The organism is Burkholderia sp. Bp8991 (assembly GCF_003853795.1).
Lineage (GTDB): Bacteria > Pseudomonadota > Gammaproteobacteria > Burkholderiales > Burkholderiaceae > Burkholderia.
Genome location: NZ_QTQJ01000013.1, coordinates 114,736 through 172,406, shown reverse-complemented (window position 1 = coordinate 172,406; position 57,671 = coordinate 114,736). Strand labels below are relative to the sequence as shown.

At 67.8% G+C, this 57,671-nt stretch carries 50 protein-coding genes (2 of these 50 only partly in view); 26 read left to right on the top strand and 24 right to left on the bottom strand.

All coding sequences use genetic code 11. The features are described from left to right. The 8 genes from DIE02_RS17295 to DIE02_RS17260 all read right to left on the bottom strand — a co-directional run. On the bottom strand, nt 1-482 hold the 5' portion of the coding sequence (locus tag DIE02_RS17295; protein ID WP_124487362.1) for a cytochrome c oxidase subunit 3. 133 nt of this gene lie to the left of the window's left edge; the window shows 482 of its 615 coding nt (coding positions 1-482); its start codon is at nt 480-482; its stop codon lies off the left edge, out of view. Then, complete coding sequence (gene ctaD / locus DIE02_RS17290) at nt 479-2,239, bottom strand: cytochrome c oxidase subunit I (RefSeq protein ID WP_124487361.1); 1,761 nt, start codon at nt 2,237-2,239, stop codon at nt 479-481. The genes DIE02_RS17295 and ctaD overlap by 4 nt, the downstream gene beginning before the upstream one ends. 13 nt (nt 2,240-2,252) lie before the next feature. Next, nucleotides 2,253-3,407 carry a c-type cytochrome gene (locus DIE02_RS17285; protein ID WP_124487360.1) on the bottom strand — a complete coding sequence of 385 codons (1,155 nt, stop codon included), beginning with the start codon at nt 3,405-3,407 and terminating at the stop codon, nt 2,253-2,255. A gap of 316 nt (nt 3,408-3,723) precedes the next feature. Next, the gene (locus DIE02_RS17280) at nt 3,724-4,236 is read right to left on the bottom strand and encodes a hypothetical protein (protein WP_044846926.1); all 513 of its coding nucleotides are present in this window, start codon (nt 4,234-4,236) and stop codon (nt 3,724-3,726) included. A gap of 383 nt (nt 4,237-4,619) precedes the next feature. After that, nucleotides 4,620-5,129 (bottom strand): hypothetical protein, encoded by a 510-nt coding sequence (locus DIE02_RS17275; RefSeq protein WP_044846925.1) that lies wholly within the window; start codon nt 5,127-5,129, stop codon nt 4,620-4,622. A gap of 361 nt (nt 5,130-5,490) precedes the next feature. Beyond that, nucleotides 5,491-5,943 (bottom strand): GtrA family protein, encoded by a 453-nt coding sequence (locus DIE02_RS17270; protein WP_124529579.1) that lies wholly within the window; start codon nt 5,941-5,943, stop codon nt 5,491-5,493. Next, nucleotides 5,940-7,448, bottom strand: a complete 1,509-nt coding sequence (locus tag DIE02_RS17265; RefSeq protein ID WP_124529577.1) for an NAD(P)/FAD-dependent oxidoreductase — start codon at nt 7,446-7,448, stop codon at nt 5,940-5,942. The genes DIE02_RS17270 and DIE02_RS17265 overlap by 4 nt, the downstream gene beginning before the upstream one ends. Nucleotides 7,449-7,550: 102 nt before the next feature. Continuing rightward, a complete protein-coding gene (locus DIE02_RS17260; RefSeq protein ID WP_124529575.1) occupies nt 7,551-9,575 on the bottom strand; it encodes a hypothetical protein in 2,025 nt (674 codons plus the stop codon). Nucleotides 9,576-9,581: 6 nt separating this feature from the next. On the opposite strand from DIE02_RS17260, the gene DIE02_RS17255 reads away from it, so the two are divergent. After that, nucleotides 9,582-9,788, top strand: a complete 207-nt coding sequence (locus DIE02_RS17255; protein WP_124529573.1) for a hypothetical protein — start codon at nt 9,582-9,584, stop codon at nt 9,786-9,788. A 729-nt stretch (nt 9,789-10,517) separates the two neighbouring features. On the opposite strand, the gene DIE02_RS17250 is transcribed toward DIE02_RS17255, so the two are convergent. The 4 genes from DIE02_RS17250 to DIE02_RS17235 all read right to left on the bottom strand — a co-directional run bounded on the left by DIE02_RS17250 (nt 10,518) and on the right by DIE02_RS17235 (nt 15,247). Continuing rightward, on the bottom strand, nt 10,518-11,906 hold the full coding sequence (locus tag DIE02_RS17250; protein ID WP_124529590.1) for an MFS transporter: 1,389 nt from the start codon (nt 11,904-11,906) through the stop codon (nt 10,518-10,520). A 101-nt stretch (nt 11,907-12,007) separates the two neighbouring features. After that, nucleotides 12,008-13,186, bottom strand: coding sequence for a CaiB/BaiF CoA-transferase family protein (locus tag DIE02_RS17245; protein WP_124487354.1), 1,179 nt, complete (start codon nt 13,184-13,186; stop codon nt 12,008-12,010). A gap of 14 nt (nt 13,187-13,200) precedes the next feature. Then, on the bottom strand, nt 13,201-14,358 hold the full coding sequence (locus tag DIE02_RS17240; protein ID WP_124529571.1) for an acyl-CoA dehydrogenase family protein: 1,158 nt from the start codon (nt 14,356-14,358) through the stop codon (nt 13,201-13,203). A gap of 31 nt (nt 14,359-14,389) precedes the next feature. Then, nucleotides 14,390-15,247, bottom strand: a complete 858-nt coding sequence (locus DIE02_RS17235) for a MaoC family dehydratase N-terminal domain-containing protein (RefSeq protein WP_185702638.1) — start codon at nt 15,245-15,247, stop codon at nt 14,390-14,392. Between the two features lie 128 nt (nt 15,248-15,375). Between DIE02_RS17235 and DIE02_RS17230 the strand changes: the two genes are divergently transcribed. The 15 genes from DIE02_RS17230 to DIE02_RS17160 all read left to right on the top strand — a co-directional run bounded on the left by DIE02_RS17230 (nt 15,376) and on the right by DIE02_RS17160 (nt 34,630). Further along, entirely contained in the window at nt 15,376-16,326 is a 951-nt protein-coding gene (locus tag DIE02_RS17230) for a LysR substrate-binding domain-containing protein (protein ID WP_124529569.1), read from the top strand. After that, complete coding sequence (locus DIE02_RS35550) at nt 16,323-16,679, top strand: hypothetical protein (protein ID WP_185702637.1); 357 nt, start codon at nt 16,323-16,325, stop codon at nt 16,677-16,679. Before DIE02_RS17230 ends, DIE02_RS35550 begins: the two co-directional genes overlap by 4 nt. 396 nt (nt 16,680-17,075) lie before the next feature. Continuing rightward, entirely contained in the window at nt 17,076-18,038 is a 963-nt protein-coding gene (locus tag DIE02_RS36340) for a sigma-54-dependent Fis family transcriptional regulator (protein ID WP_124529567.1), read from the top strand. A 161-nt stretch (nt 18,039-18,199) separates the two neighbouring features. Beyond that, the gene (locus DIE02_RS17215) at nt 18,200-18,598 is read left to right on the top strand and encodes a DUF3467 domain-containing protein (protein ID WP_124529565.1); all 399 of its coding nucleotides are present in this window, start codon (nt 18,200-18,202) and stop codon (nt 18,596-18,598) included. A gap of 9 nt (nt 18,599-18,607) precedes the next feature. Further along, entirely contained in the window at nt 18,608-22,474 is a 3,867-nt protein-coding gene (locus DIE02_RS17210) for an N-acetylmuramoyl-L-alanine amidase (protein ID WP_260441510.1), read from the top strand. A gap of 69 nt (nt 22,475-22,543) precedes the next feature. After that, a complete protein-coding gene (locus DIE02_RS17205) occupies nt 22,544-23,647 on the top strand; it encodes a hypothetical protein (protein ID WP_124529563.1) in 1,104 nt (367 codons plus the stop codon). Further along, on the top strand, nt 23,644-23,907 hold the full coding sequence (locus tag DIE02_RS17200) for a hypothetical protein (RefSeq protein WP_124487347.1): 264 nt from the start codon (nt 23,644-23,646) through the stop codon (nt 23,905-23,907). Before DIE02_RS17205 ends, DIE02_RS17200 begins: the two co-directional genes overlap by 4 nt. After that, on the top strand, nt 23,904-24,725 hold the full coding sequence (locus DIE02_RS17195) for a hypothetical protein (RefSeq protein ID WP_044844334.1): 822 nt from the start codon (nt 23,904-23,906) through the stop codon (nt 24,723-24,725). Before DIE02_RS17200 ends, DIE02_RS17195 begins: the two co-directional genes overlap by 4 nt. Next, nucleotides 24,722-26,194: a S8 family serine peptidase gene (locus tag DIE02_RS17190; protein ID WP_124487346.1), complete on the top strand. Its 1,473-nt coding sequence runs from the start codon at nt 24,722-24,724 to the stop codon at nt 26,192-26,194. Before DIE02_RS17195 ends, DIE02_RS17190 begins: the two co-directional genes overlap by 4 nt. Before the next feature lie 58 nt (nt 26,195-26,252). Then, nucleotides 26,253-28,064: a hypothetical protein gene (locus DIE02_RS17185; RefSeq protein WP_124487345.1), complete on the top strand. Its 1,812-nt coding sequence runs from the start codon at nt 26,253-26,255 to the stop codon at nt 28,062-28,064. Between the two features lie 50 nt (nt 28,065-28,114). Then, nucleotides 28,115-29,167, top strand: coding sequence for a hypothetical protein (locus tag DIE02_RS17180; protein ID WP_124487344.1), 1,053 nt, complete (start codon nt 28,115-28,117; stop codon nt 29,165-29,167). 39 nt (nt 29,168-29,206) lie between these two features. Beyond that, on the top strand, nt 29,207-30,598 hold the full coding sequence (locus tag DIE02_RS17175) for a hypothetical protein (protein WP_124487343.1): 1,392 nt from the start codon (nt 29,207-29,209) through the stop codon (nt 30,596-30,598). Between the two features lie 3 nt (nt 30,599-30,601). Further along, the gene (locus tag DIE02_RS17170; protein WP_124487342.1) at nt 30,602-31,903 is read left to right on the top strand and encodes a hypothetical protein; all 1,302 of its coding nucleotides are present in this window, start codon (nt 30,602-30,604) and stop codon (nt 31,901-31,903) included. A gap of 3 nt (nt 31,904-31,906) precedes the next feature. Then, on the top strand, nt 31,907-32,902 hold the full coding sequence (locus DIE02_RS17165; protein ID WP_124522756.1) for a hypothetical protein: 996 nt from the start codon (nt 31,907-31,909) through the stop codon (nt 32,900-32,902). A 141-nt stretch (nt 32,903-33,043) separates the two neighbouring features. Then, entirely contained in the window at nt 33,044-34,630 is a 1,587-nt protein-coding gene (locus DIE02_RS17160; RefSeq protein WP_124522754.1) for a hypothetical protein, read from the top strand. 169 nt (nt 34,631-34,799) lie between these two features. On the opposite strand, the gene DIE02_RS17155 is transcribed toward DIE02_RS17160, so the two are convergent. The 3 genes from DIE02_RS17155 to DIE02_RS17145 form a co-directional block, all read right to left on the bottom strand. Further along, nucleotides 34,800-35,534, bottom strand: coding sequence for an ABC transporter substrate-binding protein (locus DIE02_RS17155; protein WP_124522752.1), 735 nt, complete (start codon nt 35,532-35,534; stop codon nt 34,800-34,802). A gap of 112 nt (nt 35,535-35,646) precedes the next feature. Continuing rightward, complete coding sequence (locus tag DIE02_RS17150) at nt 35,647-35,940, bottom strand: antibiotic biosynthesis monooxygenase (RefSeq protein ID WP_044844322.1); 294 nt, start codon at nt 35,938-35,940, stop codon at nt 35,647-35,649. Continuing rightward, nucleotides 35,937-36,182: a hypothetical protein gene (locus tag DIE02_RS17145; protein ID WP_124487338.1), complete on the bottom strand. Its 246-nt coding sequence runs from the start codon at nt 36,180-36,182 to the stop codon at nt 35,937-35,939. The genes DIE02_RS17150 and DIE02_RS17145 overlap by 4 nt, the downstream gene beginning before the upstream one ends. Between DIE02_RS17145 and DIE02_RS17140 the strand changes: the two genes are divergently transcribed. Further along, nucleotides 36,181-37,587, top strand: a complete 1,407-nt coding sequence (locus DIE02_RS17140; protein ID WP_124522750.1) for an HD domain-containing phosphohydrolase — start codon at nt 36,181-36,183, stop codon at nt 37,585-37,587. The two genes, DIE02_RS17145 and DIE02_RS17140, sit on opposite strands and share 2 nt — an antisense overlap. A gap of 57 nt (nt 37,588-37,644) precedes the next feature. Further along, a complete protein-coding gene (locus DIE02_RS17135; RefSeq protein ID WP_124522748.1) occupies nt 37,645-39,417 on the top strand; it encodes a histidine kinase in 1,773 nt (590 codons plus the stop codon). A 108-nt stretch (nt 39,418-39,525) separates the two neighbouring features. Here DIE02_RS17135 and DIE02_RS17130 read toward each other — a convergent pair whose 3' ends face one another. The 3 genes from DIE02_RS17130 to DIE02_RS17120 form a co-directional block, all read right to left on the bottom strand. After that, nucleotides 39,526-40,974, bottom strand: coding sequence for an aldehyde dehydrogenase family protein (locus DIE02_RS17130; protein ID WP_124522746.1), 1,449 nt, complete (start codon nt 40,972-40,974; stop codon nt 39,526-39,528). A gap of 3 nt (nt 40,975-40,977) precedes the next feature. After that, complete coding sequence (locus DIE02_RS17125) at nt 40,978-42,081, bottom strand: tartrate dehydrogenase (RefSeq protein WP_044844318.1); 1,104 nt, start codon at nt 42,079-42,081, stop codon at nt 40,978-40,980. 329 nt (nt 42,082-42,410) lie between these two features. Beyond that, complete coding sequence (locus DIE02_RS17120) at nt 42,411-43,331, bottom strand: LysR family transcriptional regulator (protein WP_124522744.1); 921 nt, start codon at nt 43,329-43,331, stop codon at nt 42,411-42,413. A gap of 395 nt (nt 43,332-43,726) precedes the next feature. Between DIE02_RS17120 and DIE02_RS17110 the strand changes: the two genes are divergently transcribed. Continuing rightward, the gene (locus tag DIE02_RS17110; RefSeq protein WP_124522742.1) at nt 43,727-45,055 is read left to right on the top strand and encodes an MFS transporter; all 1,329 of its coding nucleotides are present in this window, start codon (nt 43,727-43,729) and stop codon (nt 45,053-45,055) included. Nucleotides 45,056-45,116: 61 nt separating this feature from the next. Beyond that, entirely contained in the window at nt 45,117-46,019 is a 903-nt protein-coding gene (locus tag DIE02_RS17105; protein WP_124522740.1) for an NAD(P)-dependent oxidoreductase, read from the top strand. A gap of 7 nt (nt 46,020-46,026) precedes the next feature. Here DIE02_RS17105 and DIE02_RS35545 read toward each other — a convergent pair whose 3' ends face one another. The 6 genes from DIE02_RS35545 to DIE02_RS17075 form a co-directional block, all read right to left on the bottom strand. Next, the gene (locus tag DIE02_RS35545; RefSeq protein ID WP_185702636.1) at nt 46,027-46,203 is read right to left on the bottom strand and encodes a hypothetical protein; all 177 of its coding nucleotides are present in this window, start codon (nt 46,201-46,203) and stop codon (nt 46,027-46,029) included. Nucleotides 46,204-46,254: 51 nt separating this feature from the next. Further along, complete coding sequence (locus DIE02_RS17095) at nt 46,255-47,331, bottom strand: alpha/beta fold hydrolase (protein ID WP_124522769.1); 1,077 nt, start codon at nt 47,329-47,331, stop codon at nt 46,255-46,257. A 512-nt stretch (nt 47,332-47,843) separates the two neighbouring features. Further along, the gene (locus tag DIE02_RS17090; protein WP_124487335.1) at nt 47,844-48,227 is read right to left on the bottom strand and encodes a GtrA family protein; all 384 of its coding nucleotides are present in this window, start codon (nt 48,225-48,227) and stop codon (nt 47,844-47,846) included. Between the two features lie 16 nt (nt 48,228-48,243). Next, nucleotides 48,244-49,287 (bottom strand): glycosyltransferase family 2 protein, encoded by a 1,044-nt coding sequence (locus DIE02_RS17085; RefSeq protein WP_124487334.1) that lies wholly within the window; start codon nt 49,285-49,287, stop codon nt 48,244-48,246. Nucleotides 49,288-49,310: 23 nt separating this feature from the next. Further along, entirely contained in the window at nt 49,311-50,690 is a 1,380-nt protein-coding gene (locus DIE02_RS17080) for a glycosyltransferase family 87 protein (RefSeq protein WP_124522737.1), read from the bottom strand. Next, complete coding sequence (locus DIE02_RS17075) at nt 50,690-51,925, bottom strand: glycosyltransferase family 87 protein (protein WP_124522767.1); 1,236 nt, start codon at nt 51,923-51,925, stop codon at nt 50,690-50,692. The genes DIE02_RS17080 and DIE02_RS17075 overlap by 1 nt, the downstream gene beginning before the upstream one ends. A gap of 1,050 nt (nt 51,926-52,975) precedes the next feature. On the opposite strand from DIE02_RS17075, the gene DIE02_RS17070 reads away from it, so the two are divergent. The 6 genes from DIE02_RS17070 to DIE02_RS17045 form a co-directional block, all read left to right on the top strand. Then, nucleotides 52,976-53,158 carry a Flp family type IVb pilin gene (locus tag DIE02_RS17070; protein ID WP_011880534.1) on the top strand — a complete coding sequence of 61 codons (183 nt, stop codon included), beginning with the start codon at nt 52,976-52,978 and terminating at the stop codon, nt 53,156-53,158. 168 nt (nt 53,159-53,326) lie between these two features. After that, nucleotides 53,327-53,533 carry a Flp family type IVb pilin gene (locus tag DIE02_RS17065; RefSeq protein ID WP_044844309.1) on the top strand — a complete coding sequence of 69 codons (207 nt, stop codon included), beginning with the start codon at nt 53,327-53,329 and terminating at the stop codon, nt 53,531-53,533. A gap of 31 nt (nt 53,534-53,564) precedes the next feature. Further along, nucleotides 53,565-54,104, top strand: coding sequence for a prepilin peptidase (locus DIE02_RS17060; RefSeq protein WP_044844308.1), 540 nt, complete (start codon nt 53,565-53,567; stop codon nt 54,102-54,104). Between the two features lie 32 nt (nt 54,105-54,136). Continuing rightward, nucleotides 54,137-55,537, top strand: coding sequence for an ATP-binding protein (locus tag DIE02_RS17055; protein ID WP_124487331.1), 1,401 nt, complete (start codon nt 54,137-54,139; stop codon nt 55,535-55,537). A gap of 35 nt (nt 55,538-55,572) precedes the next feature. Continuing rightward, nucleotides 55,573-56,409 carry a Flp pilus assembly protein CpaB gene (cpaB, locus tag DIE02_RS17050; protein ID WP_044844306.1) on the top strand — a complete coding sequence of 279 codons (837 nt, stop codon included), beginning with the start codon at nt 55,573-55,575 and terminating at the stop codon, nt 56,407-56,409. Nucleotides 56,410-56,522: 113 nt separating this feature from the next. After that, nucleotides 56,523-57,671, top strand: the 5' portion of a protein-coding gene (locus DIE02_RS17045; protein WP_124487330.1) for a type II and III secretion system protein family protein. Its footprint extends 846 nt past the window's final position; 1,149 of the gene's 1,995 nt are visible here — the first part of the coding sequence; it begins with the start codon at nt 56,523-56,525; the stop codon falls past the right edge of the window.

The following is a 57,671-nucleotide window of genomic DNA, read 5'->3' as shown; positions in this document are numbered from 1 at the left end:
CGCTGGGCGCGGAACGGATCCGCACGCCGGCGCTGCGCGATCGTCACGGCCCAGGCCGCCAGCCCGCCCAGCACGTGCAGTCCGTGCAGGCCGGTGAGCAGGTAGAGGAAGCTGTTGGAAGGATTGGCGACGACGGTTTGCCCGGCCGCCGACAGCATGCGCCAGGCGATCAGTTGCCCGATCACGAACACGGCGGCCAGCAGGCCGCCGCCCACCAGCCACGCCACGCGATGCCCGGTCAGCTGCCGGGCACGCTGCATGGCGACGCTGGCCAGCGCGAGCGCGCCGGTGTTCCACCACAGCAGCGCCGGATGCGGGATCGGCTGCCAGTCGGGCTCGCGCATGCGCATGCCGTAGGCGAGCAGCAGCAATGAAAACAAGGCCGTCGCCACGGCCATGAACACGATCAGGCCGACGCGGCTCGCATTCGGCAAGACGGGCGGCGGCGTATCGGGAACGAAGGGGCGCGGCAGCGTGGTCATTTGCGTGCCTCGCCGGGTTGAACCGTCGGGCGGGCCGGTTCCGGCTCCGGCGCTGTTGCAGGCGGCTGGTTTTGCGGGACGAAGTCTTCCGCTTGTCCTGGCGGGCTGTATTCGTACGCCCAACGGTAGACGACCGGCAGCGCGGCGCCCCAGTTGCCGTGCACCGGCGGCGTTTGCGGCGTCTGCCATTCCAGCGTGGTGGCCCGCCACGGATTGCCGTCGGCACGCTTGCCGCGTACGAGGCTCCACGCCAGGTTGTACAGGAACAGCAACTGTCCGACCCCCACGATCAGCGCGGCGACGGTGATGAACGTGTTGAGCGTCTGCGCCGAATGCGGAATGAAGCTGTAGCCCTCGTACGCGTAATACCGCCGCGGCATGCCGAGGATGCCGAGATAGTGCATCGGGAAGTAGATCGCGTACGTGCCGAGGAAGGTGATCCAGAAGTGCGCGCGCCCGAGCCTGTCGTCGAGCATGCGGCCCGTCACCTTCGGATACCAGTGGTAGAGGCCGCCGAACACCACCAGGATCGGCGACACGGCCATCACCATATGGAAGTGCGCGACCACGAAGTACGTGTTCGACAGCGGAATGTCCACGCTCACGTTGCCGAGGTAGAGCCCGGTCAGCCCGCCCAGCACGAAGGTGCTGATGAAGCCGATGGCAAACAGCATCGGCACGGTCAGGTGGATATCGCCGCGCCACAGCGTCAGCACCCAGTTGTAGACCTTGAGGGCGGTCGGGATGGCGATGATGAGCGTGGTGGTGGCAAAGAAGAAACCGAAGTACGGATCCATGCCGGCGACGAACATGTGGTGCGCCCAGACCACGAAGCTCAGTGCGCCGATGACGACGATGGCCCACACCATCATCCGGTAGCCGAAGATGCTCTTGCGCGCGTGGGTGCTGATGAGGTCCGACGCGATGCCGAAGGCCGGCAGTGCGACGATGTAGACCTCCGGATGCCCGAAGAACCAGAACAGGTGCTGGAACAGCAGCGGGCTGCCGCCGGCATGCTTGAGCGACTGCCCCATCGACACCACGGCCGGTATGAAGAAACTGGTGCCGAGCGTCCGGTCGAGCAGCATCATCACGGCCGACACGAACAGCGCCGGAAACGCCAGCAGCGCCATGATGGTCGCGATGAAGATGCCCCACACCGTGAGCGGCATGCGCATCAGCGTCATGCCGCGCGTGCGCGCCTGCAGCGTGGTGGTGACGTAGTTCAGGCCGCCCATGGTTGCCGCGACGATGAAGATCGCCAGCGACACGAGCATCAGCACGATGCCCCATTCGACGCCCGGCGTGCCGGGCAGGATGGCCTGGGGCGGATACAGCGTCCAGCCCGCGCCGGTCGGCCCGCCCGGCACGAAGAAGCTCGCCACCAGCACCAGCACGGCCAGCAGGTAGACCCAGTAGCTCAGCATGTTGAGAAACGGGAACACCATGTCGCGCGCGCCCACCATCAGCGGGATCAGGTAGTTGCCGAAGCCGCCGAGGAACAGCGCGGTCAGCAGGTAGATCACCATGATCATCCCGTGCATGGTGACGAACTGGTAGTAGTGGTTGGCGTCGATGAAGCTGAACTTGCCGGGAAAGCCGAGCTGCAACCGCATCAGGTCCGACAGGACGAGGCCGACCAGGCCGATGGCGATGGCCGTCAGCGCATACTGCACGGCGATGACCTTGTGGTCCTGGCTCCAGACGTAGCGCGTCCAGAAGCTTTTCGGGGCGTGGTCGAGGTGCGCGTAGGGCATTGCGTCTGCTCCGCTAGGGCTGGCGGTTGGCCGTGCTGCCGGCAGCCGGGCCGCCTTGCGATTCGATGTAGGTCACCAGCGCGGTCAGCTCCTGATCGCTCAGGTCGAAATGCGGCATGATGGGCGAATAGCCCTTCACGACGCGGGCCGCCGGATCGCGGATGAAGGCGCGCAGATAGGCGTCGTCAACTTTCGCGGTGCTGCCGTCGGCCATCGTTTCGGTCTTGCCGTACAGGCCCTTCCAGGTCGGACCCACGCGCGGGCTGCCGTCCACGGTATGGCAGGCGAAACAGCCCTTGGCCGCGGCGAGCGCCTTGCCCTGGTCGGCAAGCGCCTGCGCGCTGCCGCCTGGCGTTGCCGCCGCGGCCTGAACCTTGGCCTGCTGCCGCTGCGCGAAGGTGGTCTGCTGCGCGAGCCAGCGCGAGAACGCTGCATCGTCTTCCACCACCACCACGCCGCGCATGCCCGCGTGCCCGACACCGCAAAGCTGCGCGCACAGGATGTCGTAACGGCCTGCCTTGGTCGGCGTGAACCAGAAGGTCGTCACCATGCCGGGCACCATGTTCATGCGCGCACGAAACGGCGGGACATAGAAGTCGTGCAGCACGTCGAGCGACCGTGTCAGGACCTGGATCGGCCGGTTCAGCGGCAGATGGACCTCGGGCGTCTCGATCAGGTAGTTGTCGCGGCCGTTGGGGTCGGCGGGGTTCAGGCCGAAGGGATTGTCGCTGCCGATATAGCGCACGTCCGTCGTGCCCAGCTTGCCGCCGGGGCCGGCGAAGCGGAAGCGCCATTGCCATTGGCGGCCGAGCACCTCCATCTGCAGCACGTTGCGCGGCGGCCGGATGTAGTCCGCATAGACGAACAGACCGGGGGCCAGCAACGCCGCGACACCGACGGCGGTCAGGCCGATCAGCCACCATTCCAGCCGCCTGTTGTGCGGCTCGTAGGCCGCGCGATGCCCGCCGCGGTGGCGGTAGCGCATCAGCGCGATCGCGATGAACAGGTTGATGGCGATGAAGAACGCGCCGGTGATGACGAGCGTGATCGTCAGCATGTCGTCCATGCGCACCCAGTTCGACGCGATCGGCGTGATCCACCAGGGACTGGCAAAGTGAAACCCCACCGCCAACGCGATGATCACGATCAGGGCAATCGCAAGCACCATGGGCCGCCTCGCCGCGCGTCACTCGCCGGAGCCGCCAACCGGCGCTCCGGGCATCGTCGTGCCGCCTTGCCGAATTTCGTACGATTGTTTGCCGGCAATCCACCAGGACCGATTCGCCAGGCGGCGTCGGCGGCTCTAAAGAAAAAGGTAGTCTGCTGCCTTGCATCGCGCAAGGCAGCGCAAGAGGAAGGAGGGAAGCACCCCATACCCGCGTCGCACCACGGACGGCGTCACCTGCCGCGACAACATGCAAAACGGCCGCCTCCGGCGTGAGTTGTCGAGGCAGCCGTCCCGCGCGGCGCGAAGCAACGGCATGTCAGTGCATCGCATTCTGCTTGCGCCGTTCGAGCATGCCGTAGACGACGGCGGTGACCACGCCGAACAGCAGGTTGGCCAGCAACGGTCCGGATCCCCGCTCCGAGATGAACCACGGGAACACGGCGGTCATCACGTAGAAGTTCCATACGTACGCGACGATCCCGAAAGCCAGCCCGATGACGGCTTCCATGCCGACGCTCGAATCGAAGCGGAACGGCGCCATGATCGCGGCGAGGATCATCCCCATGATGGCGCCGAGCACGTAGTGCAACAGCAGTGCCATTCCCACGATGCTGAAGCTGAACACCGACATCTGTTCGAGCGCGCCACGGCCCATCACCATCGCCGCGATCTTGTGGGTCGGCTGCCACGGACTTTCATCGAGCACCATGGTCGACCAGAAGAATTCGAGCACGATCACCAGGGCGCCCCCGGCAAGCCCGGCCACGGCCGCGGCGAGCCAGTCCGGCATGCGCCGTTGCCAATGGTGCGATTGAATGTGCAGTTCCATACGACCTCCTTGCTGACGGTTCGCGCGTCGAAAATACGTCGGCTATTCGATTCAGAATGGCAGATATGGGGGGCAACGCAAGGTGCAAAAACCCTGCGCGTCGCATGGCAGTACGGTGTTCCGTTCAGGATCGGCTTGCGGCGGGCGTCGGCGGCGCGACACGGGAGCGGAGTCCGTGACGTTGCGCGGTCACGCGCATCTCACCGGATGCAACGCCAAAAGGGCAGCGGGCCGTCACGGAATCGTCCTCGTGCCGGCGTGCCGGGGTAAATTAAGTACTCCGACAAATCGTCTGTGTGGACGGATGCCGGTTTCACCCTTGCCTGCTGCCGACCCGCCGATGCGGGGCGGCCCCAGGCGCCGTGCATGCCGGGTTCCGCGTGTCAGGGAAAAACCGGTGACGTAGGCTCGCCGCCCTCCAGATCCGCCTTCGGAAAATGCTGGGCGATCATCTGCTCGATTTCCTGCTCTCGCAATGCCGGCACGTCGGCCATGATCAGAATCTGGCCTTCCTTGATCGCCTCCCGAAATCGCTCGAGTCGCGCGTTCGGTTCGGCGATGCCGATCATCCCGGCCGTCCACGCCCCGAAGCCCGCACCCGCCACCGTCAATGCGACGACGGCGCCGCCCGCGATCACGAGCTCGGCAGGCGGGTAGACGAGCGCGACGAGGCCGATGAGCGCGCCCGTTGCGCCGCCGAGCGCGACGCCGCGCTCGAGCGCGTGCACGACATCGCTGCTTTGCAGCAAGGACGCTTCGGGTAACTCTTCGAGCGTGACGCTGTGATCCGCGAGGACATGGATATGGCGCCAGATGATGCGAGCGCGCAGCAAGTCATCCACGATCGCCTTCGCCATCTGCGTGTCGGGTACGAGGAAATAGAGGCGCCTCATGTCGGCCCCCTTTTTTGCTGACGAGAGTCCTTTTATTTTATGTCAGCATCGGCGACGCGCTACGTGCATGCGTAGGTGCTTTCCTGAACCCATGTCGCCCCATGTGCAGAGCAGGCGTCACGAGCAGCGTCGAGCTTGCCTCTTACTGCCGGACGGCGGACGCTGCAATGGATCAAGCCGGCCAGAATTTACAGTGGCAATCCCCAGTGTAATGACCTTTTGAAGTGCTTCTTCAGGTTTGTTCGTCACGTCTTTTCTTTCGAAAGGCCGACGTGGCGGCGGAACCTGTCGGCCCCGTTCGGCCCATGAATCCAGATAACCACTCCGTACCGGATCCGGCTTCAGCCGCTTCTGCTCGCCCTCAATGAACCGTCGCCTCGGCACACGTGTCCTCGCGAGCCTCCCGGCGTTCGGTCGTCAGATCAGCAGCCGGCACAGCTGCTCGAGGCGCCCGAAATACCGCGACCCTGCGAATCAGATACAGCGTGATGAAGCTGACCATCACCGCGACCCCTTTCGCGGCAACATTGCCGAGTGGCGCTGCGGCCAGATGCACGATGCCTCCGGTCAGCAGCGAGCCGAATCCGCAGCTCGCCGCGAACATCAGCGCTTCGCCGATCTGACGACGGCCGATCGTGACCGAGCGGAACACGAAGCGGCGCGAAAGTACGTAATTCACGACGCCTCCGATGAGGTAGGCCACCCACGCCGATATCCCGGCATCGATCTGCATGGCCGAGGTCAGGGCGAGGAAGAGCGACCAGTCGACGACGAGCGACAGGGCGCTCACGATCAGATAGCCGGCAAACATCATGTCCGCCCCCACTGAACAGTGCGGGTCGGAACCGCGCGCAACCCCGATGCGCCGGCTTGCGGTTCGCTGCCACTTTCGTGATATTCCGCGTCCTCGTTGACGGCCCAGACGTCGCGAAGCGTGTGCCCGACGATGATGTTCTCGACGGTCAACATTGCAGTCATCATCGCGTGATCCTGATTGTTGTACTTGTGCATCCCGTTACGACCGACGAGATGCAGGTTCGGATAGTGCTCGGCCAGATCCGCGCGGACTTCATCGACGATGTCGCGATAATCGTCGTCGTACACGGGATACGCTTTCGGCTGGCGAACGACGCGTGATCCGCGAACCTGGTCGTGCGTCGCAAGACCGATTTTCTCGAGTTCGCTGATCGCGAGTTCGGTGAGGTCGGCATCGCTGCTTTCCCACATCGAATCGCCGTCGAAACAAAAGTATTCGAGTCCGAGACAGCCGCCCGTCGCCGCGTCGGGCACCATCTCGGGCGACCACGAGGCGAAATTCTGGATGCGCCCGACCTTGACGGACGGGTCATGGATGTAGATCCAGTTGTCCGTGAATGTGGCGGGCCGATCCAGTATCAGCGCGACCGTGATGAAGTCTCGATACTGAAGCCTCGACGCGGCAGCCGCAGATGACGGACGGGGCGAAATCGCGTTGAGCGTTTCGCGCAGCGGCGCGGTACACACCACGTCACGCGCGCTGATGCGATGTGTCTGTCCGTCGCGGCCGACGGTTTCGACGAGCCAGCGCTGTGCGCGGCTGTCGTATTGCATTGCGCTGGCCGCTTGCCCCATCGTCAGCCGTCCGCCCTGAGCCTGGAATTTTCGGGCGGCGGCTTCCCACAACATGCCGGGGCCGCGGCGAGGGTAATGGAACGATTCGATCAGGGTCTTGACGTCGGTCTTGCGCGAGCGGATGCCGAGCGAGCGCTTCACTGCGCTGACGATGGCGGTAGACAGGCTCAGGCCCTTGATGCGCTGCGCGGCCCAGTCGGCCGAAATCTCATCGCAGGACATGCCCCAGACCTTTTCGGTGTAAGTCTTGAAGAAGATCGAGAAAAGTCGTTCTCCGAATTGATTGGCGACCCACTGATGAAAGGACTTCGGATTCGGGCAAGGCTTGACGCGGGCTGCGAGGTACGAGAGCACGCAACGACTACTTTCCACGATGCCGAGATTCAGCAACGCCTCGATTCCGTCGAGCGGATAGCGGTAGAACTTGTTCCGGTAGAAGATGCGCGAGCTGCGCGGCCGCTCGATGAAGTCGTCCGGGAGCAGTTCGTGCCACAGCGCGACAACGTCCGCGGACTTGGAGAAGAAGCGATGTCCGCCGATGTCGAAGCAATGGCCGTCGAACCGTTCGGTGCGACTGATGCCGCCGACGTAGTGAGGGTCTTTCTCGACGAGCGCGACCGACAAATCGGTCTGCTTGGTCAGCAGATAGGCGGCGGTAAGCCCACCCGGCCCCGCGCCGATGATGAGTACGTCAACGGATTGGTCCATGTTGTCACCCCGAGTCTCAAGTCGCTGGTCATTGCTGTCGTATCGGCCGCTCCAGCCAGACGGCAAACCGCCATGTCGAATCGATGATTGGTGTTTCCCCGTTCAAACGTCGTGCGCCTGCGCGTAGCGAGGCGGGAAGGCATCGCCCTGGGCGGCAGCCGGCCGTCGTGCGGGCACCGCTTTCGTGTTGTCGGCTTGCTGCGTGTGCCCGGGTGACGTGCGCTGAACTGCGGCAGTCGCCCTGATGCTGCGACAGTCGTACAGCCAGACCGTGCTTTGGGGGTCGGGCGACCATGCATGGAGGGTCGCCAACTCCGGGTAGTGGCGATGCGATACGATGAAATCCAGAACCGGGTCTGCGCAGATTTGCCGGATGCCTGTTCGGGTCAGCGGAACGTATTCCTGCTGGGACGTGAGTGTGGTCGACCTTGTGTCCGGAGCGTTGTCGCCGCGCGGCCGTGCGGCATGCGGGTCTTGCTTGATCAGTTCGACCCGCCGTACCGCCTCGAAGGTAGTCTGGCGGTGGAAGATCAGTCCCGCAGCCTGCATCGGCGAGTAATAGCTCGACGTCCTCATCATCAGCCACGGATAAACGAGTTCGTCCGCCGGCCCGTCCCAATAGACGATGTCGCCGCGCGCGACTGTACCTTCGAATGGCACACGGTCCGCGCGGTCGGCACCGGCTTCCATGATCCTGGCGGGTTTCGAGCGCTGGTCGATATTGACGAGTCCGTATGCGGTGAATGCCGCCAATATCACTGGCAGGCCGACGACCGCGATGCGTTTGCGCGAGAGATTGAGCGTGACGAGTAGCGCGACCAGGGCGACGGCCAGGCGCGTGTGAATCAGTGCTTCCAGCCAGGGGATGTCGAACGTCAGGCTGCCGATCGGATACGCGACGCGACCGACATGATATGCGCACTGGAAGATGATCCAGACTATCGCGGCAACCAGCGTCGTCCCGATCAACGTATAGCGAAGCGGTGGGGCGAGGTCGCGAAGCAGTACCGTCGGAGCGGCGGTCGACGGCCGACGGGCTGCCACGTGCAGCGCCGCAGAAGCTGTCAGTGCGATGATCCCGCCGCCGACGTCGAGCAGCAGCCAGCAGATCGCGAGCAGCCAGATCAGCGTCGGCCGCGCGTGGTGTTCGCGTCGCACGAGCAAAATGGCCGCAGGCCATTGCATCAGCGTCGGCAGCCACAGCGCGCGCCAAGGCTGCAGCTGTATCCAGAACGCGTCCTGTCCCGTCGAGTCCGCGATCATGGTCACTGCGACGCCGGCAACACCGATCAGCGTCAGATTCGACCACAGAGTACGGTGATCCTGCGCTTGCGGCACACACAGCGTCGCAGGAAGCGCGATAGCCCAGCACGCCTTGCTCCATGCGGTGAGCGACCACAAGGTCGGAAACAGGAATGGCTGGTTGTATCGCGCGATTGACCGCCATTCCGGATCGAACGGAGACAGGTGCAGTGCCTTGAACGGTGGCATCTGGACGACGGCGAAAGTCATCAGCGCGAGCGGCAATAGCCACCACCACTTCATGCGTGGTATCAGGCCGAGCATGACGAAGACGAACGAAGCGCCGCCGATCAGCGGGTGAACGGCGGTTGCGGCGATCGTCAGCGCGATGGCAACGCGATACCGGTGTTCGAGCATCGATGCAATCGCCCACAGGCCGAGTGCTTCGGCGGGAAGCCGGGCGGTGAGAAGGCCTTCGTCGTAGGAGAAGGCCAGACCGGCGCCGTACTCGGACGGCATACAGGCGATGAAGAGCAACGCGAGCCAGTGCCACGGTTCGGGCAGCAGCTTCTTCGTCAGGCGCCACATGCCGCTCCACCAGAGCGCCTGAGTTGCGATCAGGCAGACGAGATTGCTCGTGCGGAGTCCGAACGCGGAGATAAGCGTTGCGAAGATCCGGCCGTAAATCGTCCAGTGATCCTGGGAGCCATATTCGAAGAACAGATCGTGCGAAAAATTCTCGGGATGTGCGTTGTACAGCGCTTGCGCGGTGTATAGCAGCGCGTCGTGTCGAATGCCCGTGTACGGATGCGTCAGCAAGAGCAGAACGGCCAGCGAAAGCGCAAGCGCGATGACCGAACGAGGGCATTTCTCAGTCCGATTCATGATTGAATGGAAGCCTTTTATCGACGGTATTTCGTGAGCCCGCAATCCCTGTCCGGCGCAACGGACCGCGGGTTTCCGGTTTCGCTGACGGCGGCGCGCTGCACCCTGACGGCCCGAGCGCCTTTGGATGACGTGCCGGATGACGCTCAGAGCGTGCGTTTCGGCTTGCAGTCCGGAGTCAGCGGTACGCAGACGCTCATGCCGATCAAGTGACCGGTGGCATGGATGGGACCTGCGTGCGCAGGTGTGGCCACCGTTTTTGAGGCGCGCGGGTCCTTGCTGGAATGTCCGGCATCCACCCGGGACTGTTTCCGGTGCGATCGTTGCTGTGCCGCTGCTCATCCGACGACACCGCGATCGAGATCGAGATCGAGATATTGGTTTTCATTGTGTCCCCCGATGCGTCCCGCACCCAAAAGTGCCTTTACCGGTGCGTCGGACGCGGACTTTATCGAAATATTTTGATGAGCGCCGGGACGGCTGATCCAGCGCCTTCGGCGTGAACGCATGGAGCGTGCCACGCCCGTCCGGAACCCGCGTCCATCGCGGCGTTGCCGAGCGTCGGCCGCCGGCACTTACCGATCGGTTTCAATTCTGAATCAGTCGCACGCGAGAGCGAGGGGGGAGACCGTCCGGTACGAGGGATGCACCGGTATCGGGGCAGGCCACCAGCCGGTGCCAGTGGCCCATGTGGCGAGAATCAGCGGTCGGGGCGTAGAGCGTGCGTAGGGGGTGCGACCGGGCAACGGGAAGGCGCATTAGGTTGCAGATCTGAAACATGGCGGCAGGACGACCGGCACCGTGTTTCCAGTATCGAAGACCACGAGCGGCCTTTCGAAGCGCGTCCACCGAAGAACCCGCTTGGCAGCACGTTGTGGCCAGGGCCGGTGATCGTCGAGCGACCGAGCGCTCGCCGCGGCCGGAATTCCGTCACGCCGCCGTTCATGCTCGAGATACCCCCGGACTAGCCTCCGCTCCATCCGCGTCCTGCGTCCCCGGCGCGACTTCCTCCAGCGCCTGCCGCCCCGTTTCGACGCGCAGCAGCCCGATCGCGACACACAGCACGCCGAGCGTCGCGCTGACCATCGCGATCACGCCCGATACGCCGAACGCCTGGTAAAGCGCGAGCGCCAGCGCAGGCGTGCCGATCGACGACATCCGTCCGCACATTCCCGCGACACCGGTGCCGCGCAGCCGCACTTCGGTCGGGAACAGTTCGGGAATGTAGCCGAACAGCCCGAGCGTCGTGATCGTGTAGATCGCGCTGACGAGACAGAAGCCGACCACGATGATCGCGGTGGTATCGCGTAGCGACACATACAGCCAGCCGAGCGCGATGCTGAGAATCGACGCGATCACGATGCCCTTGGCCCGCCCGATCCGATCCGCGATCAGATAGCCGATCAACCCGCCGACCGGCGAGCCGATCGACATCAGGAACACGAACCCGAGCGACTTGACGACGGACAACCCTTCCGTGACGAAGAACGTTGGCAGCCACGCAATGAAGCCGTAGAGCCCGACGTTCACACCGATCGCGGTCAACGCCGCGACGATCGTCCGGCCACGCATCCCCTTCGAAAACAGCACGCCGAGCGGCACCTTGCCGACATGCAGGTCGACGGTGCGTCGCACGGGCGGCAGCGTGCCGACCTGCCGGCCGACCTCCTGCTCGATCGCGGCAAGCGTCGCCTCGGCCTCGTCGAGCCGCCCGACCGATTCGAGCCAGCGCGGCGACTCCGGCATCCGTTTGCGCATGAACCAGACGACCAGCGCGCCGGCGCCCGCCAGCGCGAACATGTACCGCCAGCCGAGATAAGGAATGATCCAGTACCCCGCGGCGAGCGCCGCGAAGAGCCCGCTGTTGGTGATGATCGCGAGCAGCGACACCCACTTGCCGCGCGTCTCGGGCGGCACGAACTCGGCGAGCGTCCCGGCCGCGACGACCAGTTCGGCGCCCAGCCCGATCCCCATGATGAAACGCAACACGATCAGCCACGCGATATCGGGCGCGAAACACGCGGCGATCGAAGCCAGCCCGAACACGGCCAGATTGAGCTGATACGAATAGCGCCGCCCGAGCCGATCGCCGACGTAACCCGCGACGAACGCCCCGATCATCATCCCGACGAACGTCGACGACACGAACATCGCGCCATGCCGCAGGTCGGTGAATCCCTCCTTGACCATCGCCGCGACCGAGCCGTTGGCGAGATAGATATCGAACGCGTCGAGGAACGCGCCGCCGGCGATCAGGCCGAGTATCTTCCAGTGAAACCTTGAAATCGGCAGCCGGTCGAGCCGGCCGGCGGCATTGACGGTGTTCGCCATGATGTCTCCAGTCATGTGGCGCTCTCGCGTCCGTGACCGGACGCGGAGACGCTTCGAAACATGGGTGAGGGGCGCGCTTCGATCAGCGCGGCAAGGCCCGGTCAGACGGCACCGGATGCGTGCAACGTGTGAATCTGTTCGTCGGCATAGCCGAGCTCGCGCAGCACGGCATCGGTATGCTGGCCGAGCGCCGGCACCGGGTCCATGCGCGGATCGTCGCCCGGCGCGACGCCGGGCGGCAGCAGGGCAGGAATCTCGCCGGCGGGCGTGTCGACCCGCGTCCAGCGATGCCGCGCGGCGAGTTGCGCATGCGTCCAGACGCCGTGCATGTCGTTCATCCGCGCGTTCGCGATGCCGGCCTGCTCGAGCCGGTCGATCACGTCGGCGGACGTCAGCGTCGAGAACGCATCGACGATGATGGCCGCGAGTGCGTCGCGATTCGCGACGCGGCGGCTGTTCGACCCGAAGCGCTCGTCGGCCGCCAGCTCGGGCATGCCGATCACGGTCTCGCAAAAGCGCTTCCATTCGCGCTCATTCTGCAGGCCCAGCATCACGGTGTTGCCGTCGCCGGCCCTGAACGGGCCGTACGGAAAGATCGTCGCGTGCGACGCGCCGGCCTGCCGCGGCGGCGACTGGCCGTCGATCGCGTAGTAGAGCGGATAGCTCATCCACTCGACCATGCTTTCGAGCATCGACACGTCGATGTGCCGGCCGCGCCCGGTGCGCCCGCGCTCGATCAGCGCGGCGAGGATGTTCGTATACGCATACATGCCGGCGGCGATATCGGCGATCGAGCAGCCGGCCTTGGCCGGCTCGCCGTTCGATCCGGTAATGCTCAGGAATCCGGATTCACTTTGAATCAACAGGTCGTACGCCTTCTTGTCGCGGAACGGACCGTCGAGCCCGTAGCCGGAAATGTCGCAGACGATCAGCCGCGGATAGCGCTCGCGCAGCGCATCGTAATCGAGCCCCAGGCGCTGGGTCGCGCCGGGTGCGAGGTTCTGCACGAACACGTCGGCATCCGCGAGCAGCTTGTGCACGACGTCGAGCGCCGCGGGCTGCTTGACGTCGAGCGTGAGGCTTTCCTTCGAGCGGTTGGTCCACACGAAGTGCGACGCGAGCCCCGACACGCGTTCGTCGTAGCCGCGCGCGAAATCGCCGACGCCCGGCCGTTCGACCTTGATCACGCGCGCGCCGAGATCGGCGAGCTGGCGCGTGCAGAACGGCGCGGCGATCGCATGCTCGAACGTGACGACCTTGATGCCTTCCAGTGGGCGCATGCTCGTCACTCCCGTCAGAACGAACGCGGCAGGCCGAGGATGTGCTCGGCGACGTACGACAGGATCAGGTTCGTCGAGATCGGCGCGACCTGGTACAGGCGCGTTTCACGGAACTTGCGTTCGACGTCGTATTCGCATGCGAAGCCGAAGCCGCCGTGGAACTGCAGGCACGCGTTCGCGGCTTCCCACGACGCATCGGCCGCGAGCAGCTTCGCCATGTTCGCCTGCGCGCCGCACGGCTCGTGCGCGTCGAACCGGCGCGCGGCCTCGAAGCGCATCAGGCTCGCGGCCTCGACGTTGACGAACGAGCGGGCGATCGGAAACTGCACGCCCTGGTTCTGGCCGATCGGCCGGCCGAACACGACACGATCCTTCACGTACTGCGACACCTTGTCGACGAACCAGTAGCCGTCGCCGATGCATTCGGCCGCGATCAGCGTGCGCTCGGCGTTCAGCCCGTCGAGGATGTACTTGAAGCCGCGACCTTCCTCGCCGATCAGGTTCTCGGCGGGAATCTCGAGGTTGTCGAAGAACAGCTCGTTGGTCTCGTGGTTCACCATGTTCGGGATCGGGCGCACCGTCATCCCGTTGCCGATCGCGTGATGCAGGTCGACGATGAAGATCGACATCCCTTCGGACTTCTTCTGTACGTCCGACAGCGGCGTGGTGCGCGCGAGCAGGATCATCAGGTCGGAGTGCTGCACGCGCGAGATCCACACCTTCTGGCCGTTGATCACGTAGCGATCGCCCTTGCGTACCGCCGTCGTCTTGATTTTGGTCGTGTCGGTGCCGGTGGTCGGTTCGGTCACGCCCATCGACTGCAGGCGCAACTCGCCGCTCGCGATCTTCGGCAGATAGCGCTGCTTCTGCTCGGCCGAGCCGTGGCGCAGCAGCGTGCCCATGTTGTACATCTGGCCGTGACACGCGCCGGAGTTGCCGCCCGCGCGATTGATTTCCTCCATGATCACCGATGCCTCGGTCAGGCCGAGGCCCGAGCCGCCGTATTCCTGCGGAATCAGCGCGGCGAGCCAGCCGGCTTTCGTCAGCGCGTCGACGAACGCTTCGGGATAGCCGCGTTCCTCGTCGATCTTGCGGAAATACTCGGCGGAAAATTCGCCGCACAGGTCGCGAACGGCTTCGCGAATGTCTTGGTACGCGTCGGTCGGATTCATGTTTCGTATCGGGGAATGCTTGGAATGGGCCCTATGCGAGGGTCGCGGTTGCGGACATGGTCAGCCAGCCGTCGTGATCTTTTGCCCAGAGCTCGATGGTCTTGCCGTCGTCGGCGAGGCGGCCGCACACGCTGAAGGTGTTGCCGAGGAAGGTCGGCCGTACCGCGCGATACGCGTATTCGACGATCGTCGCGCCGGGCAGCGAGCGCGTCACGAGGTCGAGCAGCAGCGTCGAGATCAGCGGGCCGTGCACGACGAGGTCCGGATAGCCTTCGACGTCGCGCACGTAGGTGCGGTCGTAGTGAATGCGATGGCCGTTGAAGGTCAGCGCGGAATAGCGGAACAGCATGACTTCGTCCGGCGTGATGTCGCGCTGCCATTGCGCGGCGTCGGGCGCGGCCTTCGGCGGGGGCGTGGCGGCGCCGGGCGCGGCCGCGCCGCGATAGACGATGTCGTGTTCCTCGCGGATCGCGACTTCACCCGCGGATTCGATCACGTGCTCGACGGTCACGAAGCCGAGCGTGCCGGTGCGGCCTTCCTTGCGTTCGACGGACAGGATGCGCGACGTGCGCGTCGCGATCGCGCCGATCGTCAGCGGGCGTTCGAACGTCAGCCGGCCGCCGGCCCACATGCGGCGCGGCAGCCCGAGGTCCGGCAGGAAGCCGCCCTTGCGCGGATGGCCGTCCGGGCCGAGCTCGGCCTGCTGCGCGATCGACCAGAAATACAGCCAGTGCCAGGCGGGCAGCAACGCGTCGCCCACGGCGGGAACGACCGGATGGTCGAGCGTGGCCGCGAAGGCGATCGCACGTTCGGCGCTGATCAGGTCGGTCGCGACCTGTTGGACATCGTCGCTGGCATGCGACCGGGGAGCGTTCACTGTCACCTCCATCGCCGGGCGGGCCGGCTGTTCTGACTTGGCATGAAGTGACTTTAGGTGAAGCGCAGGCGCGGCGGAAATACCGTTTGGATGTGCCGGTCATAGGGGTATCCTATGGCTTTCGCATCGAACGAACCGCCATGGACATCCGCCAGCTCCGTTACTTCGTCAGCATCGTGGAATACGGGAGCCTCGGGAAGGCGGCCGAAAAGCTGTTCGTCGCGCAGCCGTCGCTGAGCCAGCAGATCGCGAAGCTCGAGGGCGACGTCGGCGTCACGCTGCTGGTACGCAGCCCGCAGGGCGTGAAGCCGACCGCGGCCGGGCAGGCGCTGTACCGCCACGCGCGGCTCGTGCTCCGGCAGATGGAGCAGCTGCGCCAGGAAGTGCGGGAAGGCGCGGGCAGCGAGTCGGGCACGGTCGCGGTGGGTTTCCCGACCACGATGACGTCGATCCTCGCGGTGCCGCTGTTCGAGCGCGTGAGAGCGCGTTATCCGGGCATCCGGCTGCAGTACCTCGAGAGCATGAGCGGCTTCATCAACGAGCTGCTGGCGAACGGGCGGCTCGACCTCGCGATCCTGTTCCGCGAATCCAACACGACCGGCATCACCGCGATGCCGCTGTTCGACGAGGTGCTGTATCTGCTCGGCGAGCCGGGCGGCGCGGTGCCGTCGCGCGCGCGAACCTGCCCGCTCGCGTCGCTCGCCGGCGTGCCGCTCGTCGCGCCGGGCGTGCAGAACGGGCTGCGCCTGCTGCTCGAACGCACGTTCGCGCGCGAGGAGGTGCCGCTCAACATCATCGCGGATATCGACTCGCTGCCGACCATGATCTCGCTCGCGCAGTCGGGCCTCGCGTGCACGATCCTGCCGGCGTCCGCGCTGGCGTCGCGCGAGCCGTCCAGCCGGCCGAAGATGCGCCGGATCGTCGAGCCGGAGATCCGCCGGCCCGCGAGCCTGTGCTGGTCGAACACGTCTCCCGTCAATTCCGCCGCGCTCGCCGTGCGGCAGACGATCGTCGAGCTGATCGGCGAACTGGCCGCAAGCGGCGCGTGGACGGGTATCACGCTGCGCGAGGGCGAATCCGCGCCGTCGTGACGGGCGGGACGGGCGTGACGGGCGTGACGGGCGTGACGGGCGTGACGGGCGTGATGCGCGTGATGAGCGTGATGAGCGTGATGAGCGTGACGAGCGTGACGAGCGTGACGAGCGGGATGAGCGGGATGAGCGGGATGAGCGGGATGAGCGGGATGAGCGGGATGCGCGGGATGCGCGGGATGCGCGGGATGCGCGGGATGCGCGGGATGCGCGGGATGCGCGTGACGCGCGTGACGCGCGTGACGCGCGGGCTCAGCCCGCGAGCCGGTGCGCGGACGGCCCATCGCCGCGCACGCCCCCCGCGCGCGACCGCCTCGACCGCCGCTCGCGAAGTCCCTGCGCGTGCCGCGTGAACGATACGCATTCTCCAATGCCGCGCCCGGCCATTCGTTCGTGATGCTGATTGCGGACGATTCGATGAAGGTGCGTGACATGACACATTCGCCATTGCGCCCGGGCATGCCCGGGTCGCTCGATCCGCCCGCGCACCGACGGCCGGGCGGTCGCGCGCAAACATCGGCCGTCCTCAGGTTGTACGAATCTCCATATTGAAACTACACTGGTTATCGGCCGGCGCCGTGACACGCGGCTCTCCATTCAACACGCATCACAGTACTAATTAAACGCGTGCCAACAATCGCCATCGAGGATGGTTGTCTTGTTCCTCAACATCCAGCGGGGGGGAAGTGGCGATGAACATCGGGGCTGCGCATCATCCGTCAACGGTTCGCTAGCCGGGCGGCGCGCGCATGAGCACGACCGGAGGCATTGGCGCGACGTCACTCGGGCTGCACGGCTCGAGCCCGGCGATGACCGACCTGCGCCGCTATCTGGCGAAGGTCGCGCGCACCGATACGACGGTGCTCGTGACCGGCGAAACCGGCACCGGCAAGGAGCGCGTCGCCAGCGCCGTCCATCGCCTCAGCACCCGGACCGACAAGCCGTTCATCGCGGTGAACTGCGCCGCGGTGCCCGACAGCCTGTTCGAATCCGAGATGTTCGGCCACGAGCGCGGCGCGTTCACCAGCGCCCAGCACGCGTTTCCCGGCCGCTTCGTCGAGGCCGACGGCGGCACGCTGTTCCTCGATGAAATCAGCGAGATGCCGCTCGCCGTCCAGGCGAAGCTGCTGCGCCTGCTCGAGGACCGCACGGTGATGCCGGTCGGCTCGCAGCGCCGGCGCCCGGTCGACGTCCGGATCGTGGCGGCGAGCAACGAACGCCTGGAGGACCTGGTCGAGGAACGCCGTTTCCGTGCCGACCTGTTCTATCGCCTGAACGTCGCGCGGATCGAGATACCGCCGCTGCGCGAACGGCCGGAGGACATCGCGCCGATCGTCGATCACTTCGTCGCCGAACACAACCTGCAGCGGGCGATGCGGGTGGGGCGGCCCGATCCCGCCCTGCTCGAGTGCATGCGGCATTACCGGTGGCCGGGCAACGTGCGTGAGTTGCGCAACCTGGTCGAGGCGTTGTTCATCGATGCACCCGAAGGGCGCCCGTTCGGGCTGGGCGACCTGCCGCCGGCGTTTCGCCGGCTGTTCCTGCAGGACTTTTCGGCCGGCGAGCATGAGCGCGAGCGGCTCGTCTCGGTACTGCGCCAGACCAACTGGAACAAGATGGAAGCCGCGCGCCAGATGAACTGGTCGCGCATGACGCTCTACCGCAAGCTGGCCAAGTACAACCTGGACGCCGGCAACACTGCATCGGTGTGACAGCCGGGCTGTCACATGGTACAGCCCGGCAGCGTTCCCGAATCCCGCTCCGGCCGGGAAATTCCACGGCAAATCATGCGCTTGCGCCGGCGCACCCGCGTTGGCCCGCTCCTTGCGAAGCAGAACGGACAGACCGCCCGTCGCCATGCAAGGAGGCCGTCGTGCACGTCATCGAGCCAAGCCAGGACGCCCCGCCGGATCCGGCCCAGCCGGCCGGCCAGCCACGGCCGCTGCTCGCCAGTTATGCGAACTATTTCGAGGTCGGGCACAACGCGTTCGAGTTCCTGATCGATGCCGGGCAGGTCGAGCCGCAATCCGGCAACGTCCAGTTGATGAGCCGCGTCGCGATCAGCCCGGTGCACGCGAAGCTGCTCGCCCAACTGCTGGCGCGCGCGATCGCCCAGTTCGAAGCGACGCACCACGAAATCCCCGACATCGGCGACCCGGAACCGGATCTGGAGATGCTTTCCCCGCAGGAATTCGAACGGCGCGCGATCGATGCGCGCAGCAAGCCGATGCTCGGCGGCCGTCACGACGAGCCCGATCAAAACCAGAGCTGAGGACACGACATGGCAGCGCAACTCCATCCCAACCGCATGGTCCTGACCGACCGTTTCCCGATGCTGGGCTTCACGATTCGCGTCGGCCACGCGCCGTGCGTCGCGGAACTGGTGATCGCCACCGATCCCGCGCTGTTCACGCGCAAGGACGGGCGCACGTCGTCGACGTTCTATACCAGCCGCGAGGACGGCCTGCTGGCGATCCCGCGCGGCGAAGCGGTGTTCATGGTGCCGCCTGCCGTGCTGGCGCGCTTCGCGGGCGCGAGCCGGCTGTGGTTCGGCCTCGCCACCGCGGCGTCGCCCGCTGCCGATGCGTGGACGGTCGATGTCCTGCCGAATGCCGACAGTCCGTACGTGTCGCTGTCGGGGCTCAGCGACCGGGGATTGCGCCGGGTTCGCGTGTTCCCGACGCGCGGCGCTGCCGCCGTCCGGAGTCCGCTGTTGAACTGGGCGGGGGACGCCACGCGGCCGGGCGCGACCGCCGTGCCGGCGCCGGCCGCACCGGGCGCCGCCACCGCCACGCCGCAGCCGGCCGCCGAGGCCGCTGCGCCGCACCACGACGTCCATTACGACGACGGCTTCGGTCCGCTTCCGCCGCTCAATGCCGCAACGCCGGGCGCCGCGACGCCCGCCGCGCCGGCCCCGGCGTCGACCCCGGGCGGGCGCCCGGCATCCGCCGTCGCATCGGCACCCGCCGTCGCACCGGCACCCGCCATCGCACCGGCACCCACCATCGCATCAGCACCCGCCATCGCACCGGCACCCGTGTCGCAGGGGATGAGCGACGATGCCGGGTTCCGCCTCGCGGGCGAACGCCGCGGCTTCACCTGGCCGCGGCCGCGCAAGCTCTCGACCGTCGAGCGGGCTGCGCTGCGCGCGATACTGAGCGCGAATCCGGCCACCGCGTCGCTGATGCTCCTGCTGCCGGTCGCGATGCGCAACGGCCTGTCGGTCTCGATCGGCGCGGGTGCGGGCGCCGGGCTGGAATCCGGGGGCGCGGGCGCGGTCGGCCTCATCTTCGACGCCAATGGCGACGACATCGGCGTCTTCGTGTCGGGCGAGCTCGACTTCGGCTACATCGTGTCGGCGAGCCTCACCGGTCAGATCAGCCTGCTGCGCGGCCATATCGACGATTTCGCGGGCACCGGCACGACGGTCGGCGTGATGGTCGGCGAAGCCCCGGCCGGCGGCATCTCGGCGCTGTTCAACGCCCGCGGCGAATTCGTCGGCGTCACGCTGTCGGCCGGCGTCAGCGTCGGCAGCCCGGTGAGCGTGTTCGTCGGCGTCTCGCGCGCCGCGGCGGGCACGATCGCCACCTCGTCGTCGTCGTCGCTCGCGTGGTCGCGCGGCCTGAGCGCCGACCCGGAGGCCTACGGCATCGATACGCCGCCGTACAGCGACGACGATGCGGCCGCCGAGCCGTCCGCGACGGCCAGTGCGCTGGCGCTAGGCGCGCGCGAGAACAGTCTCGTCACGCGTACCGCGGCCAGCCCGAATTTCGACGAGGGGCGCGGCAGCAAGACGATCGACCGCATCATCATCCACATCGCCGACGTACCGACCGTCCAGCAGGTGGTGAATACCTTCACCAATGCGTCGTCGAAGGTGAGTTCGCATTACCTGGTCGGGCAGGAGGGCGAAGTCGTCCAGTTCGTCTCCGAGGCCGACACGGCGTGGCACTGCAAGGGCTCGAACCAGCGCAGCATCGGCATCGAACACATCGCGGTGAAGCGCGGCGGCGCCGACTACCCGCGTCGCAACGGCACCGTCCAGCATTTCGATGCGCTGGCGCCGACCCAGCTCCAGTACGAAACCTCGGCGGCGCTGGTCGCGTCGCTGTGCGACAAGTATCAGCTGCCGATCAACCGCACGACGATCATGGGCCATCGCGAGGCCGACACCTCGACCGGCCATACCGCATGCCCCGACGGCAACTGGGACTGGGACTACTTCATGCGGCTGGTCACCAGTCGCACCTGCCAGCCGCAGTCGGCCGGCCAGGCGCTGGGCCTCGCCGCGCGCGGCCTCGGCGACGACATTCCGCTCGATCCCGGCGTCGGCGGCCTGTCGATCGGCACCGACGCGCTGGAGATCGGCGACATCATTCTCAGCACCACCGGCAATCCCGGCTCCGGCGTCATTCGTGCCGGCTCGGGTGCGGAGGTCAGCCACGCGATGCTCTATGTCGGCCAGGGCGGGCAGGTGATCGAGGCGATTCCCGGCGGGGTCCAGTTGCGCCCGCTCGCGGACGCGCTGGCCGACGCGCGCCTCGCGGTCGCGTTCCGGGTGCCGGGCCTGACCGATACGCAGCGGCAGCAGGTTGCCGATGCCGCCGCGCGCTACCTCGATCGCGGTTTCAACTACGTCGGGCTGGTCCGCTGCGGCAGCTACCTGATCGACCGCCACGCGTGCGACCTGCTGTCGGGCGACGCGGCGGAGCGCTGCCGCCGCTTCGTCGGCCGCATCGAGCTCGGCGAAGGCGCCGACACCGACAACTTCTTCTGCTCGCAACTGGTCGCCCAATCCTTCCAGGACGCGGGCAGGCCGATCGTCAGCGTGCCGCCGCACTGGGTGCCGCCGGGCGATCTCGCCAGCCTGTCGACCGGCACGATGGCCCCCGGAACGCTCGCGTATGTCGGCCATCTGAAGGCGCCGATCCCGAGCCGCGGCTTCTTCGGCACGAGCCAGGCGCTGTCGGTCGCCGCGGGCGCCGCGCGCACGCTGGGCGCCGACGACTGGTCGGTGAACTGGGACGAGGTGCAACTGACCCCGCAGCCCACCGACATGGGCTGCTGGGCGACGGCCGCGTCGATGGTGATCGGCTGGCGCGACAACCAGAGCGTCGACCCGACGCTGCTCGCGCGCTGCATCAGCCTCGAGCGCCAGATGCGCGATGGCCTGGCGCCGGCCGAGGTGGCGGGGTTCGCCGGGGTGTCGACGCTCACGGTCGAACCCAATGCGTGCTTCGCGCCCGAAGGCTTTCGGCGGCTGCTGGAGGCGAACGGGCCGATCTGGGTCGCCGAAGTCGTGCGCGCGCCGGTCAACTTCTTCCATGCGGTGGTGGTGACGGGCATGTATCGCAGCGGCGACGCGTATTTCGTGCGGATCACCGATCCGCTGGACCGCGTGGTCGGCACGCCGGGCCATCCCGGTGCGCGGACCGTGCCGCCGACCCACTCGACCGGCAGCCGCTACATCATGACCTACGAGGATTTCGTGTCGGAATACGAGGCGGCGGCCGGCATCGGCGTGATCCAGCTGATGCATTCGGGCGGCACGTTCGGCCACACGATCAATCGCGGCAGCGCGGCGGGTGCGGGCTACGCGCTCGGCGTCGAGCCGCCGGCCGCGGGCGGCGAGTTCGGCTTCGGCGTGAGCCTGACCCGGCGCACCGAGAGCCGCGACGGGCGCAGCTACGATCTTGCGCAGCTCGCCGGGCTGGTCCAGCCGGCCAATGCGCTGGCGGGCGGCGCGGGGCAGCCGCGCATGGCCGGCCAGCGCATCACCCTCGACGACTGGCCGTACATCGACGGGCCGAGCGGCCGCACGTCGGCCCCGGTGTCGATCGACTGGGCGTGGCAGGGCGGCGCGGTCGGCGACGTGACGATTGCCGCGGACCACGGCCAGATGCTCGACGGCTGGAGCGCGTTCGTGCGCGCGGATATCGGCCGCGGTTCCGGCACCCCCGAACGGGCGAGCGTCAAGCTGCGCATCACCACCACGTTCCGGCATGCCGGCGAGGAGGACCAGGTTGGCGTGACGGAGGTGACGCTGAACGGCGACGGCCGCTTCCAGACCGTGCACGGCGTCGACGGCGCGCCGCCGCTTCCGGCAAGCGGCACGCAGCCGGCGCCGCGCGAACTGCAACCCGCCTGACCCCGAGGGACACGCGCGATGGCCCGCCACATTCCCCCTCCGCCACCCCGCGGCGCGATCACGCCCGCGGTGGCCCTTGCTCGCGACGCGTTCGGCCGCGAGATCGTCGACGGGTCCGGATCGGGCGACCCGGGCAGGCAGGACGGCGCATTGCCGCAAGCAATGCCGGCCGGCGGCGCGGCGCCCGCGGCCCCGGGCGGGTCGGCGCCCGCCAAGGAGAAGGCGACGGACGCCATCGGCCGGCGTGCGGCGGCGCTGGCCGATGCGATCGACTTTCCGACCTTCGTCGCGAGCCTCGTGCATGGCACCTACGACGCGATCGTCGACAGCTCGATCAAGCAGGTCGAGAGTTTCGCCGACCTGGTCGGCGCGGTGGCCAAGCCGCTGGACCAGTTCACGCAGGAGAACGTGACCGACGGGCAAGCGCGCGCGTGGCTGGTCGAGCAGTATCCGCACGACGTGACGCTGACGCAGGACGGCGGCGATTACCGCCTCGCGCCGGTGGCACGGCCCGGCGACGACGATGCGGCCCCCGCGCCCGCGTGGCTCGCCGATTTCGGTGCGGCCGACAGCGCGTTCGATACCCAGACGCTCGAATCGGTGGTGCTGCCCCGCGCCCGCGAGCGCGTCGCGCAGCACCGGTTGTCGACGCTGTCGACGATGGTGCTGCTGGGCATGCAGCGGGTCGTGGTCAAGGACGGGACGATCGCGGCGAGCCTCAATTTCCAGGCCAAGGCGCGCGATCGCGCCGCCGTGCAGTATGCGACGTCGAACGACCCGTCGTCGGGGCAGACGACCTGGGGCGGACGGGGAACGTCGGGCGATGTCGTCACCACGGTCTCGACCGTCGCGGTCAATGCGCAAACCGACACCGATCTCAAGGCGACGCTGACCGGGAAGGTGAGCATCAATTTCGCATCGGAGACGCTGCCGCTCGACCGTTTCGTCGACGAGGCGTCGCGCAATCTGCTGGAGCGGCACAGCCGGCCGGCGGCGCGGATCGCGCCGCCGGCGGCGCCGGTGGCGGCGCCCGTTCCCGCCGCGACGCAGGCGCCCGCCGCCGCGCCTGCGCTGCCGGCCGCGTCCGCCGCCCCGTCGGCCCCGTCGGCTTCGTCGGCTTCGTCGGCGCCGGCGGCACCCGCACCCGCATCCGCACGAGGAGAACCCACATGATCGCGCCGCGGCCGCTGGGCGAGACGCTGGGCGCGTTCGCCGACGTTGCCGGACAGCTGGCCGCGGGCGCGGCGCAAGGGCTGCGGGTGCGCTCGATGGCGATGGAACTGCCGCTCGACCTGCGCATTGCATGGGGCGCCGACGGCATCGAGCTGGTCGGCGACCTGCCGCAGTTCCTGACCCGCACGGCCTTCGACGCGGAGCCGGCGCGGCTCGCGATCGTCCTCGAAGCCGTGCCGGTCGACGGAGTGGTGCGATGAACAGCAACGCCAGCCTGCGCCTCGAGGATTTCATCCAGGCCGTGCAGAGCCAGCTCGACAACGCGCAGGCGGCGATGGCGATCAAGGCGCGCAACCTCAACCTGCCGCTGACCTTCGCGATCAAGGACGTCAACCTCGATCTGCGCGCCCATGTCGAATTCGTCGAAAGCGAGGTGTGGATTCGTCCCGCCGGCCCGGGCGACACCGACAGCAGCACGTTCCATCTCGTCTTCACGACCATCACGCGGCCGGCGATCGAGGAGAACGCGATCGCGCTGTCCGAGGACAGCAAGGACCAGCCGCTCGACGCGCTGGGCGACGAGCTCTCGGCCGAGGACCGCAAGCGTCTGGAATGGGCCGGCGTGCGCACGGTCCGGCAATTTCGGCAGGCCGAGCAGCGCGACATGGTGCATGCGATCGGCCGCGTCACCAACCTGTCCGTGGACCGGCTGCGCCGGGCGCTCGACCGGGCGTCTGCGCCGAGCGTCGAGCGGATCGAACCGGTGGCGCCCGCTACCGACGCGCAGCCCGATGCGGCGCCGCTGCTGCGCGTGATCGGGCGCAATCTCGTCAACGGCACGCACGCGCCGCTGGTGCGGATCGGCAATCGCCCGGTCGCGGTGCTGCAATCGGCGGACGACGAGCTGCTGCTCGCACCCGGCCGCGACCAGTGGGCCGGCGAACTCGCCGTCTCGCCGACGAGCCGCCACGCCGCCGCGCTGGCGTTCGACCTGAGCGCATTCGCGCCGCCGCCGGCGCCCGCGGCCAGGCCCATGACCCTGGCTGCCGTGCCCGGCCAGGAGGAGGCGCGGCCATGACGATCCATGCACTCGGCACGCCGTGGGCATCGCCCGGCGAGCGTCAGTTCAGCCTGCCGACCAGCCTGCTCGTCAAGCTGGCGCTCGGCGAAGCGCCCGAGCACGTGCCGTCGATCCGCGACGTGACGCGCGGCGCGCTGGCCGCCGCGCAATGCATCGACGGCGGCCCGGTCGACCGCATCGTGGTTGCGTTCGCCGGCCGCTTTCTCGCGGTGCGCCCGTTCAGCGCGGCGGCCGGGCGCTGGGTGCCCGGGCACGCGCACCTCGGCTACGACGCGATCGAACAGACGACCGGCATGGCCCGCACGCTGCTGCTGCGCGTGCCGGCGGGCACGCCGATCGGTGCGCTGTGCGACTCGCTCGCCCAGCTCGCGACCGTGGAAAGCGTGACGCCCAACTACGTGGCGACGGTCCCGATGGACGCGCCCGGCCGCTTGGCGCCCGTGCCGCCGGCCGCGCGGGTTGCGCAGGATGCGCGCGCGCTGGTGCGCATGGCCGACGCGCACGCGATCGAGCCGGGCGACAGCGGCGTCACGGTCGGTCTGATCGACAGCGGCATCGCGCGCCAGCATCCCGAATTCGCGCATGCCTTCCGCGCGGGCGCCGATACGGTGCGGCTCGAGCCCGGCGACTTGTCGCCCGGCGTGCAGCTGCTGAGCGGTCACGGTCATCGCGGCGATTTTCCCGAGGACCGCTTCGTCGGTCACGGCATGGGCTGCGCGGGCATCATCGCCGCCGAAGGTGTGGCGATGCCGCGCGGGCTCGGCGGCGATTGCCGCATCCTGCCGATGCGCGCGCTGGCGGCCGCCCGCCTGCCGGGCAAGGCGCATGCGATCGGACTCGGCGCGATCGCCGACCTCGATCGCGCGCTCAAGCTCGCGGTCGACCTTGGCTCGAAGGTGATCAACATGAGCTTCGGCACCGACGACGCGACGATCGCCGCCAACCGCCCGAAACCGCATGCCGACACGGTCGCGTATGCCGCCGCGCGCGGCTGCATCCTCGTGGCCGCGAGCGGCAACAACGGCACCGTGACCCGCTACTGGCCCGCCGCCTATCCGCAGGTGATCGCGGTCGGCGCCGTGGGCGACGACGGCCGGCCGACCCCGTTCTCGACGCGCGGCCCGCACGTCGCGCTGTGCGCCCCGGGCGAACGGGTGCTGACGAGCGCGATCGAGGCCTATCAGCTCGCGACCGGCACCAGTTTTGCCGCGCCGTTCGTCGCAGGCGCCGCGGCGCTGCTCGTCGCGTACGCGCAGCGCCGCGCCTATCCGCTCGACGGCGCGACGGTACGCGACCTGGTCGTCGCCACCGCGCGCCCGTTCGCGCCCGGCGCGGCCGACGGCTGCGGCGCCGGCATTCTCGACGCGGCGGCGGCGCTGCAGGCGCTGTCCGGCCGCATCGACGCGTACGAAGCGGCGGGCGACGACGGTTGCACGGGCAAGGACGGCCGTGCCGACGACGGCTGACTGGCGCACGGGATCCCGCTCACTCCCCCGAACCGACCGGATTTCAAGGAGAAGTTAAATGTTTCATGTCAACAATCAAGTCCGCTTCCTCGACCTCGTCGACCTCGAGACCCGGGCACGCGACGGGCTGGTCGATATCGTCAACCGGCTCGAGTCGCTGAAGCGGCCGCCGGTCGCCGCCGAGCGGGAGCAGCTCGCGCTGTGCAAGGCCATCCTCGCGGTCGTCTACGACACGAAGCCGTCCGACGGCGTGCCGCAGGTGTGCGATCCGCTGTTCGTCGCCACCCGCGAACTGCTCGCCAGCAAGTCGCTGGTGAATCCGCCGTTGCTGTCCGAGGTCAATGGCCAGCTCGTGTTCGACGCGGGCGACGTGAGCGGCGCCAATGGTGCCAATGCCGCCAATGGCGCGAACGGCTCGGACCCGGAGGCCGTGTCGATCACGCTCGTCGCGCTGGTGCTGGGCATCCTCGCGGTGGACGGGGCCACGCCGCCGCCCGTGAAGGTCGACGGCGGCAAGACCGTGCCGGACGGCGACAACGTGCTGATGAACGCCTTTACCCGCCAGTTCTTCGCGGCGGTGGGCGAGGCCAATTCGTACGGTGGGCTCGCGCAGCGGGTGCTGGCGCTGCTGTGCATCGAGGGCGATCCCGACGGCCGCGGCGGCGAGCAGCCGGGCGTGGTCACCACCGAATTCGCGCGCGTGATGCGCGGCCTGCAGGCCCGCAAGATCCAGGCCGACGAGCCGCAATTGCGCCGCCGCATCAACGAGGAGCTGAACACAGTCCAGAACATCGGCGGCGAGGACGCGATCGCCGATCTCGGCATCGACCTGCCGAACCTCGAGGATCTGGAAGACGCGAACATCGTCGCCGACAACGTGCGCGTGATGGGCCCGATGATCGTCGCCGCGATGTTCGACGAACTCAAGGTGTTCCAGGTGGTCGACCGCATCGTCGAGCAGTTCCAGCACGGCACGCTGCCGATCGGCCCGGGCAATGCCGGCAAGCTGCTCTATCGCTACTGGCGCGAAACGCCGAACCGCATCTCCGAGCAGGAGCGCAAGAACTTCGCGGCCATCACGCTCGGCGTGCCGGGCGGCGATCCGAACACGGCCGGCAATCGCGAGTTCAACGACCTGTGGATCCGCTTCGTGTCGTCGGTGTCGTCGTTCGTGCGCCAGACCGAAGTCGACTCGCTGCTGCGCGCGAGCGTGCCGAACCCGATCAACCACCAGCAGGTGCGCAAGGCCGCCCGCGATCTCGCCGGCAACCTGTCGCTGCACGGCTACGGCATGGCGCATTACGCGGCGCGCGAGATCCAGTCGCAGGTCAAGTTCATGATCGACCTGCTGCAGGACCCCGAGATCCGCGGCTGCTACGGCGCGAAGGACATGTGGCAGGTGATCGACCAGGTCGCGACCTACGACCTGGGCGGCGCGCGCACCAGCTCGCGCTATCGCACGCTCGCGACCTGCGGCACGATCATCACCGCGTGGCTGGCCAACAACGTCGATCGCGTCAACAAGGCGACCGGCCCGCTGCTCAGCATCGACCAGATCGCCAATCCGGACGTCTCGTCGAACCACAAGTCGACCGTCGACCCCACCGACTACGACCTGGTCAATGCGTGCGAGCTGTGGCTGGCCGATACCGCGACCACCGATACGCAGATCGAGCAGTTCTCGCAGCCGCGCGAGGCGCCGCAGATGACCTCGAAGCCGGTGCCGATCCCGGCGATGGCGCGCGAGATGCTGGATGGCGTCGGCGACATCGGCGCCGGCATCGGCCTCGGCGCGGGCGTGCCGGTGAAGGCGGGCTACGGTGTCGGCACGCACAACGGCGCGAGCTACTACTCGAACCGTCCGCACTGAAGCGGCGTCGCGTGTGCCGCGCCATTTTCGAACCCTGCCGGAGCCGAGCCATGCCCCTGACCTCAATCCGCGAACCGGTCGTCGCCCGGGTCGAACGCCGCCTGAAAAGCGCCGCGCGAAGCCTCGGCACCGCCGATCCATTCGCGCCGTCGCGCGACCTGTTCCTGCGCACCTTCGGCGACGGCGCCGACGATCTGCGGTTCCGCGACAACGCGCTGATGCCGATGGCGGTGCCGTTCGAGCCCAGCTTCTCGGAAAGCCAGCCGGGCAAGCTGCGCTTCACGATCGAGCCGTTGCCGCCGGAGGCGTCGGCGATCGACCGGCGCGACGAGTCGACCCGTGAAATGCGCAAGCTGATCCGCGACTTCATCGGCCGCGAGGCGCTGCACTGGTTCGACCAGGCGAGCGAGCCGTTCCGGGGCTTCGCGCGGCCGGGCGGCAACCTCGACTACGGCGCGTTCTTCGGCTCCAGCTACGACCGCGACGGGCTCTATGCGTCCAAGGTGTACTACGAGCTGCCCGGCGACGCCGGCACGATCGAGAACCTGCCCCGCGACCTGGCCGGCATCGTCCAGGCCGCGCTGCAGATGGTGCCGGGGCTCAAGCCGCTCTTCACCACGATGGCGGCCCAGCGCGATCTCGGCGGCCAGCGGCTCACGTTCGCGTGCACCCGTGCGCTGCGGCTCGCCGATCTGCAGCCGGTCATGGATGCGCTCGGCATCGGCCATCGGCTTCCCGGCATCATGCAGCTCCTGGGGCTGGTGCTCGGCGGCCGCTTCGACCTGCCGCCGCACGGCGCGCTGCTCGCGTTCGGGCTCGGCCCGGACGGGCCGGATTTCGAGCTCTACGTGCTGCTGTCGGCGATCCCCGACGTGCCGCCCGCGTTCCTCAGCCTGCTGACGATGGGGCTCGCCGAGCGTCCGCGCGGATTGCAGGCGCTCGAGCGCTGGATGGGCGCGTTTACGCCGGAGGACGCGCACTGGCCGGGCCGCTTCTCGATCATCAGCCTGCGCACGGACGCGGCCTGCCCGGCACGCGTGAGTCTCTACCTGCGCCCCATCGAGTTCGAACTGCCTGTGGACGCGCCCGCCCAGGCCAACTGAATCCGAATCGCTTCGTCACGCGTTTCCCGCGAGGTCGCCATGTTCCCGCAAGCTGCCCGTTCCACGCCGATCGCGCCGCCGCCGCCGCGCGCCGCGGCGGCCGCTCCGCGGCACACGCCGCCGGTGCCCGCCGACGAAGTGCGCCACGGCGTCGCGCAGATGTTGACCCGGTCGCAGGCGTTCAACGCGATGCCCGACGCCGATCGCCGCGACATCGCGCGCAACACCGCGTTGATCGCCGATTACCTCGCGCGGCCCGAAGGGTTCGCCGGCCACGAGATTCCGGGCGGGGTGGGCACCGCGCCGGCGCGCGCGCTCGACGACAACACGGATCATTCCGCGCACGAGGCGGATTTCTCGACGCACAACCAGGCCGTCGACAGCATAGGCAAGTCCAAGTTCACCGCGGCGGCCGCGCACGAGGGCGCGGCGGTCGCGGGCGAGCTGCTGAACCAGGTCAAGTTCCCGACCTTCGTCGCGAGCCTGATCAGCGGCGTGTTCCAGTCGATCACGCACAGCTCGATCGAGCAGATGAAGGCGTATCAGGAAATGATCGCGCAGGTGGCGAAATCGCTCGGCCAGTTCGCCGACGAACATGTGACGGAGAACCAGGCGCGCGATCATATGGTCGGCCAGTTTCCCGACCTGTTCGAGATCGGCATGGACGACAGCGGCGACACGCCGAGCCCGCGCGTGCAGGTGCGCGACGGGGTCGACCCGGACGAAGCGTCGAAGACCGTGCGCGCGCGCCTGCAGATGGGCGACGGCGATACCTTCGACCTGTCGGACGAGGCCTCCGAGCTGGCGATCGTCAACCGCTTCAAGATGCAGCTCGCCAAGCAGCGCCAGCAGATGCTGGCGTCGATCGTGCTGATGGGCATCAACCGCATCGTCGTCACCGACGGCAAGATCTCCGCGAAGATCATCTACGACGTGCGCGCGCAGGACACGCTTTCGAAGCAACGCAGCGCCACCGCGGTCGACCTCGCCCGCGACAAGGACGGCAACGTCCAGTCGACCTACGCCGGCAAGGGCACCTACGATCGCGGCGGCAAGTACGACTCCAGCAACGACAAGGACAACGGCCGCCAGTACAGCGCCGACTACTACGCGAAGGGCGACTACGAATACGAGAACAAGCCGATCATCACCGCGTCGACGGCCGCGTCGGAAACCAGCAACGCGGCGATGCAGACGAAGATCCAGCTGTCCGGCGCGGTCGACGTCAATTTCAAGAGCGACTACCTGCCGCTCGACAAGATGGCGACGCCGCAGATGATCGCCACCATCACCGGCAACGCGACGCCTGCCGACCCGAACGTGCTGCCCAGCCCGAAAACGCCGCCGGCAGCGTCCGCCCCCGCTGCGGCTTCAGCCCCGGCGGCGGCGCCGGCCGCCGCGCCGGCACCGGCTGCGGCCAGGGGAAACTGAGCCATGCGCCTGCCCGCTCCCCCCGACGCGCTCCACCCGGTGCGGCCGCCCACGAGCGCCGCCGCGTTCGACGCGACGCGGCCCGAGGTGCGCCGCCTGCTGACCGCGATTCCGTCATTCCTCGACCTGCCCGACGACGAGCGCCGCCGCATCGCCGCCGATACGGTGCGGGTGCTCGCCTACCTGGCCGACCCGAACGGCGTGCATGCCGAGATTGCCGAGCGCGAGGCGAACGGCGAACTGCCGCCCACCGGCCTCGCGCACCCGCTCGCGCAGCCGGGTCCGGCGCCGGCCGCCGCGGCGCTGGCCGACGATCCCGTCACCGCGACCAAGCGCCAGCTCGCGCAGGATCCCGGCTTCGCCGGCAAGGACTTCCAGGCCGGCGCGGTGAAGCAGGGCGTCGAGCAGTTCGGCCAGATGGTGCAGAAGGTCGATTTCCCGAAATTCGTAGGAGGCCTGATCAAGAACGTGTTCCAGGCGATCGTCGAAAGCTCGATCGAGCAGATGCGCGCGTATGGCGAGCTGATCGCCAATGTCGCCAAGACCACCGCCCAGTTCATGAGCGACAACATCAGCGAGGGCGCCGGCCGCGACTATCTCGCCGATTCGTTCCCCGACGTGCTGTCGGTGCAGGCGCAGGACGGCGCCGACGCGTTCGACGCGGACAGCGCCGGCGCGGCCGCGGCGGCGGCCCCGACGCGGCTGGTGGCGCAGGGCGACAACGCGCAGCAGCGGCTGGCCGAGATCAGCCGGAACTACAACCTCGATCCGCCCGTGACCGACCTGTCCGACGACAAGTCGGAACTGCGCCTCGTCACCGCGGCGCGGCTGCAGATGGCGAAGCAGCGCCAGCAGCTGCTGTCGTCGATGGTCATGCTCGGCATCAACCGCATCGTCGTCACCGACGGGTCGATCAACGCCAAGGTGGTATTCGACATGCGCGCCAGCGACACGGCGAAACGCACCTACACCGCGTCGATGCACGACCGCGAGAGCCAGAAATACAAGGAATCGCTCAATGCCCATTACGGCAGCTGGTACACGCCGTATTCGGCCGACGCCGCGTTCGAGGGGCAGCAGGAACACGTGGCCACCGTCGGGTCGGCGCTCGACGACACGAGCGAATCGAAGGCCGAGGTGAAGGCGAAGCTGTCGGGCGAGGTCCGCGTCAACTTCAAGAGCGACTACCTGCCGCTCGACAAGATGGCGACGCCCGAGATGATGTCGGTGATCCAGGGCAACTCGACGCCGTACAACCCCAACAAGCCGGCCCCTGCCGCCGGCGTGCCGGCCGGGCAGCACTGAATCATGGCGCGCATGCTCATCGTCCCGCCGGCGGATGCCGGGCTCGCGGCGGCCATCCGGTCGGGGGAGCGGCTCGTCGAGCGCGCGACCGCGCACGGCCTCGCGTTCGCGCTCGACGAGCTCGGCGACATCGCGATTCCCGATCCCGTGGCCGCGCGCGTCGACAAGGCGCAGCTGCGGGCGCTCGCGTCGCTCTATCTGGCGGCTGACCTCGAGCCCGCGGGCGTGATCCCCGCGGTCGAGGCGCTCGCCGGCCTGTCGGCGAGCGGCGCCGTCGGCGTCGATCTCGGCGGCGCGGAGCCGCTGGTCGCCAACTGGTGGCGTCACCGCGCCGAGAAGCTCGCGGCCGGCGAGCGCGCGGCGTTCTATGCACGGTTGTTCGGCACCGCGTACGGCCCGGCGGCCGCGGATGCCGAGCGCAACGTCCAGTTCGAGGAATGCATGCTGGTGCTTTGCGAGGCGCTCTACAAGCTCGACGAGACGCCCGGTGCCGACCCGGGCGGGGATCCCGGGCGCCAGGCGCGAGTCCGCAACGCCGCGCGCGCGCTCGCGCAGAATCTCGGCGCCGCCTGTACCGGCGTGACCGCATTCATGGCCGGCGAGATCGTCGGCATGCTCAGGGACGCGTTCGCGATCCTCGGCCATGCCGACCTGCGTCACGGCTTCGCCGCGCGCGACATCTGGGGCGTGGTGGCCGGCATCGGCCGGCTTTCGCGGCAGCCGCCGGCCCAGCCTGCCGCCTATGTCCGGCGCGGCAAAGCCGGGATGACCGTGATCGCATGGCTGGCGGACGTCGCGGATGCGCTGGACGGCGCGTCGCCGCTGCTGCGCACCGACAATCCGGTGATCGCCTCCGCCGCCGACTGGATCGAGGCGACGCTCAGCCTCGGCGAGAAACCCGACGGCCAGGTGTCTTCCGTCCCGGACGACGGCCGCGCCGTGCCGCCGGCCGCGCGCCCGGCCGCGCCGTCGAACCCGTGGGCGGCGCTCGGAAGCTGACATGGAACCGCGTCGCTCAGGCCGTCGCGAGACGGGCGGCAGAACCCGGGTGCCGACGGCGGCGGACGTGCCGTCGCCCGTCCGGCCGTGCTGCATGTGTTGCGGGACGCGGAATGCGCGATGCGCGGCGGAGCCGCCGAGATGACGGCAACCGCCCACCTTGCGCGTTCGCCGGTGCCGCGGCCCGACGTTCGCCACCGTCTCCGCGAACTGCTGTCGGCGCAGCAGGGCTTCGGCGCACTCGATCCGGCCATGCGCCGCGATCTCGCGTCCGGACTGGCACGGATCGGCTCGCTCGCGGTCGATCATGACGAGCTCGCGGCGCGTCCCGGCACCGCACTGGCCGTCGCGCAGGACGCGGGCTCGGCGTATTCGGGCACCGCCATCGACCGGATGGCCGGCACCACCCGGGCCGTGCTCAACGCGGTGTCGTTCCCGCGCTTCGTGACCGAGCTGATCACGGGCGTCTTCAAGGCGATGAACGATTCGAACCAGCAGCAGCTGACCGCGTTCGTCGACCTGATCCGCAATGTCGCGCAGACCACCGAAGGCTTCGCGGACAGCAACGTCGGCATCGCCGGCGCGCGGCAGTGGCTGGCCGAGCATTTCCCCACCGCCTACGAGGTCACCGGCGACGACGAGGCAGCCGACGACGCCGACGAACTGGCGGGCCTGCCGCCGGACGAGCGCCGCCAGCGCCAGCAGGAACTGCAGGCCGAGCGCGATGCGTCGACCCGGCTGGCGTTGCGCGCGGGCGCGACCCCGCCGGCGGAAGCGGCGCTGCGCACCGCGCTGGGATTGGGGCCGGCCGACGCGGTGACGGCCGCCGATCCCGAGCGCCTGGTGCCGCTCGCCCAGCAGGTGCTGGCCCGCAACCGCCAGCAGTTGCTCGCGACGATGGTGCAGATGGGTTTGCAGCGCATCGTCATCGAGAGCGGGCGGCTCAACGCCGCGATGAATTTCCATATCGACGCGAGCAGCGTCGCCGCCAACGACCGCGGTTCGCAGTTCGACACGCGCAACACGGTGGGCGTGAGCGGGGGCGCGCGCTTCGGGCCCTGGGGTGCGGAGGCCAATGTGCAGAGCACGATCGGCTACGTGTCGACCGACCGGACCCAGACAACCGAGAGTTCGCACGCCGATCTCAACCTGAGCAGCGGCGTCGAACTGGTGTTTCGTACGGATTACGTGCCGTTGAACCGGCTGGCGGGCGTGGGCGACGTCGAACGCATCCGCGTCAACACGATCAATCCGGAGGCCGAAGCGGCGCGCCTGTCCGCCGATCGCGCCGCCCAGCGTAGTGCCGAACAGGCCGACATGGCCGCTCGTAGGACCGCGCTGGACAGCGGGCTGCGTGCGCCGCCGGCTGTTGGTCCGGTGGGTTCGGGCGGGGCGGGTTCGGGGGCAGCGGGTTCGGGAGCGGTGGGTTCAGGGGCAGTGGGTTCAGGGGCAGTGGGTTCGGGGTCAGCAGGTTCGGGGTCGGCGGCGTCGGGATCAGCGGGCTCAGGACCAGCAGCTTCTGGATCAGCGGCGTCAGGCTCGGCAGGGAGTGCCCACACGAGCCAACCCGCCTCGTCGCCGCCGAATCCGGCGCCTGCTTCCGCTTCCGCGCCGCAGCCGCCTGCCGGGCCGGGCGCCGCGGCGTCCCCGTCGCCCGCGCACCCCGCGACGGCAGCACCTCGATCGCCCGCCGGCGCAACAGCAGCGGGACATCGCGCCGCATCATGAACGTGCGCACCGGCAGTCGTTCGCAAAACACCGTGCCGCGCCGAATTCCGCCGATGACGACGTTCAGCCACGCGAGCGAAGTGTCGAGCGCCAGGTGGCGCCGGGTTGTCGACGGCCCGCGCCGACCTGGCACGACGGCGTCGTCGGAAACACTTGACGGGTGTGCGAATCAGGCCAGCGGTGCGACCGACGCCCCGACGATGCCATGCCGCCGCAGTGACTCCGCGACGAAGCCCGACGCCTTCATTGCCTCGACGAATGCGCCGAGCACCGTCGCGGCCGCTTCGCCGCGGCTCTTCGGCACGCCCATCGCCTGGCGGATCACCATGAAACGCTCGCCGAGCAGGCGCAGGCCCGGCGTCTTCGCGGCATCGGCCTCGAGCTGCTGCTTCACGCCGGCCGCGACTTCGAGCTGCTGCTCGACAAAGGTCGGCACGACGGCCTGCGACGTCGGCGCACGCACGATCTGCGCGGCCTTCAGCTCACGCGTAAGGAACAGGTCGTACGCGCTGCCCTTGCCGACCGCCACGCGGTTGTGCGGCTGGTCGACGTCTGCGTTGCCGCGAATCGGCGAAGCGTCGCGCACGAGATAGAAGCCTTCGATCAGCACATAGGGCTCGGTGAACGCGACCGTTTCGCCGCGCAGCGGATCGACCGCGAAGAAGCCGAAATCGGCGCGCTCCTCGGTCAGCGCCTGCACCGACTTGGCGGCCGTATCGAACACGACGAGTTCGAGCTCGGCCGACAGCCGCTCGGCGAACGCGCGCGCGAGGTCGATCGACACGCCGAACGGCTCGCCCGTCGCCGGGTTGCGGTTCGCGAGGATCGGGTTGCCGAGATTGATCGACGCGCGCAGCTTGCCGGTCGGCGTGAACGCGGAGAGGACGGAAGGGTCGACGGTCATGAAAGGGCTCGTTGGGAAGGCGGGTGCGCTGGCGCGGCGGACGGTCAGGGCGCCAACGCAGCGTCATCCGCGATGGATCGGTTGGCTCGTTGCGGCGGTTGCTTCACCGCGCTTACTTCACCGCAACTTCCGTATGCACGACTTGCGGCGGGCTCTTGAAGAACGGGCCCGCCAGCTGCCGCCACGCCTGGAAGTCGTCCGATTGCCGGAAATGCACCATGTGGTCGTCGACACTGTCCCACTTGACGACGAGCAGGTAGCCGCCGCTGCGCTCGATCACGCGATGCAGCTCGGCGCCGCCGCAGCCGCGCGCGCGGGCGAACAGCGGGAGGGCCTGGCGAACCGCCGCCTCGAACGGCTCGGCCTGCGACGGATCGATTTCGAGCGATGCCATTTCCAGAATCATGAATGCTCCTGTGGGGTGAATGAGGCGAACGGATCGCGATGCGACGGGGCGCCGCGATCCACGCGTCCCGCAACGATACCGGAAGTCGGCATCACGCGCTCCGGATGACCGGCTCGCGCGCTGCCGGTCGTGCGTCGCATGCCGCTTCGGTTCATACGAATCAGCGTTTTCCCCAATACGGAATACGCGGCACGCGCCGATGTCACAGAGGTGGTGAAGATAAACAATCCGAGGCCTGCCATGACGACATCCGCGACAAACGGAACGAACGTTACACCACCCGAGTCGATCGCCGACGCCGCATCCGACACCCCCGCCGCCGCCCCGTCGATCCTGCTGGTCGATGACGAGCCGAGCGTGCTGTCCGCGCTGCGGCGCGTGCTGCGGCCCGCGCACTACGAGGTCCTGACCGCCGAAAGCGGCGAAGCCGCGCTCGAGATCCTTGCGTCGACCGAAGTCGACCTGATCGTGTCCGACATGCGCATGCCGACCATGAGCGGCGCGGCGTTTCTCGCCCGCGCCCGCGCGCTGTATCCGGACACGATGCGCATCCTGCTGACCGGTTATTCCGACATCGCATCGATCGTGGCGGCCGTCAACGAAGGCGGCGTGTATCGCTACCTGAACAAGCCGTGGGACGATCACGACTTGCTGATGACTCTCGAGCAGGCGCTCGAGCAGCGGCGCCTGCGCGGCGAAGCAGCGCGACTGGCAGCACTGACCGAAGCGCAGAACGAAGTGCTGCGCCGCTTCAATACGGAACTCGAAACGCAGGTGCGCGCGCGCACCGAGGAACTCGGCCAAACGGTGCTGTTTCTCGAAGCCGCACAGCACGACCTGAAAAGCAGTTTCACCGCGATGGTCCAGGTGTGCGCGAGCATGATCGAGATGCGCTGCGGATCGGCGAGCGGCCATGCGATGCGCGTGGGTGAGATCGCGCGCCGTCTCGCGCTGTCGGCCGGGATGAGCAGCCTGCACGCGCAGGACGTGTATTACGCGGGACTGCTGCACGGCATCGGCAAGCTGTCGCTGCCCGACGAGCTGCTGCACAAGCCGCTCGTCAAGATGACGACCGACGAACACAGCCTGTTCCAGCAGCATCCGCTGCGCGCGCAGATGGTGCTCACGCCGGTCGCGCAGCTGCACAAGGTCGCGTCGATCGTGCTGCACCAGTACGAGCGCTTCAACGGCCGCGGCACGCCCGACGGGCTGGCGGGCGACGCGATCCCGCTCGGCTCGCGGATCGTCGCGATCGCGCGCGATTTCGAGGGGTTGCGCAACGGCGAGATCGGTTCCCCGCATTCGGTCGAACAAGCGATCGACGTGCTGCATTCGCAGGCCGGCGTGCGTTACGACCCGCTGCTCGTCGCGCGCTTCATCGAGCTGGTGCGGGATCCGGCGAACCTGCGCATCGCCGCGTCCGTCGCGGAGATCCGGTCCGAACAACTGCGCGAAGGGATGCAGCTCGCCGACGATCTGCGCACGCATCGCGGCGTGCTGCTGATGACGAAGGGCAGCGTGATGTCGGCGCACCAGATCGAGCTCGTGCGGCGCTTCGAAGCACGCGAGGGCACGTCGTTCGACATTCTCGTGCAGACCGGCGCGGCCGCGTCGACGCAGGCGAGCGCCGCCGCGCCGCCCGCGTGACGCTGCACGGAGCCGCACCGCCGCAGCACCGCGTTCATTTCGACCGGGATGCCGATCATGCATGGCACCTATAACCTGCTGCTGGTCCTGCTGTCGCTCGTCATCGCGACACTGGCCTCCTATACGGCGCTCGACCTGGCCGCGTTCATTTCGCTGCTCGACGACCCGCGGCTCAAGCGCGCGTGGCTGGCCGGCGGCGCGGCCGCGATGGGCACCGGAATCTGGTCGATGCACTTCGTCGGGATGCTGGCGCTGTCGCTGCCGATTCCGCTCGGTTATGCGCTGCCGGATACCGGCGCGTCGCTCGCGATCGCGGTGCTCGTGTCGTATTTCGCGCTGAACGTCGTCACGCGTGCGCGGCTGAGCCGCCGGCACCTGCTCGCGGGCGGCGCGCTGATGGGCGCCGGGATCGTCGGGATGCATTACACGGGCATGGCCGCGATGCGCATGGTGCCGGGCATTCGCTACGAACCCGCGCTGTTCGCGGCATCGATCGGCGTGGCCGTGATCGCATCGACCGCCGCGCTCTGGATGGCGCAGACGTTGCGCGCGCAACAGGCGCGCCATGCGACCGCGCAACGCATCGGCGCCGCGCTGATCATGGGCATCGCGATCACGGGCATGCACTACACGGCGATGGCGGCCGCGCATTTCGCGCCGGACGCGCGCTGCGGCGCCGCGAACGGCATCGACGGGCCGTGGCTCGCGACGACCATCGCGCTGTTCACGACGGCGACGCTGATCGTCACGCTGCTCGTCTGCCGCTTCGATGCGCGCACGACCTTTCTGCGCGGCATGACGGACACGCTCGAACGGCTGGTGCGATTGCGTACGGCCGAACTCGAAACGGCGTTGCGGCGCTACGAGCAGACGACGGCGATGCTGCAACGCACGCGCGAGAACATGGCGAGCGAGATCGACGAGCGCCGCGCGGCGCAGAGTCGGCTCGAACAGGAGAAGGACGAACAGCGGCGCCTGCTGCGCGCGCTCGAGGAAACCCACGTGCAGTTGCTTCAATCGGAAAAACTCGCATCGATCGGCCAGCTCGCGGCCGGCGTCGCGCACGAGATCAACAATCCGATCGGCTTCATCAGCGCGAACCTCAATACGCTGAGGACGTGGGTGCGCAGCCTGCTGGACGTGATCGCCGCGCACGAAGCCGTGCTGCCGCAGCTCGAACCCGCGGCGCGCGACGCGCTGACGGCGCTGCGCGGCGCGGCCGATCTCGACTACGTGCGCGACGAGATCGTGACGCTGATCGACGAATCGATCGACGGCGCGGTGCGCGTGCGCCGGATCGTGCAGGACTTGCGCGATTTCTCGCGGCCGGGCAGCGGCGAGTGGAGCGTGGCCGATATCCACGCGGGCCTCGAGAGCACGCTCAACGTCGTCCACAACGAACTCAAGTACAAGGCCGACATCGTGCGCGAGTACGGCGACCTGCCGCTGGTCGAATGTCTTCCGTCGCAGCTGAACCAGGTGTTCATGAACCTGCTCGTCAACGCGGCACACGCGATGCCGACGCGCGGCGTGATCACGATCCGCACGTCGAGCGACGGCGAGCAGGTGTCGATCGCGATCAGCGATACCGGAACCGGCATGACGCCCGATATCGTCCGGCGGATCTTCGATCCGTTCTTCACGACGAAGCCGGTCGGGCAGGGAACGGGGCTCGGGTTGTCGGTGTCGCACGGGATCGTCGAGCGTCATCGCGGCACAATCGACGTGACGAGCGAGCCGGGGCGCGGCACGACGTTCCGCGTTCGACTGCCGATCCGGCGCGCGCAGGGCCACGCGGGCGCGGCGGCGGCAGTCGGGCAACGCGTGTGAGCACGACGTGCGGGGGGTGTCGTCGCGACTGCGTGCGCCGCCGCCTTTGCAGGCAGGTGCGGAACATCGCGGCCGCGTCGCGCCGCGCCGCGCCGCGCGTTGCGGCGGTCAATCGTGCCTGATCGCGATGGTCTTGAGGGCGGTGAAGCCGAGCAACGCTTCAAAACCCTTCTCGCGACCGTATCCGCTGGCCTTCACGCCGCCGAACGGCAGTTCCACCCCGCCGCCGGCGCCATAGTTGTTGATGAACACCTGGCCGGCCTGCAACTTGCGCGCGAGCCGCAACCCGCGTGCGCCGTCCCGGGTCCACACGCCCGCGACGAGCCCGTACTGCGTGCCGTTCGCGAGCGCGACGGCCTCGGCTTCGTCCTCGAACGGCATGGCCGCGAGCACGGGGCCGAATACCTCTTCCTGCGCGAGTTGGCTGTCGGGCGGGACGTCGCGGAACAGGACCGCTTCCTGGTAGTAGCCGGCACGCGATGCGCCGGCCGCGATCGTGCCGCGCGCCGCCACGCGAATGCCGTCGGCTTCCGCGTGCGAGACGATGGACCGAACCCGCGCATGCTGCTTCGCGTTGACGAGCGGCCCCATCTCGAGGTTCATCGACGGCGGCCCCGAACGCAGCGACGCAAACTGCTCGCCGAGACGATCCAGCACACGTTCGTAGATGCTGCGCTGGACGAGCAGGCGGCTGCCGGCCGAGCAGGTCTGGCCGGCATTCTGCACGATCGCGTTGACGATCACGGGCAGCGCCTGCTCGAGATCGGCATCCTCGAACAGCAGTTGAGGCGACTTGCCGCCCAGCTCGAGTACCGCGGGGCAGTGGCGTTCGGCGGCGGCGCGGCCGACCAGCGCGCCGGTTCCGCTCGATCCGGTAAACGAGATGTGGCGAATGCCGGCATGGGCCGACAGGGCCGCGCCCGCTTCGGCGCCCAGTCCCGTGACGACGTTGACGGTGCCGGCCGGCAGCCCGGCTTCGGCCGCGATCTCCGCCAGGCGGAGGATCGACAGGCTCGCGTCCTCCGCCGGCTTGACCACGCACGCGTTGCCGGCAGCGAGCGACGCGCCGACGCTGCGGCCGTAGATCTGCATCGGGTAGTTCCACGGAATGATGTGCCCGGTCACGCCGATGGGCTCGCGCACCGTCAATACCGTGAACCCCGCGGTGTACGGCAGGGTGTCGCCATGCAGCTTGTCCACGCATCCGGCGTAGTACTGCAGATAGCGGGCCAGCACGGCGGCATCGGTGCGGGCCGTATTGAGCGCCTTGCCGGTGTCGCGTGCCTCGAGTTGTGCGAGTTCGTCCCCGTGCTTCAGGACGGCCGCGGCGTACGCGAACAGCAGGTTGCTGCGCTCGACCGGCGACAGCCTGGCCCACGGACCGTCGAGGGTCTCGCCCATCGCCCGCCGGGCAGCGGCAACGGCCTGCTGCACGTCCGTCGCGTCGCCGCGCGCGATCGTCGCGAACGGTTCGGCGGTGCTCGGATCGATGACGTCGAGGTATGCACCGCTGTTCGGCGCGACACGGGTGTTGTCGATGTAGTGTCCGGATTGCATGTCTCATTCCTCGATTGATGCGGGATTGGCGATGGTTTCGGCTATCGCGGCGCCCAGTTCCACGGTGGTCGCCGTGCCGCCCATGTCGGGGGTACGCGGGCCGGAAACGAGAACGGCTTCGATCGCGGTGACGATTTCGGCGGCCGCCGCCTCGTAGCGCGCGTCTCCGCGGCCGAGGTGCTGGAGCAGCAGCGCGGCCGACCAAATTTGCCCGATCGGATTGGCGATGCCGCGGCCGGCGATGTCGGGCGCCGAGCCATGCACCGGCTCGAACAGCGACGGAAACCGGCGCTCCGGATTCAGGTTGGCCGACGGCGCGATGCCGATCGTGCCGGTGCAGGCGGGCCCCAGGTCGGAGAGGATGTCGCCGAACAGGTTCGAGGCGACCACGACGTCGAAGCGATCCGGGTTCTGGACGAAGTGCGCACAGAGAATGTCGATGTGATATTTGCGCGTTTCGATGTCCGGGAAGTGCGCGGCCATCTCGGCGAGGCGCTCGTCCCAGAACGGCATGGTGATCGAGATGCCGTTGGATTTCGTCGCGGCCGTCAACTGCTTGCGCGGGCGCGAGCGGGCCAGCTCGAACGCGAACTTCAGCACGCGGTCGACGCCGACGCGCGAGAACACCGACTCCTGCACGGCGATCTCGCGCTCGGTGCCGGCGAACATCCGGCCGCCCACCGACGAATACTCGCCTTCGGTGTTCTCCCGAACCACGATGAAGTCGATGTCGCCGGGGTGGCGTCCGGCGAGCGGGGCGGGCACGCCCGGCATCAGGCGGACCGGGCGCAGGTTGACGTACTGGTCGAACTCGCGCCGGATCCTGATCAGCGATTCCCACACGGCGACGTGGTCCTGCACGATATCCGGCGCGCCGACCGCACCGAAGAAGATCGCGTCGTGCGTGCCGATCTGCCGCGCCCAGTCGGCCGGCATCATCGTGCCGTGGCGAACGTAGTGATCGGTGCACCAGTCGCCGAACTCGTCGAATGCCAACGGAATGTCGAAGCGATGCGCGGCCGCGCGCAGCACGCGCATGCCTTCGGGCATCACCTCCTTGCCGATGCCGTCGCCGGCGATGACGGCGATGCGATGTGGGTTCTTCATGTGCGGGAAGCCTCCGTGACGAAGATGGCGCGCCGCAGGGAAGGAGGCATGCAGGAGGCGGACGGGTACGCGCCCGGCAGCACGCGCGGCGCGGCGACCCGGCCGCACGCGTGGCGCGATGCTTCGTACGCGACGCGCCACCTGACCGGAGCGAATGGCGCCGGCGTGTCTCCTGCGTCTCTTCCGTTGCGGTAACGGGCGGACGGTTGAATCTGTCCGCCGAATCTACCGTGTCGCAAACGCAGGAAGGAAGTGCGGATTCGTGAACGGGACCTTCGAAAATCTGCAAGATGCCGGTGCACCGGGCGCACCCGGTGCGTGCGGCGGCGTCAGTCGTTCGACGGCTCGGCATCGCCCGCGACGAGCGAAGCCGGCGCGAAGGACGCCAGGAACTCGAACAGCTTGCGCGTCGGCTGCGGCACGGCACCCGTGCGGATGCCGACCGACATGACCCGGTTCGCCCACGGATCGTTGAGGCGGATGAAGCGCAGGCGCATGGGTTCGCGAAAGAGCGCGACGGCGCGCTCGGGCAGGATGCCGATGCCCTGTCCCGCGGCAATCAGCCGGCACATGGCTTCGAAGCTCTGCACCTGGACGCGGAAGCGGACCGCCTTCCCGAGCAGCGCGGCTTCCCTGACGAGCGAACGCGTGAGCTCCGAGCGGTCGTCCAGCGCGACCAGGTCGTGCTCGAGCAACGCGCTGAAGTCGATCGATTCGCCGGTCAGGCCGTAGTCTTCGGGCACGACCACGCTCGCCCGGTCCATGCAGTAGGGCGCGAGGTGAATCCCTTCGGTCGCGGTCCGGGACGTGACGATCCCGACGTCCGCCCGGCCTTCACGCAGCGCCTGCAGGATGTCGGCGCTTCTCAGTTCGCTGATCTGCAGCTTGATGTCGCGGTAGCGCTGCGAGAATTCGCGCAATTGATCGGGAAGGTCCTGGCTGATCGCCGAGATGTTCGCAAAGACCCGGACCCGGCCGATGGAGCCTTTCGTGTAGTCGGACAACTCGCTGTAGATCGCATCCGTGCGCAGCAACAGGTCGGTCGCATGGCGCAACAGCGCCTCGCCGGCGGGGGTCGGCTCCACGCCGGCCACCGTGCGGTTCAGGAGCACCACGCGAAAGTGATGCTCGAGCAGCGCGATCCGGCGGCTGGCGGTGGACAGTGACATGTGAGACTGCTGTGCGGCGCGGGACAGGCTGCCCAGCTCGGATGCACGGACGAACAGGGCGAGTGACGTGAGATCGAACAAGCGCGGACTCCCATTGAAGCTGGGGGAAGTATGTCACTCCTCCAGGCCCGCCACGGCATCCGGCGCTTTGGGGCTAACCCTGACCGGCAGCCGATGCTGCGCCGCACACCGCGATGCGCGTGTCATGCCGGAACGAAAACGTCGGGCGCGCCGGCGGCGGCTAGAATGCTGCGTTTCGATGCTTGTGCATCGCACCGTGCCCGGGCCGGACGACGCGTGCATTCGAGATATTCGAAGTGCCGCTTGAAGGATTTCGCATATCGGCCGAATCCGGCAGCCGGTAGATTCGAACGGTCCCCTCTCGCACCCATCCATTTCAACAGCGAGCGCACGCGCCGCGACGCGAGCATGCAGCGCCGACGAGCGGGGCCAGCCATGAACATTCGGAGACAAACGTGGAAATCGACGCGACCTGCAATCCGGGCGGCATCGCTGCACCGGCATCGGTTCACAGCCCGGCGCACGAGGACCGGCTGTTTCGTCGGCTGGCGCTGCAAATCCTGCCGATCCTGATGTTCGCCTATGTCACTTCGTACATCGATCGCGTCAACGTGAGCTTCGCGAAACTGCAGATGAGCCAGCATCTGGGTTTCTCCGACGCCGTGTTCGGCTTCGGTGCCGGGATCTTCTTTCTCGGCTACGTGATCTTCGAGGTGCCCGGCAACATGCTGCTGGTGCGGGTCGGACCACGGCGCTGGATCACGCGGATCGTCGTGTCCTGGGGCATCGTGTCGGGGCTGACCGCTTTCGTCGCCACGCCGCTGCAGTTCTATGTAATGCGTTTCCTGCTCGGCGTCGCCGAGGCCGGCTTCATCCCGGCCATCGTCCTTTACATGACCCGCTCGTTCCCGCGCCATCGCCGCGCGCGAATCCTGTCGCTGTTCTATGCCGCCCTCGCGCTGGCCGGATTGATCGGATCGCCGCTGACCGGCTTCATTCTTCAGTATTTCGACGGCGCGCTGCAGATTCCGGGCTGGAAGTGGATCTTCATTCTCGAGTCGCTGCCGGCATTCGTGGCCGCCCTTTACGTGTGGAACGGGCTCGACGACGACGTGACGCTCAGCGACCGCTATTCCCAGTCAGACCGCGCGATCCTGGCACGCGTGCTGTCGGACGACCGTGCGGCGACCGCGGCGGCGAGTCACACGGGCCTCTTCTCGAACTGGCTGGTCTGGGCGTTCTGCGTGATCTACTTTCTCGATGTCTTCGCCATTTACGGTTACACGTTCTGGGCGCCCACGATGATCAAGCAGATGGGCATCGGAAGCGACTTCGTCATCGGCCTGCTGGCCGCGCTGCCCAATGCCGTGGCCGTGCTCGTGATGGTGCTGTTCGGCCGCAGCGCGGACCGTCGCGGCCACCGGCGCCTGCACGTTGCGGCGCTCCTCCTGATGGGCGCAACCGGGCTCGCGCTGTCGGTCATCTGGCGCGACCACCTGTGGCTCGGCATGTTCGCGCTCTGCATCGCGAACGCCGGACTCATCTCGTTTCCGCCGCTGTTCTGGAGCATGCCCACCACCGCACTCGGTACCGCATCGGTGTCGATGGGCATCGCCGTGATCAGTTCGTTCGGCAACCTCGGCGGCTTCTTCGGACCCTATGCGGTCGGCTATCTGAAGCAGGTGTCGGGCGGTCTTGCCGCGCCGCTGTTCCTGATGGTCGGCTGCCTGTTGCTCGGCCTGATGCTCACGATGTTCCTGCCGGCACGCCTGGTCGATCGATAAGGGCGGTCCATTTTGCCGCGGCCGCTGCGCCGCGGTGCCATTCCTTTTTGACGGAAATCACATGAAACAGCAGATTGGCCTGATCGGCGTCGGCTTGATGGGGCACGGCATCGCGCGCAACGTGCTGAAACACGGTTATCCGCTCACGGTCGTCGAGCATCCCGGCAATCAGCCGCTCGACGAGCTGCTGCGCGGCGGCGTACGGACCGTGAGGACGGCGCGCGAGTTGGCGCTGGAAGCGGACATCGTGATCCTCTGCGTGACGGGTTCGCCGGAGGTGGAGGCGGTCCTCACCGGTGAGCAGGGGGTGTTGGCCGGGTTGAAGGACAACGCGATCGTCATCGATTGCTCGACTGCCGTGCCGGATTCGACCGTCAGGATGGCGCGGCTCGTCGAAGCAGCCGGCGGCAGGCTCGTCGACGCGCCGATGACGCGGGGCGCGAAAGAAGCGCACGAGGGGCGGCTCAATCTGCTGGTCGGCGCGACGCCCGAGTTGTTCGCCGAGGTGCGTCCGGTGCTCGCGTGTTTCGCGGAAAACATCACGCGCGTCGGCGATCTCGGTGCCGGTCACAGCATGAAGCTGCTGCACAACTATGTGTCGCTCGGGACCATTGCATTGCTGTCGGAGGCCGTCGCCTGTGCGAAGCGATCGGGCGTGGACACGGCGGTGCTCGCCGACGTGCTCGCAAACGGCGGCGGTGGCGGGGCGGCATTGAACCGACTGCTGCCATTCCTGCAGACCGGCGACACGTCGAGCCTGCCGTTTCATATGGCGAACGCGTTCAAGGATCTGTCCTACTACTCGGCGATGGCGGAGGGCGTCGACGCGGCACATGCCATTGCGAGCGCGATCACGGACACCTACCGGGACGCCGTTGCCAGCGCCGGTGCGCATTGTCCGGTTCTCAAACTGTCCGACGTGCTCGCGGCGACGGACGCGCACGAGGAGGGCGGTGCGCGGTAGCGGGGCGTCAGCCGGGTTGATGCAACGGTTGGAGCGTGCGCTCGAGCGTGGTTGTCGTCGCGGTTCGGCCAGGTGATGTGGCGCACGTTGGCTGGGCATCGGCGAGGGCATTTGTCTTCTCGTTCGCATCGATGATGCCCATCGGCATCGGCATCGGCATCGGCATCGGCATCGGCATCGGCATCGATGCACCAAAGCGTGTCGCGCAGAGGGGCGCGTCGAATGCGCATCTCCGCTACCGCTTGCGCCGCCGCCTTCGAAAGAAATTCCAGAACATCGCGGTCGCGTCCGGCCCGGTCGCGGAGTGGAATGCTTCGCGCGGATCGCCGCCGCTCCACGCGTGCGCCAGGCGGCGCACGATGCAGACCCGCACGATCAGCGTGCCGCCGCGCAGATAGTCGGTGTAATCCGCATCGTCGTGCGCGTACGTATGTTGCTCGCCGACGCGCAGCTCACCCTGTGCGTCGACGAGCCGATTGATCCGCGCGAACGCGACTCCCAGCTGCAGCGCATTCTGCTCGGCGACGACCGTATCGAGCCCGCCGTGCACGACGAGTGCCGGCATGCCCGGATAAGCGCGCCCGTCGACGCAGGCATCGACGACGCGTACCGGATCGTCGCGCAGACCGCGGCGCATCAGGCTCATCGCGGCCATCGTCGACAACGGCGGCGCGATGGCCGGCCCGGAGTGCAGGCCGACGGCCGCGAAGCGCTCGGGAAAGTCGAGCGCCAGACGCGCGGCCAGCCCGGCACCGGCCGAGATGCCGGCCAGATAGACACGGTCGCGATCGAACCCGCGCTCCCGCACGATCGCGTCGACGAGCGATGCGATCGCCGGGGCCTCCGACTGCGACGCATCGCCATGCCAGTTCCAGCAGCGATGAGCGTGGGCGGTCTTCGCCTGTTCGGGAAACAGCACGGCAAATCCGGCGCGCTCGGCGACACGGCAAATACGGGTGCCAGCGGCGAACGACTCGGCGGTCTGCTTGCAGCCGTGCAGCATGACGACGACGGGCAGGCCGTCGGTCGTCGCCGGTGCGGCGGGCAGGTACAGCGCGTACGCAAGATGGTTGACGAGCTGGCCGGCGGCGGGGCGCGCGGAATGAAACGAGCGCAGCCACGTGCCGGGTGCCTGGCGCGGCGACGTGCGGGCGGCGGGCGCCGGTGCGCGGGCGGGACGCGTGGTTCGTGCGGTGGCGGGGCGTTTCGCCGATGGCGCCGGCTTGGCGGTCTTCCTTTTGGGCCGCGCGCGCGTCGCGGCGGTCAACAGGTCGAAAGGCCGTAGCCAGAGGCTGGATTTTTTCCTGGGCATGGACGGATCTCGTGCCGGCGGCGCGCGCGACAGCATGCGGCGAAGCCGGCCGTCGGGTGGAAGGCGAATGATGGCGGCGCACGATGCGTGCCGCGGGAAAGCGTCCGCGTCGACGTGCCGCGGCATGACCGGCACGGAGGCGACGGCGCGACCCGCGCCGCGCGACATGTTGCCGGCAGCCTCGCGATTCGGACAGGCCACGCGCCATGCTAGCAGGCATCGCGCGTCTCGGGTGCGATGGTTCCGTGACGGATCGATGAATGCTTCGACCCTACCGCGGGCCGTCCCGAACGCGATGCTCGACATCGTCCATGTGCATTCGGCGACCGGCTTCGCGATGAACCGGGCCTGCTCCCCGACGACGCAATCCGATGCGGATGCGTTCGTCGCGATGCGTGGAATGGCTCGGCGATGCCACGACGCCATGCCGCCGGCCGCGCCGGCGGACCTTGTATCGATTGCTTGTATGCCATCGCCGGAATCGCATGTCGCGATGCCGGCGTGCCAAGGATTCACCGATAAGTCCACACCCGGTGCAGCACGAACATCGTCGGCGGGATCAGCAGCGCGATTGCGACGATGGCCCAGCCGCGCGGTACGTCGAGCAGTTCGGCGGCGCGCGCGAGCGCCATCGTTTCGGCGAAGCCGGCCAGCGCAACGGTCAGATAGCGCACCAGGTTGCGCGAGTGCACCCTCGACGAGAAGCTCCACAGCGTATTCGCGAGATACGAGAACGCCGTCGCGCCGACGAACGCGACGGCGTTCGCGATCACTTGCGTCGCATCGAACAGCGCGTACAGCGCGGACGCGATCAGCACGTGCAGCGCGGTCGAGCAGAGCCCGGACAGGCCGAAGCGCGCCAGCCGCACGCGCTCGGCGTAGAGCAGTGCGAACATCGCCGGCTGCACCGATTCAGCGGGCGCCGACCCGCATGCGGGCCGGCTGGACGCGGCGGCGTGCGGCCGCGCGGCGCGTATCGCGCGCGACCGGCAGCTCGACCACCTTGCCTTGCGTCTGGTAGCGGCGGCGGATCAGATAGACGGGACGCTGCTTCGATTCGTCGTAGATGCGCCCGATATATTCGCCGACCACGCCGATGCCGATGAGCTCGATGCCGCCGATGAACAGCACGACCGACAGCAGCGACGCGTAGCCGTGCACCGGATTGCCGAACAGCAGCGTGCGCCCCACGATGAACGCGCCGTACAGGAACGCGAGCGCGGCGATGCCGACGCCGATATAGGTCCAGCTGCGCAGCGGCACGGTGCTGAAGCTCGTGATCCCTTCGATCGCGAAATTCCACAGCTTCCATCCGGAGAACTTCGAATGCCCGGCGCTGCGCGCGTCGCGCTGGTACTCGACGATCACTGTCCGGTAGCCGACCCATGCGAACAGCCCCTTCATGAAGCGATGGCGCTCGGGCAGGCTGCGCAGCGCGTTCACGACCTTGCGGTCCATCAGCCGGAAGTCGCCGACGTTCTCCGGCAGCTTCACGTCCGACAGCACGTTGTGCACGCGATAGTAGATCGCGGCGGCGGTGCGCTTCGCGAACGAGTCGCACGCGCGGTTGCTGCGCTTCGCGGCGACGACTTCCGCGCCGTCGCGCCAGTGCTCGAGCATCACCGGAATCAGGCTCGGCGGATCCTGCAGGTCGGCGTCGAGCGGGATCACCGCGTCGCCGGCCGCTTCGTCGAGGCCGGCGGTCAGCGCCGCTTCCTTGCCGAAGTTGCGCGTGAGATCGATCACGCGCACGCGGCGGTCGCCCATGCTGACCCGGATCAGGCGCTCGAGCGTGTCGTCGCGGCTGCCGTCGTTCACGCAGACGATCTCGAAGCGGATCGCGTCGAGGCTGGCCATCAGCGGGATCACGACGTCGAAGAAGCGTTCGACGGCTTCGCCTTCGTTGTAGAACGGTACGACCAGCGAGACGAGCGGTGTGTAGAGCGGTTCGCGCATGATGGGTCCCCTGTGATGACGTGTCAGCGGCCGACGCCGAAGGTCGGGCGGCCGCTGCGGCGCAGTCCGTGCGCCGGGCGGTGGTGTGGGCGGACCGGATGCGGGAAGCCGGTCTCGGTCGAGTTGTCGCGTGCGTCGGGCATCGACGGCACGTCGTGCCTTTCTTGTGCAATCCGGCTGACGAGCAGTGCCAGCGAAGCCAGCGTGACCAGCGGCATGAACTGGAACGACAGATGCGGCACCAGCACGAGGCCGGCGAGTGGCATCACCCACATCAGCAGCAGCCATTCGCGATCGAAGCGCCGCCAGCCGTGCGTCCACGCATAGCGTGCGTACCATGCGATCACGAGCCCGTACCAGGTCAGGTCGTAGTCGTACAGATAGGGGCTGACGATCAGGCACGCGCAGGCGAGCGTCGCGGCACGCAGCGCGTACGAACACGCGCCGCGCCATGCGTACACCACGGCGATCGCGGCGGCCGCGGCCGACAGCAGCTGCAGGCCGCGCGCGACGTAGGCGGGCCAGCCGGCGAGGGTGGCGAGAGCGAAGACGGTCGGCATGCGCGCGAGCCGTGCGTGGCCGGCGCCGACGAGCTGCGCTGCGTCGTGAATTCCGTGTGCGAATGCGAACCACGCGCCGAGGCCGAACGCGAGCGTCGACAGCGCGAAGCCGCCGGCGATCGTTACCGCCCACGCTGCCAGCGCGCGCCATTGAGCGGCGCACAGCAGCGCGAGCGGGAACAGGATCGCCATTTGCGGCTTCATCGTCAGCAATCCGAAGCAGATGCCGGCGATGACGGGACGACGATTCAGCATCAGAAGCCCGCAACCGGCGAGCGTCGCGCTCAGGAGGCTCGTCTGCCCGACGATCACCGTGAGAAACGCGCCGGGGAAGGCGAGCGCGCAGAGCAGCGCCGCATCGCGCTGCACGGTCGCGCGGATCGTCACCGCGAACAGCGCGTAGGTGACGCCGATCCACAGGACGAGCGCGAACATGTACGGCAGCCAGCCGAGCGGCAGCACGAACAGCAGCATGGTGGGCGGGTAGAGCCACGGCAGCGAGCCGTCCGCGGCATTCATCGTCGGAATCGCGAGTTTCTCGATCGCGAAGAGCGACGGGAAATGCCACGCGTCGATCGCATGACCGTGCGCGGCGAGCCGTGCAGCGCTCCAGATCGGCGCGAGATCCTGCGCGAGCGGCCCGGGCACGGACGTATGCGACCCGTGCACGCGTGCGAGGTAGACGCAGAGGAACAGCAACTCGGTCAGCAGTACCGCTGCCGCATAGAGGCGTACCCGATCGCGATTGAGCCAATGCGGGAACCGGCGCGGGCCGGCGATCGGCAGTTCCGGGTGTGCGTCGAGCACCGAATCGCCGTGCAGAAGGGAGCGCGGCGATCTCATCACGCATTCCCCGATGCAAGGGTCGAGCGCCGCACGACGACGAACAGGACGGCGAGCAGCACGACCGGGCCGATCTGCGGCAGCTTCGTGATCCGGTTGAATATCTCGAATATGGGCAGCAGCCACGCGAGCACGATCACGATCTGGTCGCCCGGCAGCCAGCCTTCGTCGAGCCCGTGGGCGATCACGCAGATGAACGCGATGCCGAGCCACGCGAGTTCGTAATGCCAAAGATAGGGGGTCGTCAACAGCGTGGCGATCACCAGCGCCGCGCCGCGCAGCCGAATGTCGGCCGTGCGACGCCACACCTGGACGGCGGCGGCGATTGCGAGCAGCCCGACGGCGGCCTGGGCGGCGAGCGAGACCGGAATCGATGCGCCCGCAAGCCGCAGCGCCGCGAACGTCGTGGGCGAAACGAACCAGTAGGCGGGAAGGGTGAAATGCATGCCGCGCACGATCGACATCGCCTGAGCCAGGCCGTGCAGGGAGCTGGTGCCGGTCAGCGCAATGCCGGCCAGGGTGAACAGCACCGTGGTGATCGCTGCCGACGCGAAGGTGCGCCACGAGCGGGTCGCGACCAGCACGAACGGAAACACCACCGCCAGCTGCGGCTTGATGGCGAGCAGCCCGATCAGCACGCCGGCGACGATCGGGCGTCGGCCGAGGAAATGCAGCGCGAATGCGGCGATGCCGGCGGTCAGGATGCTGTTCTGCCCGTACAGGACGGACGCGAACACGCCCGAGTAGGCGAGCACGACGAGCGCGGCGGCGCGCGGAGCGGGCAGGTGCGCACGCAGACCCGACAGTCGCAGGACTGCGTACGCATAGCATAAAAGACTGCCCGCAAAAAAGAGGAAATACGCGGGCAGGAAAGGCACGAGGGCGACCGGCGCGATGAACAGCAGCATCGTCGGCGGATAAAGCCAGGGCAGCGACTGGTGGCCAATGTAGGCACCGAATTGCGCGACCTCGGCATGGGAGAAGAGGACCGGATCGTAGATCGCGGCGGCATGGCCTTGCAGCACGAGCTGCGACGCGGTCCAGAAGACGGAGAAGTCGACACCCGGCCGTGCGGTGGTCTGTGACGTGAAGGCATCCGTCACGAAGCCCCAGGTGATCAGGAATCCAACACACAGCATCAGCATGATGCAGCTGTACGGAATGATCCGGTCGGCTGTCAGCCATTGAGCACAGCGTTTGGCGCGATAGCGCACTCCACGATTGGCTGTGTACATGATGCCCCGTTTGCGGTGAAGGCTGCTTCTCTGCCGCAGCCTTTTTGTGTTGCTGTGTATCCGGATCGAATCGCGTTCGATGGCGCTGTCCGGTGAATGCATTGTTGGAGAAAAAATCGCGTGACGCAAACCGCGGGCTGAATCGTGAGATATCGATTCGGCAGCGACAGCGCGGAAAACCGGGTTTTCACGTCTGAGAAAACCGTAGCGGCGCAAATGATGTTTCTCGCTTGAAACATTCCGGGTTTTTCGCCGGTCCGGCGGTGTGCGGAATTCGTGTCCGGCGACGGGCTGCATGGATTCGGGAAAATCCCGAGAAAATTTTTGGGTGCCCTTGCACAGCACGGCGGCGCCCCGCCGGCATCCCGGGCCGGCCTGCGTGCGTATATCAAATCTGAAACATTTTGTGCAGCGCGCCGAAACCCGACTGACCGGTGAATCGCCGGAACCCTTGCTGCGTATGGATTCCCCTCCGGCTGGCCTGCTCTTTGCGTCAAGGTCCGCACGAAAGTCGACGACGTGATGAACGACCGGTTGAAGCAACAGGCTGACAAGACCGGACTCAATCACCTGCGGAAAGCAACGGATCGGGGGCGCGTCGGGGAATACGCCGCCCAGGCCGTGAAAACCGCCGGAAACGTCGACCGAGCGAATAGGCGACGGCATCGTCCGCGCAACAAGAATCACATGACAGCATTTGGGGAATAAAAATGAAAGACCAGAGCACGTCGCGGCTCGCATGCCGCGAAGCATATCCGCAGCAGCATCGACGCGCTTGCGTCATCCGTTCAATCCGTATCCATGCACGGGGCGGTCGTTGCGCCGTTCTCGCTCTGCTCGATCGCGCCATTCGCCAGATCGCAGCGCGCATGGATATCGCACGCATCAGCCCACCGACAATCGTTCGCCCGGCCAGGCTCGTACCCTGCCGTGTCCGTCGCTGAGCGCCGCATCCGAATCCATTTGTTGTGCCGTTGTGCCGGTAGTGCCAGCTCCCCGCGTCGATACCCGACAACGGGATTTCAATAGTAGTGCGAAAGGAGATTAGCCATGTCCACGTTCATCCAGAAAGTCCGCGGTTTCGTCCAAGACGAGCAAGGTGTGACGGCCATCGAATACGGCCTGATCGCCGCGCTGATCGCAGTCGGCCTCGTTGCAGCATTGACGCTGGTCGGAAACGATCTCAAGACCGTGTTCAACACGATCGCAGACGACCTCAACGCGGCCATCTGAATGGCGGGGCGGCGAACGGTGAGTCCGGCCCGTTCGTCGTCATCCCGTCGCTCGATCAGGGCCGGACACCCAACCAACGGATGTCGAATGAACCGAACGGCGGATGACTCGGCCGGTGCACTGCTCGAGTCTCCCCCGCTCTCTTGATCAACCGAATCGGAGGTCGTCATGCGGACCAGGGGATGTGCGGTAGCGGTATCGCGATGGATCGCCGACGAGCAGGGGGTGACGTCGATCGAATATGCGCTGATCGCGGCGGTATTCGCCACCATCGTGCTGGGAAGCGTGGTCGTACTGAAGGGTTCGCTTGAAGACATGTACAACGCGATCGCGTCGATCGTGACCGCGGCGGTCAATACCGCACTGGGTCAGTGATCCTGATCATTACATCCCGTCGAGGTTCGCCATGTTGCCTGCCGCGCTGCCTTACCCGGTCCCGTTGTGCGTGACGCTGCTCGTCGTCGTCGCGGCCAGCACGGACATCACGAGCCGACGCATCCCGAACCGGCTCGTCGCGCTCGGGCTGGCCGGTGCGCTGGTTGCCCAGTGCGCGCTGCACGGCATCCAGGCGGGTGCGCTCGCATGGCTTGCCGGCGCCGCGACCGGCTTCGGCCTGCTGCTGCCGTTCTATCTGTTGCGCGGGATGGCTGCAGGCGACGTGAAGCTGATGCTCGCGATCGGCGCGTGGGTCGGCGCCCAGATGACGTTCTACATCGTGCTGGCCGCCTTTCTGGCCGGCGGGATCGGCGCGATCGGTTTCGCGCTGCTGCGCGGACGCGTGCGCCAGATGTGGGCGAACGTCGTGGCGCTGATCGCGCGTCGCGCGTCCGGGGCGCGTGCAGGGGCAACCGACGGCCCCGTGGAGTTCGCGTCGGTCGGTGCGTTGCCGTATGGCGTGGCGATTGCCGCCGGCACGCTGGGCATGCTGTTCGTATCGTGCGCGTAGCGCGCCGAACCTGCAACGAGGATGGACCGAACATGAACACGAATCCCACCGAACCGAGACGCGACGCGCAGGTTGCACACCTGCCGCTTCCGTCGCCCATGCGGGAGGCGCACGCGAAGCCGGGCGCGCAACTGCCGGCGGCGCCGCGCTCGCTCGAGGAAACCGGACTGAGCCAGGCGTTCATCGCAGGGCTCGTGCTGAAGTCGACGCTGGTGCTCGGCCGCCCGTCCTACGGCGACCTGATCGAGCGTCACTGTCTCCCGCTCGCCGTGCTCGACGACATCTTCGCGTTCCTGGTGCGCGAGCATCTGGTCGAACTGACCCATCGCGGCAAGACGGACCTCGACGTGACGTTCCGCCTGACCGAGGCAGGCCGCCTGGCCGCGCTCGAAGAGCGCGCGCGCAGCAGCTACAGCGGCCCTGCGCCGGTGACGCTCGACGCGTATCTCGACTGCGTGTCCACCCATTCGGTGCGCAAGCTGCGCGTGGCCCAGAACGACGTGTGGGCCGTCTTCGACGGCGTCGTCATGGATACGGCGATCCTCGATTCGGCGGCCGCCGCGCTGAACTCCGGCCGTCCACTTCTGATCTACGGCCCGGCCGGCAGCGGCAAGACGTTCCTCGCGGAGCGGCTCGGCGCGCTGATGGGCGGCCACGTGCCGGTGCCGTACGCCATTTGCGCCGCCGGCGAAGTGATCCAGATCTACGACCCGCTCGTGCATGTCGATGCGGCAGCGCAAGCGGACGGCCAATCGGTCGATCGCCGCTGGCGCCTGTGCGAGCGGCCGGTCGTGATGTCCGGCGGCGAGCTGACGCTCGACGAGCTCGACCTGCGCCGCGATGACGCGGCGGGCTTCTACCAGGCGCCGCCGCACATGAAGGCGAACATGGGCATGTACATCGTCGACGATCTCGGCCGCCAGCGTGTCGAGCCGCGCGACCTGCTCAACCGCTGGCTGCGCCCGCTCGATCGCGGCGTCGATTTCCTGACGCTCGAGTCAGGCAACCGCTTCGTGCTGCCGTTCGACGTCTGGCCGGTGTTCTCGAGCAACCTGGCGCCGGAGCAGTTCGCCGACGACGCGTTCCTGCGCCGGCTCGGCTCCAAGCTTCACGTCGGCGCATTGTCGATCGACCACTACCGCGCGGTGTTCGACGCCGCATGTGCGTCGCTCGGCCTGGTATCGACGCAGGACGCATTCGACTATCTGCTGCACCGGCTGCACCTGCCGACCGGCAAGGCCTATCTCGCATGCTTCCCGATGGATCTGCTGCGCCTCGTCGCCGCCGGCGCGCGGTATCGCGGCGATCCGCTCGAAGTGACGCACGACGCGCTGCACGACGCATGGGCCAGCTATTTCGGCACGGCGCCCGAGCGCGACGGCGTGTATCTGCCGCCTGCCGACCACGGCGGTCGCACGCACGTAACCGGTTGAGCCGTTTCTTTCACGATTCGTTGAGGAGCATTGCCATGAAAAACAGTCGAGCGCTCATGATGCTGATCGTCGCGATGGTCGCGGGGCTTGCCGCGGTCGTGTTCGCGTCCCGCTGGTTGATGAATACCTCCAGCAGCTCGATCACGTCGGTCGCGGTGGCGACCACCGACCTGAACCTGGGCGAGCCGCTCGGGCCGAACCAGATCCATATGGTGAGCTGGCCGTCGGGCAGCGTGCCGACCGGCGCGTTCACCGACACGAAGGAACTCGAAGGGCGCGTCGTGCGCACGAGCCTCGCCCGCGGCGAGCCGGTGATCGAGTCGAAGCTCGCGCCGGTCGGCACGAAGGGCGGGCTGTCCGCGGTGATCGCCGACGGCAGCCGCGCGATTACCGTGCGGGTGAACGACGTGGTCGGCGTCGCGGGCTTCGCGCTGCCGGGCAACTACGTCGACGTGATCGTCAACACGCAGGAACAGCAAGGCAAGACCGACGGGCAGAGCATCTCCAAGATCGTGCTCGAGCACATCCTCGTGCTGGCCGTCGCGCAGCAGGTCAGCCGCGACGACACCGCACCGAAGGTCGTCAACGCGGTGACGCTCGAAGTCACGCCCGACCAGGCCGAGCGCCTCGACCTCGCGCGTAGCGTTGGCACGCTGTCGCTCGTGCTGCGCAACCAGGTCGACCAGAAGACGCTGACCACCGACGGCGCGACCAAGCTCACGCTGCTCGGCAAGGCACCGGTACCCGAAGCGCCCGCACCCGCGCCGGTGAAGACCGTGCGCGTGCGTGTCGCATCCCATGCGGCACCGGGAGCACGCCGCGATTGCGTCGGGGTGCTGACCGGGGTACACGGCAGCGTCGAATGTTTCTGAATTCGTAGAACACGTGCAAATAACCACATTAACCAGATCGGCCGCCGTCAGGGTACGGCGGCCTTGAAAGTCGACAACCGGCGCCTCGCCGGTCACTCGGGGGATCAGACGAAATGAAGATCAATCCGCAACATTCAGGTACCGGCCCGGTGCGCACGCGTATCGCACGGGGCGCGATGATGGCCGCGATCCTCTGTGCCGGAACGCTGACCGTATACAGCGCACTGGCCCAGGAAGCCGCCGAATCGGCCGCGCTGATGAAGGGCGGTGCAGCCGCGCCGGCGGCGGCCGCCAAGGGGCCGATGCAGATGACGATCAGCATGACGCCGACTCCGGCCGCCGCGCCCGCCGCGGCGCCGGGGCCGCTGCGCGGGCCGAACTGCGTGGGCGCGGTACGCGAGTCGACCAGCGTCAGCGTGCCGCTCGGCAAGTCGCTGCTGGTGCCGATGCCGGAGCCGGTCCGCAACCGGACCATCGGCAACCCGGCCGTCGCGCAGGCGACGATGGTGTCGCCGCAGACGCTGTACATCCTCGGGCTGTCGGTCGGCACGACCAACATGATCGTGCAGGGGCGCAGCGGTGCGTGCCGCGTGATCGACGTGGCGGTCGGCGCGGACGCCGGCGGCCTGCAGGCGTCGCTGATGCAGCTGATGCCGAACGAACACGACATTCACGTGTCGACCGCCGCCGGCACGATCGTGCTGGCAGGCAACGTATCGAACTCGCAGGCCGCGCAGCAGGCGGTGCAGATCGCCCGTGCGTACAGCGACAGCGCCGGCGACGGCGGCGGCAAGGGCGCCGGCGTGCTGAACATGCTGGCCGTCACGTCGCCGCAGCAGGTGATGCTCGAGGTGAAGGTCGCCGAAGTGTCGAAGACGCTGATCAACCAGATGGGCAGCGCGTTCAACATCCAGGGCGGCTTCGGCTCGTGGAGCGGCGCGCTCGTCAGCAACCTGCTCGCGGGCGTCGCAAGCGGCGCGGTGTTCAACAAGGCGAACAACAGGCCGTTCAGCATCGCGGCCGATGTGCAGAACACCGACAACCTCGTCAAGATCCTCGCGGAACCGAATCTCGTGACGATCAGCGGGCAGGAGGCGACGTTCCTCGCCGGCGGCAGGATCTTCATCCCGGTGCCGCAAAGCAGCGGCAATGGCACGTCGTCGATCACGCTGCAGGAAGAGGAATTCGGCGTCGCGCTGAAGTTCACGCCGACGGTGCTCGGGAACGGCCGGATCAGCCTGAAGGTCGCGCCGGAAGTGTCG

Coding starts and splice junctions, on each gene's coding strand:
- DIE02_RS17180 (WP_124487344.1), top strand. CDS start 28,115: ATGCCCCTGACCTCAATCCGCGAACCGGTCGTCGCCCGGGTCGAACGC.
- DIE02_RS17170 (WP_124487342.1), top strand. CDS start 30,602: ATGCGCCTGCCCGCTCCCCCCGACGCGCTCCACCCGGTGCGGCCGCCC.
- DIE02_RS17270 (WP_124529579.1), bottom strand. CDS start 5,943: ATGATGTTTGCCGGCTATCTGATCGTGAGCGCCCTGTCGCTCGTCGTC.
- DIE02_RS17075 (WP_124522767.1), bottom strand. CDS start 51,925: ATGTACACAGCCAATCGTGGAGTGCGCTATCGCGCCAAACGCTGTGCT.
- DIE02_RS35545 (WP_185702636.1), bottom strand. CDS start 46,203: ATGCCGATGCCGATGCCGATGCCGATGCCGATGCCGATGCCGATGGGC.
- DIE02_RS17190 (WP_124487346.1), top strand. CDS start 24,722: ATGACGATCCATGCACTCGGCACGCCGTGGGCATCGCCCGGCGAGCGT.
- DIE02_RS17060 (WP_044844308.1), top strand. CDS start 53,565: ATGTTGCCTGCCGCGCTGCCTTACCCGGTCCCGTTGTGCGTGACGCTG.
- DIE02_RS17125 (WP_044844318.1), bottom strand. CDS start 42,081: ATGAAGAACCCACATCGCATCGCCGTCATCGCCGGCGACGGCATCGGC.
- DIE02_RS17150 (WP_044844322.1), bottom strand. CDS start 35,940: ATGATTCTGGAAATGGCATCGCTCGAAATCGATCCGTCGCAGGCCGAG.
- DIE02_RS17210 (WP_260441510.1), top strand. CDS start 18,608: ATGGCAGCGCAACTCCATCCCAACCGCATGGTCCTGACCGACCGTTTC.
- DIE02_RS17280 (WP_044846926.1), bottom strand. CDS start 4,236: ATGGAACTGCACATTCAATCGCACCATTGGCAACGGCGCATGCCGGAC.
- DIE02_RS17155 (WP_124522752.1), bottom strand. CDS start 35,534: ATGACCGTCGACCCTTCCGTCCTCTCCGCGTTCACGCCGACCGGCAAG.
- DIE02_RS17055 (WP_124487331.1), top strand. CDS start 54,137: ATGAACACGAATCCCACCGAACCGAGACGCGACGCGCAGGTTGCACAC.
- DIE02_RS17095 (WP_124522769.1), bottom strand. CDS start 47,331: ATGCCCAGGAAAAAATCCAGCCTCTGGCTACGGCCTTTCGACCTGTTG.
- DIE02_RS17140 (WP_124522750.1), top strand. CDS start 36,181: ATGACGACATCCGCGACAAACGGAACGAACGTTACACCACCCGAGTCG.
- DIE02_RS17255 (WP_124529573.1), top strand. CDS start 9,582: ATGGAAGCCTTTTATCGACGGTATTTCGTGAGCCCGCAATCCCTGTCC.
- DIE02_RS17135 (WP_124522748.1), top strand. CDS start 37,645: ATGCATGGCACCTATAACCTGCTGCTGGTCCTGCTGTCGCTCGTCATC.
- DIE02_RS17105 (WP_124522740.1), top strand. CDS start 45,117: ATGAAACAGCAGATTGGCCTGATCGGCGTCGGCTTGATGGGGCACGGC.
- DIE02_RS17160 (WP_124522754.1), top strand. CDS start 33,044: ATGACGGCAACCGCCCACCTTGCGCGTTCGCCGGTGCCGCGGCCCGAC.
- DIE02_RS17195 (WP_044844334.1), top strand. CDS start 23,904: ATGAACAGCAACGCCAGCCTGCGCCTCGAGGATTTCATCCAGGCCGTG.
- DIE02_RS17070 (WP_011880534.1), top strand. CDS start 52,976: ATGTCCACGTTCATCCAGAAAGTCCGCGGTTTCGTCCAAGACGAGCAA.
- DIE02_RS17130 (WP_124522746.1), bottom strand. CDS start 40,974: ATGCAATCCGGACACTACATCGACAACACCCGTGTCGCGCCGAACAGC.
- DIE02_RS17260 (WP_124529575.1), bottom strand. CDS start 9,575: ATGAATCGGACTGAGAAATGCCCTCGTTCGGTCATCGCGCTTGCGCTT.
- DIE02_RS17245 (WP_124487354.1), bottom strand. CDS start 13,186: ATGCGCCCACTGGAAGGCATCAAGGTCGTCACGTTCGAGCATGCGATC.
- DIE02_RS17230 (WP_124529569.1), top strand. CDS start 15,376: ATGGACATCCGCCAGCTCCGTTACTTCGTCAGCATCGTGGAATACGGG.
- DIE02_RS36340 (WP_124529567.1), top strand. CDS start 17,076: ATGAGCACGACCGGAGGCATTGGCGCGACGTCACTCGGGCTGCACGGC.
- DIE02_RS17065 (WP_044844309.1), top strand. CDS start 53,327: ATGCGGACCAGGGGATGTGCGGTAGCGGTATCGCGATGGATCGCCGAC.
- DIE02_RS17185 (WP_124487345.1), top strand. CDS start 26,253: ATGTTTCATGTCAACAATCAAGTCCGCTTCCTCGACCTCGTCGACCTC.
- DIE02_RS17285 (WP_124487360.1), bottom strand. CDS start 3,407: ATGGTGCTTGCGATTGCCCTGATCGTGATCATCGCGTTGGCGGTGGGG.
- DIE02_RS17090 (WP_124487335.1), bottom strand. CDS start 48,227: ATGTTCGCACTGCTCTACGCCGAGCGCGTGCGGCTGGCGCGCTTCGGC.
- DIE02_RS17085 (WP_124487334.1), bottom strand. CDS start 49,287: ATGCGCGAACCGCTCTACACACCGCTCGTCTCGCTGGTCGTACCGTTC.
- DIE02_RS17165 (WP_124522756.1), top strand. CDS start 31,907: ATGGCGCGCATGCTCATCGTCCCGCCGGCGGATGCCGGGCTCGCGGCG.
- ctaD (WP_124487361.1), bottom strand. CDS start 2,239: ATGCCCTACGCGCACCTCGACCACGCCCCGAAAAGCTTCTGGACGCGC.
- DIE02_RS17240 (WP_124529571.1), bottom strand. CDS start 14,358: ATGAATCCGACCGACGCGTACCAAGACATTCGCGAAGCCGTTCGCGAC.
- cpaB (WP_044844306.1), top strand. CDS start 55,573: ATGAAAAACAGTCGAGCGCTCATGATGCTGATCGTCGCGATGGTCGCG.
- DIE02_RS17080 (WP_124522737.1), bottom strand. CDS start 50,690: ATGAGATCGCCGCGCTCCCTTCTGCACGGCGATTCGGTGCTCGACGCA.
- DIE02_RS17175 (WP_124487343.1), top strand. CDS start 29,207: ATGTTCCCGCAAGCTGCCCGTTCCACGCCGATCGCGCCGCCGCCGCCG.
- DIE02_RS17275 (WP_044846925.1), bottom strand. CDS start 5,129: ATGAGGCGCCTCTATTTCCTCGTACCCGACACGCAGATGGCGAAGGCG.
- DIE02_RS17250 (WP_124529590.1), bottom strand. CDS start 11,906: ATGGCGAACACCGTCAATGCCGCCGGCCGGCTCGACCGGCTGCCGATT.
- DIE02_RS17265 (WP_124529577.1), bottom strand. CDS start 7,448: ATGGACCAATCCGTTGACGTACTCATCATCGGCGCGGGGCCGGGTGGG.
- DIE02_RS17235 (WP_185702638.1), bottom strand. CDS start 15,247: ATGGAGGTGACAGTGAACGCTCCCCGGTCGCATGCCAGCGACGATGTC.
- DIE02_RS17145 (WP_124487338.1), bottom strand. CDS start 36,182: ATGGCAGGCCTCGGATTGTTTATCTTCACCACCTCTGTGACATCGGCG.
- DIE02_RS17200 (WP_124487347.1), top strand. CDS start 23,644: ATGATCGCGCCGCGGCCGCTGGGCGAGACGCTGGGCGCGTTCGCCGAC.